We start from the raw sequence: 57,671 nt of genomic DNA on the forward strand, positions 1-57,671 counted from the left end.
ACGCGTGAGCGAGGGATTGAGGGCGTTCACGGGATCCCTCGCTGACGCTTCGGGTTACCAAAAAACAATCCTCCACACCAGCGCAGCGGCAACGGCCGTTGACTATTGGGACCCGAGTGCCGCGGCCAATTGTTCGTAGGTTCGGCTGCTATCAAGTTTCGTGCCGCGATTGTCCAGTGCGATTTGGTACAGCATTTGACCGCAATCGGTCGGGTAGTTGCCGGTCACACAGGCTTGGCACAGATTGTCGGCTGACATATCGACCGCGCGTGCGATCGCGTCGACCGGCAGGTATCGCAACGAATCGGCTCCCAAGTCATCAGCCAATCGTTGCTGTGACGCTTCGGTCAGTTCGCCTTGGGTGCCAAAGTACTTGGGCGCGATCAATTGGTCGATCGTGCTCATGTCGATCCCGTAAAAGCAGGGCGCGACGATCGGCGGACAAGCCACACGAACATGAATCTCTTTGGCGCCGCCGACTTCGCGGATCCGATCGAGCAACACGTTCATGGTCGTGCTGCGGACGATAGAGTCTTCCACCAGGATCACGCGCTTCCCTTGCATCACTTCGCGAAGCGGCGTGTACTTGGTCGCCGCCTTGGCTTTGCGTGCTCGACCGCCTTCGATAAACGTTCGCCCGGCGTATCGGTTTCGGATCAGGCCTTCGCGGCAGGGGATCGACAGTTCATAGGCCATTGCATCAGCAGCGGCTTTGCTGGTGTCGGGAACCGGCACGATGATCGTGTCCGGGTCATCCAGTGGCACTCGGCCCAGGGCTCGCTCGGCCCGCGCAAGTTCTTCGCCCAGACGAGTCCGTGTCAGATAGACACTGCGGTCATCGAGCGTGCTGGCGACATTGGCAAAATAGATCCATTCAAAGAAACAGTGTGCCGGTTTGTCGACCGGGGCGAACTGTTCGATGCGGACGCCTTTTTTCGGATCAACGATGATCGCATGTCCCGGCGGCAACGATTTGATTTGATCGTTTTCGAAGCCCAGATTCAACAGCGCGACACTTTCGCTTGCCGCGGCAAACAGGGGTCCCTCGTGGACATAACACATCGGTTTGATGCCCTTGGGGTCGCGAGCAACGATCATCTCGCCTTCGGCGGTCAGCAAGGCCATTGAGTAGGCGCCGTCAAAATTGCTGGCGACCTGACGCAACACATCAATCCATTCGATGCGTTCGGTCGAATGGCTGAGCACGCGGCCGATTTCATGCAGAATGATTTCGGTGTCGGTGTCCAACGTCAGATGGTGGTCTCCGTCGGCCAACAATCGTTCTTTCAAAACGCCGTAGTTCGCCAGTTGGCCGTTGAAACAGAAACTAAACCATTTGCGTTTGTGAATGTGCTCGCGTTCGAAGGGTTGCGCGTAACTGCGGTCGTCCTGTCCGCAAGTCGCATAGCGGACGTGACCGATCGCGGCGCGGCCGGCCAGGCTACGCATCAAGGCGTCGGTTTTCGCCCGGTGGTTCAGACGAAACACTTCCGTGACCGTGCCGACGTCTTTCCGCGTGGTCAGCAGCCGGGCGCGGTCCGGGTTATAGGTCGACATTCCCGCAGCCAGCTGGCCACGATTTTGAATGTCCAACAACATGCGTGGCAATAGACGCGAGATTTGTCGCGGACCTTCCTCGGTGCACATGGGGCTGCGCCCGCGTCCGGAAAGATGGTAAATCGCCGCGACACCGCATTCGTGATGCAACTCGCTCATGCCGGGTTTTGCTCGTCAGACTTTTGGGAGGGGGAGCTCAAATCGACCGTCTCGGGCAAGAGAATTGTGTCGGTCGGCTTGCTATTGTCCAAATGCAGACCCGTTTGTCGAACCGCCCAATCGTGGGAAGCCACGGATTTCTTCAAATTTGGCCGGCGGCAATCGGTTGTTCCTCTGTGGGTGGATAGCCGATCACGGCTGCGGTGGGTATTTTCATTGTACCCCAATCACATCACGACTGAATCAATACCTACCGATTCACTCGTGCTTCGCTCCTACAACACCCCATTTTTTGTGACTGTTTTGTCAGAGACTGATACCCGCCAACTGCGACTCGAAGCGATCGAGGAGGCGACGAGTGTCGTCGTCAAAGTTGGCACACGCGTTTTAACTGATGCCGATGGCAAACTCGATCGAGACCGGATCGAGTGCCTGGCCGAAGGATTGTGCAAGATCGCCGACAGTGGCCGGCAAACCATCATGGTCAGTAGTGGGGCCGTTGGCGCCGGAATGGGCAAATTGGAGTTGGATGAACGCCCCACGATGGTGTCGCAACTGCAAGCCGTGGCGGCCGTCGGCCAAACCGATTTGATTCAGGCCTACGAGAGTGCGCTCTCCAAAGGAGGCCGCCACGCCGCCCAAGTCTTGCTGACACGTGCCGATTTGCGGCGTCGAACCGGTTACCTACACGTCCGCAACGCGCTCCGACAAATCCACCATTTTGGCGCGATTGCCGTCGTCAATGAAAACGATTCCGTCGCTGTCGCGGAGCTAAAGACCACGTTTGGCGACAATGACGGGTTAGCCGCCCAAGTCGCCGGACTGATGCACGACGCGATGTTGGTCATCCTGTCTGACATCGATGGGCTGTACGACGGAGCACCCGAGGCGGCGGGCACCAAAAAAATCGATCTGGTGCGGTCCTTTGACGAAGGCGTGTTTGGTTTGGCAAAGGACGCCGAAAACTCGCTCAGTAAAGGCGGGATGGCGAGTAAATTGACCGCCGCACAATTGGCGAGCTCCTATGGACACTCGGTGATCATCGGCCCCGGTCGTGATCCGCATGTCCTCGAAAAAATCCTTCGGGGTGACCCCGTCGGAACGCTTTTTCTGCCACGTGAACGCACCCTCCGCGGCCGACGCCGCTGGATCCGCGGTTCTGCGGAAGTCGCTGGCAAATTGGTCGTCGATGCCGGCGCGGCACGCGCCATTTTGAACGACGGTTGCAGTCTGTTGGCGATCGGAATTCGCGATGTCGTCGGCACGTTTAAATCCGGTGCGGTGGTCGCGATCGTCGACGGTAGCGGGAATGAAATCGCTCGCGGATTATGCAATTATCCGGCCAGCGCCGTGTTGCAAATCAAAGGCCAAGCGAGCGAAACGATCTCGGACATTCTGGGGCACTGCCCGGACGAATCGGTTGTTCACCGCGACAACATGACGCTGAAGGCCTGATCTGCCGGCGTTTCTGGTTCCGACGCGTCAGGTTTGAAGTTGCGCTAAACTGGCTTTTCAACTCATATGGATCGGCAAATTGCCACTTCCGCCCTTCACTCTCCCTTGGGCGAGTGGATTAGAAAAGCGCCGTTTCAAAACGTGCCAGCGAATTGATTCGCCAGACGCCTGGTAACATTTCTCGCGCTGTCTCGCTTGGTTGCTTAGACCTGTCCACGACCGGCTCCTTCCGGTCGTCGTGTCCTAACCGTCTAAGGTGCCCCAATGTCCCGATCGTCTGCCAAGCCGCTGTCGTTGCCCCGCTTGTTTTCCACACTCGCGTTACTGTTTGCCTGCTGGTTTGATCCGGGCACCGACGCGATGGCAGATTCGGCCAGTTACCAAAACACGCTCAAAAGCACCGCTTGGGTGATCACCAGCAACGCCGAAAACGAGACCTCAACCGGCTCCGGCGTGCTGGTGGACGCTGAAAAAAAACTGTTGCTGACCAACGCGCACGTGGTCGGGGAAAGTCGCAAAGCGGTGGTGTTTTTCCCTGTAAAAAGCGACGGAAAATTGGCGGTTCGCCGCAAACACTACCTGGCCAATATTTTGAAGTTGGGCATCCAGGGAAACGTGGTCGCGATCGATCGCAAACGCGATTTGGCCTTGATCGAATTGCCGCGGATCCCGGTCGACGTGCAAGCGATTGAGATGGCCGACGAAAGTACCGCGCCGGGTGGCAAAGTCGCTTTGGTTGGAAATCCCGGCGACAGCGAAATCTTGTGGGTCTATACCTCCGGCACCGTCCGCTCGGTGTACCAAAAGAAATTCAAATCGACTCATGGCGAGCATGACTTCATGGCGCTGGAGACGCAAAGTCCGATCAAGCCTGGGGACAGCGGCGGACCGATCGTTGACGACGACGGGAAATTAGTCGGATTGGCACAGTCGTTTTCGCCGCAAAGTCCCCTCGTTAGCTTTTGCGTCGACATCACCGAAATTCGCCAGATGCTGAAAAGCCCTTGGAAAAGTGCTCCGCTGGCAACGAAAGTCTTGTTGGATGAAGCGGAAATCAAATACACCAAACACTCCAGTGGTCACTACCAGATCGACCGCAGCGTGGGATCACAAACACAATCCGTGTTTGTCGCCAAAGACACCGAGTATCACGGGCGTGCCGATGTCCGCCGCATTTGGTCGACCGTGCAAACCACCGACCAATCGCCCAGTGAAACCCTGCTGATGCGGCTGATGCGACAGAACACCGCCACCAAAATTGGTGCTTGGGCGGTGGAGAAAACCAGCGACGGCTATGTCGTGTTCTACGTCGCCAAACTGGATGCGACCGCCAGCGACGAGACGTTCGAATCAACCATCGACTATGTCGCCCGGTTGGCCGCGGCGATGGAAAAGGATCTGACGCCGAAACCGGATCAAAAATCCGCCGAAGCCACGTTGGCAGCGTGGTTGGCCGAGTGATCCGGTCGGCAGATCCGACCGCGTCGTGGCCCCCAATCTGTTTCAAAAAACATCTGTAACGTTTCTCTCCGCCCTTCGCTTGGTTGCTTGAAGCGGGCATCTGCCCCACGGAAACCAAACTCTCTCTCCCGGAAGTGTCCAGCCATGAAACGCATCGCAAAAAAAATCCTTGTTGCCGTCGCCGTCACCGCAGTCTCGGCCCAATCCGCTCTGCCAGTTGCCGCCTGTGATGGACGCGGCTCGCGAATCGCTCGCCCGGCCGGCAGCGGCCGTCACCCGGCTTCCATTTATCGCCGCCCGGCACCCGCACCGGTCTATCACCAAGCCCGCTACGCCCAACCAACCTACACACAGCCGACCTACACCCAACCGTCGTACCGCGTGGTCCCACAATCGACACCGATTGCAGCGACAGCTGCACGACCCGCCCCGTCTCCCCAGCCGGTCGCCCAATCCGTACCCAGTCGGACCGCACCCGCACAGTCCAACGTGGCCAACACGCCGTCACAAGGTCAGCCGACTTCGACCAAAACCGCCGCGGCAGCAATTCCCGCCGAGCCGACCTCCAGCTCTGATGCAGAATCATCGGCGCTCGCCGCATTGGCTTCGCTTGTCACACAAACCGACAACAGCGATGCCGACGTGGTGCCCAGCTTTGCACCGGCAGCCTCCCAAAACAACTTGGCTCACGTCGGCAGCTGGATGGCATCGCTGCCAAGCAAAGTGACGATCGAATTGCAACTGAACGATAGTGGCTCGTTCACTTGGGTCGTCAACAACAACGGCAAGACGACTGAGTTTTCAGGTCAGTATCGAATCACCGACGGCCGTCTGACCCTGGTCCGCAGCAACGATTTGCAACAAATGGCTGGCCAGTGGACTGCCGGCGAAAACGGATTCACGTTCAAACTCGATGGAGCGAAAAACGGCGGCCTGGACTTTCAAAAAGCGTCGTGAATTCACGACGCCGATTCGGTTTCACTTTGCACGTCACTTTCGGCCGGATCAAGAATGAATCGATAACCGGCATCACGGATCGTCAACAAGTGAATCGGGGATGTACTGTCGGGCTCGATAATTTTTCGCAACTGGGCGACGGTTTGATCGACGGCACGCGTTTGCAAATTGCCACTGATCTCCCAAACCTCACTTAGTAATTCCGAGCGGCTGATCACTCGGTCTGGGTTTTCCGAAAAGTATCGCAAGAGTTTCAATTGTTTGGGGGTCATCGGCACCGGCTTGCCCGCCACCGAGACTTCGTGGTTTAAGAAATGAGCCTTGATTCTGCCGAACTCAATTTGCTCGATCGACTCGCGGACACGGCGCGTCGAATGATGGGTCGGCTGGACCACCGAGTGTTGCAACAGGTTTTTGACGCGGCTTAGCAGTTCATCCAGTTCAAACGGCTTGTTCATGTACTGGTTGGCACCAACATCAAAACCACGGGCACGGTCTTCGGCCAACGTTCTAGCCGACAGCATCAACACGGGAGTTGTCACGCCGGCGTCGCGAATCGTTTCACAGACGGTGTAGCCGCTCATCCCAGGCAACATCAGGTCCAATACGATCAAATCGATCGGTTCGTTGGATGCGTCCACCAACCGCAATGCCGTCGGGCCATCTTCCACCAACGTGACCCGATAGTTATCCGCCTCGAGGTTGTACTTGATACCGACGCCCAAGTGTTTTTCATCTTCGACGACCAGGATATGAGGACGCATAGGTGTTGTGCGGTAGAGTGAAACGGGGGAGGGGAATGGTCGCTGGAATGCTGTGCTGCCGTCATGGTTATGCTGCAGTCGGCTGTCGCAGCGTTAGGCTTCGGCAGGAAGCTCGACAACATGTTTCATGATGACTTCGAAAACGGTGCCATCAACGCCGTCGATCTCGCGGCGACCACGAATGCGGACTGTCGCCCCAATCGCTTTACTGATCGTACGGACCAAGTGAAGTCCTAGTCCAGTGCCGGGAGTGCTGCGTTCAAGTTCGCTGCCCAAACGTACGAAGCGACCAAAGATTTTACGGCGTTTGTCATAGGGGATTCCGGGGCCGTTATCCATGATCGAGACGACAACCTGATTCTCTTTGCCGTCGGCCGGCCGGATGGATGCCACGACCTCGGGCGGTGAACCACCATATTTGATCGCGTTATCGATCAGGTTTCGAAACAGAATTTCGACCTGAACAAGCTCACTTTGGATCGTCACCGGCTGGCAATCCACCGCGACCGTTTCACGGGGCAAGCGATAACGCATGCAAGCCGCTTCGGCACACTGCTGCAGCAATTCGTCCAGGCGAAACGTTTCTTCGCCCTCGGTTCGATTTCCGCGATCGATTCGAGCTGCATCCAACAAATGGTTGATCAACGCGTCGAGTCGTTCGACGTCCTCGAGCATGATGCGATGGAAATCCCGCTGCTGTGACTCGTCCACGCTGCGGCGTGACATCGTTTGCAGGTACAGCTTCAGTGACGCGATAGGACTTTTTAATTCGTGCGTCACGGAATCGATGAAGTTGGATTGTCGCTGATTCAAGCGGACAGCTTTGACCGTCAGCGTGAAATAGGCGATGACTCCCGCCAGGATACTGATCAACAGAAAGCTGCCGATGATAAACAGCGCCCAAAAAACGCCACTTCGTTTGGACGCTTCAAAGCCCCCAATAAAATTGGAAAGCGCCCAGATTGCCCCCAGGATCACCACCAAAACGATCAGCACGACCCCCAGAGTGACCGGGGCCTTTAATGAGCGGCGTTCAAGCATATCGGTGTGATCACGCAATTCCGCGAACAAGTCAAACAAACACGGGGACACAGCCCATTGATGCTACCCGATCCTCTGTCACACGGGGACAGCCGCCGCAGTGCCGCGCTGGTGTGGAGGAGTGATCCGATTGGGGTCTGTCCCCAGGCGATGCTGGTGTGGAGGATTTATCCGACTTGCCGGAGGGGTTTGTGCTAACCGGTCGGATAAATCCTCCACACCAACAAAAGTGGGAATTGGGGTCTGTCCCCAGCGGGGTTCCAACAAAAGTGGGAATTGGGGTCTGTCCCCAGCGGGGTTGGGGTCTGTCCCCGGTTGGCGGATTTTGGGGTAGTGACTTCGCGCGGTGGGTTTTAGTCTGATTGCAAACAAATGGAACTCGGTGAGCATAGAACTTCATTCTGTGCACGAACGTATATCAGTTTGGTCTGTAAAGACGTCCAGTTTGTCGGATGTTCGCCAACTTGGCGGACGACTGGCGCAATGGACATTGAAAAGATGACTTTCTGAACCATTTTTTTACGGTTCTGGGCATGACGGGGACCAGGGTCACAGCAATAATGTGTTTATGTGAAATAAGTTTCCACTAAGCGGAAATATCTGGAGAAGGATCGGTGAACACCCACACGCAGGCTTTACGCTTTTCGGAAGCGACAATCCGTCAAGTCCGATTGGATTGCAATCGCGCAATGAATCGGGCCCGGTTTTGCCCTCAGCGAAGCGAGATCCTGCAAATCCGTTGTATCGACAATCACTTGGAAACCGATCACGACTTCGGCAACCAGTTGTGGTACTTCGAAGGCGTCGGAGTGGACGAATTGGATCGTCGACACGCCGTGTATGGCGTCGTCGAATACTCGACTCAATACGGGCTGAATGAATTGGTCGAGGACGGAGTGTTCACCACCGAAGGCCAGCGCGAACGGTTTCGCAGTCTGTATGAACGTGAAGTCCAAAAACCTGACTGGCGCCGTCCGTTACATCGCTATGCTGCCGCCAGCATTGTCGCCATTTCGGTGATTTGGCTGTGTTACATTCTGGTGCGTTCGGTATCGGTCTAGAATGCCGTCGCCTATCGTTGATGTTCAACAGCTGCGTAAGACCTACAGCAGCTGGTCGCTGACCGGCCGCCGACGTCTGGAAGCCGTTCGCGGGGTTTCTTTGCAAGCATTCCCCGGCGAAGTGTTTGGTTTACTCGGTCCCAACGGTGCCGGCAAAACCACTCTGATCAAGATGTTGCTGGGCGTGGTCAAACCCACGTCGGGAACCGCGTCGCTACTGGGCCGACCGATCGGTAGCTCCATCGCCCGCGCCCGCGTCGGCTATCTGCCCGAATCATTGCGTGTCGATCGGCATCACACCGCACGATCGGCGCTTCGCTACTATGGTCGGATGAGTCGGATGTCGTCGTCGGCGATCGCGACTCGCAGCGACGAGCTGTTGAAATTGGTCGGGTTGGTGGGGCGTGACCGTGAATCGGTGCGACAGTTCAGCAAAGGCATGTATCAGCGGCTCGGTCTGGCACAAGCATTGCTCCACGATCCGGATTTGCTGGTTTTGGATGAACCGACCGATGGCTTGGATCCAGTCGGACGCAACGAAGTCCGCAAGGTCATCGACCGTTTGCGTGACGACGGCAAAACGATCTTTTTAAACAGCCACATTCTGCAGGAAGTCGAATTGGTCTGCACACGCGTTGCGATTCTGTCCAAAGGCCAGATCCGGGCGATCGGACCGATTGACGAACTGGCACATCGCGAGGACCAACAGCTGACCGTGGAGATTTCTCAGGACGCCCCGTCGCCGTCGCCATCGGACTGGAGCGAAGTGTTTACCGATCCGCATGAACTGGCGATCGAATCACAACCGATCGCTACGGGGCAGCGATTAACGATGACGGTCGCCGACCAAGACCAGATCAATTGGGTGGTTGACCAACTGCGTCGTTGTGGCCATTCCATTTCGCGGTTGCAGGTCCGGCGTGAATCGTTGGAAGAAACCTTCATGCGGTTGGTCGGTGACGAGGCAGAGGTTGAATGATGGGCCCCTACCTAGCGGTGATTGTGGATTCGTTTCGCAGCGCCCTCGCGTCACGGATACTGTGGATCGCTTTTGTCGCGATCTGGATCTTTTTAGCCGCGCTGGCACCGATCGGCTATCACGAAGATTACACGACAACCTTTCGCTGGTTCGACCTGGACAACGGCACGCAAATGAAAGCGATGCTTGCGCGAGGGTTGGTGGATCCGGCTGAAGCGGACACGGCACTGGGACGAATTTCACGCACGTTTCCCGCGGACATCAACCGCAAACTGCGTCAGGTCGCCAAGGGCGAAGACGTGCGGATCGACAAGGATGCGCTGGCCGATTCATTGAATCAATCCATGGACGACGAGCAGTGGTATGACGCCCAAGCATGGAAGTCGACTGTGCGGTTGAGCGAATTGCGTGAGCTGGATGAAATTCCAGACGACAAGATCGATGATTCCTTGCGTCGTCGCCGCGCGCGACTGCGAATCGAAGCGGCTTTGCCCGGCGTATTTGCCGCCCAATCGGCGCGTTCGATCACGTTGTCCTATGCCGGTTTTGATTTCCCCGCGATCTTTCTGATCGGCAAAACGCAATTCGTGGCCTTGGTCAATCAATTTGTAGTGCCGATCATGATGGATTGGCTGCTGGGGTTCGCGCTGATTTTTCTAGGCATCTTGGTGACTGCGTCGATCATCCCCGACATGCTACAACCCGGTTCGCTGCACCTGTTGCTTAGCAAACCCATTTCACGAACGTTGCTGCTGTTGGCAAAATTCATCGGCGGCTGTGCGTTTGTGTTTCTATGTGTTTGCCAGTTGGTGATCGGGCTGTGGTTGATTGCGGGCTGGCGGTTGGACATTTGGAATGTCCGAATTCTTTGGTGCATTCCCGTCGCGGTCTTTTTGTTCGCCGTCTTTTTCAGTGTGTCGACTCTGGCCGGATTGCGCTGGCGCTCACCGATTTTGTCGATCGGTGTGACGTGCATGTTCGGCGCGTTTGTGATGGTGATCGGATTCATTGGTGGCTACTTTGATGGTCTGGTACGTGGCCCCGATCGAATCAGCCACATGGCTTTCGATGGCGACCAAGTGGTCGTGGCCACGCGGGGCGGTGAATTGAAACAGTTTGACCAGGATTCCAATCAATGGATCAAACTGATCGAAGGCGATTTTCGTCGCCGCGATTTGATCGTGCCGCCGATCCGAATCGGCGATGACACAATTGCCACTGCCAAAATCCGCAACGGAAGGTTCAATCTCTACGGCAGCGGATCGCTGGATCTGCTGCTCCTGGACGGCACTCAAGATTGGAAGCCCAATCCGGGGCTGAGACTGCCAAACGGCACCCGGCGAATGTTTGCCATTGGTGATGCATTGGTTGTGTTGAACAACACGGGGCTGATGGCGACCGAAATCGAACAAGCCGCGATGGCGTCGGGCATCGAAACCAGCGAGGACGACGCCCAAGAAGAAACTCAGACGAGCAGTGGTTCGGACGGTGAATCCGACGACCAACCGCCCGCGTCGATCGGGGTCACCGCATGGATCTCGGACTTGATCCGAATGCAGGGCGGGGCAACCGAAGACTTTGTCGCGATTTTGCCGCAAAGCGTGACGTTGACCGAACCGGTGCGCGTGGCCCCGCTGTCGCCGCAACGCGATTTGATCATTTACTCTCGCGGTCGCTTGCTGCGTTTGACGGTGCCGGCCAATCTGTTTGACCATTCGAATTCCGATTCGCCATCAGAATCTCAGCAGCAGGCGGTTGTCGCCGCCGACGTACTGTTGGAAGACGACAATGCATCACGCACGGTGTTGGCGGCGGCCGGCGAGTCCGTGTTGCTGGCCAGACAGGGCGAGCCAATCCGATGGATCGATGCAATGGATCTCAATTTGGTCGCCGAATTCGCGGTCCCGGACGACCAAGCCGTGATCTCGATGATCGGGCTGGGTGATTCCGATCGTTTCGCGATCTTGACCAGTGACGGCCGCGTTCATTTAGCGATGATGGATGCTGATGGCGTTGAATTGCAATCGTTGGAGATTGCGGAGGCCAATGCGATCGAATTTGATCCACAGCAAAACCAGTTGGCCGTCGCCCACCACATCGACGCCATCGATTTCTGGGATCTGACCCACCGGCCTGATCGGAATCTGTCGGGCCCGGCCCCCACCCTATCGCGCAAGATTCGTCCGACGTTGACCAGTTGGCGCAGCATCGATCGGTATTTGGTGACCCCACTGCGGACGATGACGCCACAGACAGGCGAACTCAGCCAAATGGTTGCCGCATTGGTCAGCGGTAAATCGTCATTTGCGATCGGCGGCGAGTCCGACGAGGAACAGGAGGTCGTGCAATTGAAAATCGCCCGACCGGTGGTCAGCTGCAGCGTCTTTATCCTGGTGATGCTGACCTTGTCCTGCGTCTATTTTTCTCGGCGGGATTTCTAAGGCCATTTGCCCACGATCTATGGGCAAAATAGCCGCAGTTCACCGACGTTGCTCCGCGTCTGTTTACAGTGGGTTATGATGTGACGCGTCGCGGGCTGTTGATTTAATCCTCGATGGATAACTAGCGCTTCGGGTTATGAAAAACCAACTTCGCCACTTCAAAACACGAATCTCGCCCTTCCTTTTTTTAAGACTCGCAATTTAGCCAGTGCCCACCATGAAACTCTCTCGAATGTTCGCTGCAACGTTTGTGGCTGTGTCGTTGATCTCGATGGTCCCCTTTGCCAGTGCCGCAGATCCGGAATTGGTGACGTTGTTCAACGGCCAGAATCTGGACGGTTGGCACGGCCAACCGTCTGGCGGTCCGATCAAGCTGGCAGCGCTTTCAAAAGCGGATCTAGCGACCAAGCTGGCGGCGGCAAAGGCCGACGCGGAACAGCATTGGAGTGTCGAAAACGGTGAATTGGTCAACGATGGACACGGTGTTTATTTGGCGACCGATCGTGACTATCGCGATTTTGATTTGCGTCTTGAGTACAAGACCGTTGCCGGCGCCGACAGTGGGATCTATTTGAAAGCGACGCCACAGGTCCAGATCTGGGATACGACGGACCAAACCAAATTCAAACTCGGTGCCGACAAAGGCAGCGGCGGATTGTGGAACAACAGTGCCGGGGCGGCTGGCAAAGACCCGTTGGTGTTGGCCGATCGCCCGTTCGGCGAGTGGAATGAAGTGCGTGTGTTGCAGGTCGGCGCGCGAACCAGCGTTTGGCTGAATGGCAAACAGGTTGTCGACCATGCGATCATGGAAAACTACTGGGATCGCGAGCAGCCGTTGTTTGTCAGCGGACCGATCGAATTGCAAACCCACGGCGGCGAAATCCGCTGGCGAAACATTCAGATCGCCGAATTGAGCCCCGAACAGGCCAACGCAAAACTGGCGTCCATCAACAGCGATGGATTTGAATCGGTCTTCAACGGCACCGACTTGAGCGGTTGGATCGGAGCGACGGACAACTACGAAGTGGTCGACGGTGCCATTCGCTGCAAGAAAGGCAAAGGCGGCAACTTGTTGACCGAGAAAGAATATGGCGATTTCGTTGCCCGCGTTGAGTTTCGTTTGCCACCGGGTGGTAACAACGGGCTGGCCATTCGTGCAATGCCCGAGGGCGATACGGCCTATCAAGGGATGTGCGAATTGCAGGTGCTGGATTCGACCAGCCCCAAATACGCCAATCTTGATCCGCGGCAATACCACGGTTCAGCCTATGGGATGGCGGCTGCCACCCGCGGTTACTTGCGCGACGTCGGCCAGTGGAATTACCAAGAGGTGACAGTCAAAGGCAGCACGATCAAAGTCGAATTAAACGGCACGGTGATTCTAGATACCGACCTGGCGACGATCACAGAATACCTGGCCGACCGCGCCCATCCGGGGAAAGACCGCAAGGTGGGTCATTTCGGATTCGCCGGACACGGTGATGCCGTTGAATTTCGGCAAGTTTCCGTGAAGTCGCTGTAGCGAGCGCTGCATCAGATGCCTCCCCACGTTGTGAATCCGGCATAAAACTGGTATCTTCCCGGGTCTGCGCGAGCCCGCAAAAAGCGGGGTTTATCGCGTCTTTTCACCTTCCCGCTAGGACACCACGTTGGCAGACGAAAACAACGAGAACGGTCAGGACGAAGAGAACACTCCGGGCGATCCACCGGAGGTGCAATCTGGCAGCGGAGGCGGTGGCAATGAGGGGGGCGAAGGTGCCCTCCGCATGATCGATCTGCCGATCGAAGATGAGCTTCGTGACAGTTATCTGACCTACGCGATGAGCGTGATTGTCAGCCGGGCATTGCCGGACGTCCGCGACGGACTGAAACCAAGTCAGCGGCGGATTTTGGTCGCGATGAACGACTTGAATCTCGGTCCGGGCAGCAAGCGGGTCAAATGCGCCAAAATCTCCGGTGACACCTCGGGTAACTATCACCCGCACGGTGAATCGGTCATCTATCCAACGCTCGTTCGTATGGCCCAGGAATGGAACATGCGATCGTTGTTGATCGACAAACAGGGGAACTTTGGTTCGATCGCAGGTCTGCCACCGGCGGCCATGCGGTATACCGAAGCCCGTTTGTCAGCGGTCGCCGCTGCGCTGTTGGACGATTTGAAACTCGACACGGTCGACTTTGTGCCGACCTATGACGAGGCGCGAACGGAACCGACCGTGCTGCCCAGTAAGTTCCCCAACCTGTTGATCAATGGGTCGGGCGGGATCGCCGTCGGGATGGCGACCAGCATTCCACCGCACAACCCGATCGAGATTTGTGATGCGGTGATCAAATTGATCGACGAACCGGACACGACGATCGACGAACTGTGTGAAATCGTCCCCGGACCTGACTTTCCAACCGGCGGCATCATCTGCGGCCGCGCCGGAATCCGTCGCGGCTACAAAACCGGACGCAGCACCATGTTGGTGCGCGCTAAATGCCACGTCGAGGAAATGAAAGGGAATCGGCACCGCATCATTGTGTCGGAAATCCCCTATCAACAGTACCGTGACCGCGTTGTCGAAAAAATCGCCGCCTTGGTCAACGGAGATCGCATCAAAGGCATTTCCGGGATCCGCGACGAGTCGGATCTGAAGGAACCGGTGCGGTTGGTCATCGAGCTGAAACGCAACGAAGACCCCGACGTCATCCTGAATCAGCTGTACCAGTTTTCGCCGCTGCAAGACACGTTCTCGCTGATCTTCCTGGCATTGGTCGACGGCAAACCTCGCGAGTTGACGCTCAAAGAAATGTTGACGGAATTCATCCGTCACCGTGTCACCGTGATCCGCCGACGAACACAATTCTTGTTGGCGAAAGCCAGACGCCGCAAGCACACCGTCGAGGGTCTGTTGCTGGCGTTGGCCAACATCGATGAAATCATCAAGACCATTCGCACCAGCCGCACTCAGCCCGAGGCCAAGCAGCGGTTGATGGGGATTGAGTGCCCGGCTTCGATGATGGAACGCGCCTTGGGTGACGAAGGTTTCCGGCATTTCCAGTTGGAACGCGGTGAGTCGGACACCTACACGCTGACCAGCGTGCAGACCGACGAAATCTTGAAGATGCGACTGGGCCAGTTGGTTAACTTGGAACAGGAAAAATTGACCGACGAGCACAAACAGTTGCTCGAAGAAATCTCCGATTACCTGGATATCCTGGCCAGCCAAGAACGGGTCTATGGGATCATCAAAGAAGACCTGGAGGAGATGAAGCGGCGGTTTGGAAATCCACGTCGCACCCAGATCAGCAACGAAGAACTGGGCAACATCGATCTGGAGGATTTGATCACCGAAGAAACGATGGTGGTTTCGATCAGCCACGAAGGCTACATCAAACGGACCCCATCGAGCGTCTACAACACGCAGCGCCGCGGGGGCAAAGGTCTGAAAGGTGCCAAGTTCGACGTGGCTGACCCGATCGAGCATCTGTTTGTCGCCAGCACGCACGCCTACTTGCTGTTTCTGACGACGACCGGCAAAGTGCGTTGGCAAAAGGTTTACGACCTGCCGCAATTGCCACGCGATGCCAAAGGCCGCGCGATCGTGAACCTGCTGTCGCTGGAAGAGGGTGAAAAAATTGCCTCCTGTTTGGCCGTCCGAGACTTCAATCAAGAAGGTTACTACGTCGCGATGGCGACGCGCGGCGGATTGGTCAAAAAGACGCCGCTGGAACAGTACAGCCGTCCCAAACGCGGCGGGATTATCGCCATCAAATTGCGCGAAGGCGACGAACTTGTCTCGGCGCGTGTGATCGGACCAGGCGACGAAGTCATCTTGGTGACCGCCGGCGGCATGGCGATCCGATTTAAAGAATCCGATGCCCGCCCCATGGGCCGAAACACGTCGGGCGTCAAAGGCATTTCGCTGGCTGGCGAAGACAGCGTTGTCGGCATGGTTGTCACCGATCCCAGTGCGACTTTGTTGACCGTTTGCGAAAAAGGCTACGGCAAACGGACTCCGTTTGGCCCGAACATGACGAGCCAAGAATCCGATGAGGATGCCGAAGAAGAAAACGGTTCCTCGTCGGCCCGCTATCGGACCCAAAAGCGTGGCGGCAAAGGGCTGCGAGACATCAAGACCAGTAACCGAAACGGCGAAGTCATTGCGATCACCAGTGTCGACGACGCTGACGAGATCTTTGTGATGACCGCCAAAGGCAAGTTGCAACGGATCGCCGCCAAAGACATCAGCGTGATCGGACGCAACACCCAAGGCGTTCGCATCATGAGTATCGATGAAGACGATTCATTGATCGCCGCGGTGCGTGTGCCACCGGAAGAAGAGGCTCAAGGCGAAGCCGAAAGGGTGATCCCTGTCGAACCGACCGATGCCCCGGTATCGGAAGTGGAAAACGTCGACGAAGCTGACGAAACCGGCGAAGACGACGCCTAGAAGTTAATTCGCTTTCGCTCGAGCACCATCCTCACCCGTCACCGTTGGAGTTCACGCTTTAGCGTGTCGGGTAGTAGGTCTGCCACAACGATCGTCGGACAACCTAAAGGTTGAACTCCAACGGGTTGCGGTGTGGCCGCTTAAGACGGCAGATTGCGATCACGGCAGGCGTTGAACAATCGCAGCGAAGACGACGCCTAGAAGTTAAATCGCTTTCACTCAAGCACCAGCCCCACCCGTCACCGTTGGAGTTCACGCTTTAGGGTGTCGGGTAGTAGGTCTGCAGCAACGATCGCCGGACAACCTAAAGGTTGAACTCCAACGGGTTGTAGTGTGGCAGCTTAAGAAGGCAGATTGCGATCACGGCAGGCGTTGAACAATCGCAGCGAAGACGACGCCTAGAAGTTAATTCGCTTTCACTCGAGCACCAGCCCCACCCGTCACCGTTGGAGTTCACGCTTTAGCGTGTCGGGTAGTAGGTCTGCAGCAACGATCGCCGGACAACCTAAAGGTTGAACTCCAACGGGTTGCGGTGTGGCCGCTTAAGAAGGCAGATTGCGATCACGGCAGGCGTTGAACAAACGCAGCGAAGACGACGCCTAGAAGTTAAATCGCTTTCACTCAAGCACCATCCTCACCCGTCACCGTTGGAGTTCACGCTTTAGCGTGTCGGGTAGTAGGTCTGCAGCAACGATCGCCGGACGACCTAAAGGTTGAACTCCAACGGGTTGCGGTGTGCCCGCTTATGAGGGCAAATTGCGATCACGGCAGGCGTTGAACAATCGCAGGGCATCCACGGTGGGTTTGACATCGTGAACACGGACAATGTCGGCACCGGCGGCGGCAACGGCAAGGGTCACGCCGAGGGTTGCCGCGGTGCGGTCGGCTGTTTTGTCGCCCAATAGTTTTCCGATGAATCCTTTGCGTGAATGCCCGATTAGGATCGGTGCATCCAGTTCACAAAACCGGCGGGTGTGTTGCAACAGTTCGATGTTGTGCGCGTGTGATTTTCCAAATCCGATTCCGGGATCCAGACAGATTCGCTGCGGATCGATTCCGGCATCGACACAGAATTGGAACCGCTGCTGCAAGAAACGGTAGATGTCCTCGACCACATTGTCATATGTCGGGTCGTCTTGCATCGTTTGCGGCGTGCCCTGCATGTGCATCACACATAGCCCGGCGTCACTGGTCGCGGCCAACGGCAGCATGTCTGGATCACCCTGCAAGCCGGTCACGTCATTGATGATTTCCGCGCCGGCTTGCAAGGCGTTTTTGGCAACAGCGGCTTTGCTGGTATCGATACTGATGGGAATCTTCAGCTGACCGGCCAAACCTTCGACCACCGGGATCACACGCCGCAGTTCATCACTTGCCGAAACGGGATCGCTATAGGGGCGAGTGCTTTCGCCGCCCAAATCGATGATGTCGGCACCGTCGGCTTCCATCACCAGAGCCACGTCGATCGCACGGCTGGTGTCAAAGTGGCGTCCGCCATCAGAAAAACTGTCGGGCGTGACATTCAAAATCCCCATCACCAGGGGCGCGTCGTCAATCACCAGGACACGTTGGCCCAGCTGCCAGCGTTTGGCGCGGCGCGGGGGGGCGGAACGATTCAATGGAAGTCTCCTGTCGGCCGATCGGCAACTACCAGCGGGCTTCCATTTGAGAAACGATGCGACGGGCCAACAGTTCGATGGCCGCATGGTTGGCGGTGTCAATCGATTGCCCGGCCTCGGGCACAAATCGTGCACTTTGGCTGAATCCGATTTGATCCGCTTCATAGCTGGCCAAACTATTTTGCATCAACCGCTGACCATCGCGCGTGGTCCAATTCGCTGCCACATAAATCGCGGTGTCCAGTGCGCGAGGATCATCGCTGCTGGTTTCCGTCAACACGACTTTGGATTGGTCGGTGATGACACACTGCAGCGTGGTGTCTGCATTTGGATTGCCAACGACCTTGTAGGGCGTTCGACGCTCGATTTCGTCCACCAAGGCTTCGGTCAATTGCGGCCCCAGATCAAATCGATAGGTGTCATTGCGAACGAACGGAACGTAAACCGTGCGAATACCGCTGGGGAACAATGCGGCGGAACCATATTGATACGATGCGCAACCGCCCATCGCCAGCAGCATCAGAGTGCAAACGGCACCGGCGATTTTTGAGGACGGGGAAACAGTGATCATGGAGGATTTCAGACTGAAACAGGTCAGCAAGTATCGTTCGATGCAATCCTGACTCGCGTCGCGGGGGCGATTGCCCCGATCAACGCGAGCACCGCGGTTAACGCATCATGACTTTGCCGGTGGATTCGCTGGGGGTGTCTTCCGGTGTGGCGTCGTCAGCCGGCCGAGCAGACTCGACGGTTTCCAGCGGAATCGATTTTTTGGCACTAGGAAAGACCTTGGCCAAAAACGCGAGTTGCTTGGTCGGCGAACCGGGAAGTTTCTCGATTCTGGCCAATACCTCGCGGGCCTCTTTGGCTTGCGGTGTGGTCGGATGGTCCCGCAACAGTTTCTGGTACAGGTTTCCAGCCGCGGCATATTCGCGTTGCTTTTCACGGTAGCGTGCACGGAACGCCAGCTTCTCCGCTTGGTGATAAGCGATTTCCGCCGAGGCGCGTGCGAGCATGTCGTTGTACTTTTCTTCCTTTAGCTCCAACGGAAACCGTCGCCGGGTCTGTTTGACCAACGTTTCGGCTTCGTCCAAGACGCGTTCGCTGTAGCGGGGCCCGGCATAGATTTGCAGTTTGCAGCGAATGCCCAACAGGTGTGCCAGAAACAGGTGATCGCTATCGGTAAACGTTTCTCGCAGGTCGGTCAGGAATTCGTCGGCCTGATCGTAACGTTCGCCACGAATGTGTTCGGCGGCGGCAGCCATGGTCGCGTCGTCGGCCAATTTGCCGGTGGGATCGTCATAGCGGATTTGATCCAGCACTTTGATCGCGTGTCCATCGGCATCTCGCAGCGGGCGGGTGCTGTCAAAGAAATTCAGGGTGTACCAGGAATCACTGCCGGCTTTGGAAACATCGATCCAATATTTGCTGATGGCAAACAGGCGTGCAGCGGCGCGATCGCTGTGTCGGTTGCGAGGGTAATCCTTTTGCAGTTTCTCCAGTGCGTCGCGTGCCCCGTTCAGGTCATTGGCAAAAAACATCGCCTCGCCCTGCATGAACAACGCGTCTTGTTCCAAGGCCGAACCGGGCGCTGCTTTGGCGGCGGCTTTGAATTGGTCGGCGGCTTGCTCGAACAATTCGACTCGGTCCGTCTTCGCCGCGGCGGTGGCGCGTTTGAACAAGGTGTCGCCACTGATGTACAACTGCTTGGCTTTGGGAAGATCATCGTTCTTTCCGGTCACAAAGCCGACCAATCGATTGGTGCTGGGTGATTTCTCGGCCAAAGTTCCATCGGCGTTGGCGACGCCGCCGGATGTGGCTTCGGGGGCTTCCGGTTTTGGCGTTGCCGGTTCCGTTCCGGCCAACGCACCGAACGGCATCTTAGGCCGCCAACTGGAATCGCCGCCGGAATCGCGAAAGGATTTGCATCCCGTCGCGCTGATCAAGAAACAGACGCCGATCAGCGCATGAGTCGGCCAGGCGGATGCACGGATTGCCGTTGGTTTCACGTGAGCGACCACCATGGGAGCGGATTGCAAAGACGATCGAGAGTTTGGTTTGTCTATTTTCATTCGACCGGTTCCATCCGGGCGGGCAAGAAAGGCTGCATCCTAGGCGTCGAACCGAGGATTGCTTGGATGTATCGGTTGATCAACCCACGCAGCTCACGATAAACCGTCGCCGGAACCGTGATCGGCAATCGAGTGTGCGGGGCGAGCAACCGTTCCAAGTGCTCAAGAGAGTCGCGTCCGATGGTCAATAGGCTTTGCTGTCGCGATCGACACTGGTGGCAGACGACGCCGCCGGCGATCGGGGCAAAGGCGATTCGAGGGGTGTTGTCGATCGGTCGGCCGCAATCCACACAGCCGCGGGTGGCCGGTGCATGGCCGAGCAATCGTAGTGCGGCGGTGTCAAACCCTAGCACTGCGAGCGCAGGATGACCGCTGCCATCGACCTGCCCGAGTGTTTCGAGCGTCAGATCGTACAGCCCGGGGTGCGGGTCGTGGTTGTCAGTCAAAAGTCGAAGCATTTCGGCGATGTAGTAGCCCGCGTAGACTCGTTCCAGCGATTTTTCGGCTCCGCGAAAACGTCGCTGAAGCTTTGCCTCGGTCAACAGATCGAGCGCATCGGAGGATTTCCGAATCAGCACTACACGACAGACAGCCAGCAGGTCAAGCGAACCTTCGAAGGAGCTCTTGGGGCGGCGGGCACCTTTGGCCAGCGCCGCAACCTGCCCAAAGTCCCTGGTCAACAGGGTGACAATCAGGCTGGTTTCGCTGAATTCGATCGTCCGCAGCACCACCGCGGTGGTTTGCTCGGCAGCCATCTACAGTTCGTCGTCTTGCTCGCCGAATTCGCCCAGCGATGCCAATAACTCGCTCATTTCCGCGGCGGCGTGGGCATCGTTTTGCAGTCGTGCCTGGTCGATTCCGTCGCGCAGTTGGGTTCGGGCCTGGTCGATTTTTCCCAGATCCACCAGTTGCTGCGCCGCCATGAAAAATGCCGGCACGTAGGGTGGAGTATCACGCGTTAAATCAGCCAATTTTTCCAGACTTGCACTGTGGTCCCCTTCGCTCCGCAACTCCATTGCCAAACTGTAACGCAGGAAGGTATCGCTGGGATCATCGGCGAGCATCGCCAGAATTTTTTCTTTTCTTGACATCGCTAAATTGATTTTCTCCATCGCTGGCCGCGTTGCACTTCATTGAACTGCAATGCGATCAACTGTTCTTGAAGTTGCGTGTATTCGTCGTTGATCACTGTTTCGACGCGAAAGATGCAGCGGGTGGCCATGGTTTGAATCAGAGCGGCCACCAAAAACGTTTCTGCCGAGGTCAGTTGTTCGGCCGTTTCCGTCGGCGAAAGATCCAGAATTGCTTCGGCACAGCTCATCACCTGCGCTTCCGGATCGCTTAACCAAAGCCGGACGTTCGCCAATCGATCTCCGTTGCGGTGGTTGATCAATTGGTGATGTTCGATATCCAAATGGGACATTGCCGATGCATAGCGACCCTGTTGGGGAACGACAAATGAGCGTTCGGCGCGCGTGGTACGGCGAAATTGCATCATTTCCCGGCTGACCGGAGGCCGGTAGGGTGCCGTGGTCGCCACCATCCGCTGGAAACTTGCTTCCGGCGAATAACCATGTCGACTGAGCAGTGAGGATGCGCGCACGTCATCGTCCGGAATTCCGATGCCGTGGCCGACCGGTGCCAGCCCGACATAGCCGCATTGTTGATCACGCAGTGGACCGGCGACGATCTCGGTGCAGCCATTTTCTCGAATCCGCTGATGGGCAGCCGCTAGCAGATCGTCGCAGCAACCCAGCCCTTGATGGGTGAAACAGATTGCCGACAGAACCGCCACATTGCTCGACGGTCGGCTTTCCCAATCATCGCCAGCGACTCCGGGACGGCTGAAATGACACCAGGCTTCGACACGACCATCGACGGTGGCAACCAACATCTCATTCGACGAAAAAAACGTTCGCGACAGAATCGCACGTTCGATGATCGTCGAACTGATCTGCGGGGGCGATTCTGCCGCCGTCCAGTGTTCGCTCCAGACGCGGGCGATTCCCGGTAAATCAGCATTACAAAAGTCGCGGATTTCGCTCATCTCGCTGGTTGTTTCGGCTTGTATCGTAAACGGTCGTTCTCGTCGGCAGCGTCAACCTATAAAGTGAGGGTGACGGGTCGATCAGCATACCGGGGAACGGCCCCTGTGGTTACCGCCAGCAAAAAGTTCTTTCGCAGCAGCGCGACGCAATCGATGGCTTCGCATCATACACCCACAACCGCTTTGTCCGATTCGGGCCCCCCACAGCGCCCCGTGCTGCCGGCAGATCGCCGCGTCCAACAAGGGGGGTGGCTGTTTCTGTTGTCGCTGTTGATTTTCTTTTTGACCAGCATTGTGCTGTATGCCCTGTACGCCTACTCGCGTCGCAGTGAGATCCAGAGCCAATTACCACTGCCCAAAGCGTTTTTGGTCAGCACGATTTGCTTGGTCATGGTCAGTTTGATGGTTCACACGGCGACCCAGTGGGTGCGGCGAGATCGATTTCGTGCCACCGCCTGGATGCTCGGCGGCGCGGCGGCAGCGGCCACCCTGTTCACGCTCGTTCAATGTTTCGCTCTCAGCGAAATCATGCTCGGCCCAGCGACTTTTTATGGCCCGGGCAAAGGCGTTGCCGGGATGGTAGTGGTGCTGGCTATCTTGCACGCCCTGCACGTCTTGGGCGGAATTGTCGCATTGGGCATCGTCGCCTGGGGCGCGGTGTGGGGACGTTACGATCATGAACGGCACTGGCCGGTTGATTTCGCGGCCCACTACTGGCACTTCTTGGATCTGGTTTGGATCGCAATGATCGCGACTTTCTGGATGACCACCGGCGGATTTGGCTGGTAAGGCAGACGACTTCGTCTTTACGCCGCCGCAACCGGTCACGTAGACTCGCCGCTCAATGGATGGAGCATTTCAACGGGTACGGCACGACGCGTCTGTACCTGCACGAGCCACAGGAAGGGCCAAATGTATCGCTGGTTACTTTGCTATCGTTATCTGAAAACGCGTTACATCGCGCTGGCATCCATCATCAGCGTCACGCTGGGTGTGGCCACGTTGATTGTCGTCAATTCCGTGATGAGCGGATTTGCATCCGAGATGCACGAGCGACTGCATGGATTGGCGTCGGACATCATGATCGATTGTCATGCGACCGGTGGCATGCCCGATCCCGAGGGCCACCTGCGGGAGATCCGAAAGGTATGTGGTCCGGCCATTGTGGGCGCGTCGGTCAGCGTCAGCGTGCCATCGATGTTGGGGATTGAACGAAACGGTCAACAGATCGGTCGTCATGTCAATTTGATCGGACTGGACGCCAAGTCGTATGAGAAAGTCAGCGACTTTGGAAAATACCTGATGCATCCGGAAAACCAGAAAGCCGCCAGTTTCGAACTTCGCGAATCCGGCTATGCACCCGACCGCAAAGAATTGCTGGATGCCGGTTGGACGCACCGCCGTCGCCAAGTCCAGCAGCAACGTCAACTAGACGAATACATGGCCGAAGACCGCCGCTTGATGGCTGAAATGCGCCGTCAAGCCGGCGGCGAAATGCCTGCTGAAGAATCCACCGACGACGAATCCGCCATCGAAGCCGCGAGCGGGCCGTCGATGGGACCGATGTTTTCCGATGAATTGCTCGCGAGTTCCGAGGGAGCTTTGCCGGCTAGCATTGATCCGATGAAGGAACAGTTTCCGGGGATCATTCTGGGCATCTCAACGTGCAGTGTTCGCACACGCGATTCCGATGGCGAAGTCTGTGACGTGTACTATGCGAAGCCCGGCGACGATGTGCGGATGATTTTCCCGAATGCCGCCAACGACACCAAAGTCGTCAACCAAAAATTCACTGTCGTCGATCTTTATGAATCGGGAATGAGCGAATACGACAGCACGTTTGCTTTCGTGCGATTGGACCAACTGCAAGAATTCCGGGGCATGATCGATCCCAAAACCGGAGTTCGCAGTGTCACTACGATTCAATTGAAACTGGCCGAGGGCAGCGATTTGAATGCCGTCCGCGATGCGCTGCGGAAACGATTCCCTCCGGAACTCTACGCCTACAACGTACAAACCTGGCGTGACTTGCAAGGGCCACTGCTATCGGCGGTCCGCTTGGAAACCATGATCCTGAATATCCTGTTGTTCTTGATCATCGCGGTTGCGGGCTTCGGCATTCTGGCGACGTTCTTCATGATCGTGGTCGAAAAAACACGTGACATTGGCACGCTCAAAGCATTGGGCGCGTCCGGAAAAGGCGTCAGCAGCATCTTCATGACCTATGGCCTGTTGTTGGGCTTTGTCGGCAGCGGTGCGGGGTTGATCGGCGGGTTGATATTCGTCGACAACATCAACTGGATCGCCGGTCTGATCGAACGAATCACTGGCCAGGAAGTGTTCGACCCGACGGTTTACTACTTCACAGAAATCCCAACCATTGTGGAACCGTTCACCTTGGTATGGGTGATGTTAGGTGCCGTCGGAATCGCCGTGTTGGCAAGCGTCTTGCCGGCCATCCGAGCCGCCCGTCTGCACCCGGTTCAAGCGCTTCGTTTTGAGTGAACCACCAAGTGAATCGAGCGTCGCCGCCAACACCGGTAACGACGCCCGATGCTTGCCTAGCCTGTCCGCCAATCATTGTTCCCCCTCGTTATTTAGCGAACCCCACGATGTCGTCACCAATCGTTCTGGCCGCAAACGGATTGAAAAAAAGCTATCACAAAGACCGGATCGATGTACCGGTCCTGCGTGGTGTGGATTTGGAAGTCCGAGAAGGTGAAGTCACGGCGTTGGTCGGTCGAAGTGGCAGCGGTAAAAGCACGTTGATGCATTTATTGGCGACGCTCGATCGTCCGGACGAAGGCGAAGTGTTGTTTCGGGGAACGCGGATCGATAACGCACCGCGTGCGACTCGCGATCGCTACCGCAACCGTGACATCGGCGTGATCTTTCAGTTCTATTTTCTATTGCCAGAACTCTCGGCAATCGAAAATGTGCTGGCGCCGGCAATGATCGGCAAAAGTGTTTGGAGCTACTTGAAATCACGCAACGAATACCGGCGCCGAGCCGAAGCGATGTTGGACCGAGTCGGGCTGCTGCATCGTGCCAAACATCGCCCGAGTGAAATGAGTGGCGGTGAAATGCAACGTGTTGCCATCGCGCGTGCCTTGATGACCGACCCGACATTGCTATTGGCCGATGAACCAACTGGCAATTTGGATACCGAAACCGGGAAAGAGATTCTGCAGCTATTGACCGAGCTGAATCAGAACGACTCGCTGACGATTCTGATGATCACACACGACGACGAAATCGCGGCGGGTGCCGATGTCCTGTGGCGAATGAAAGATGGATTGATCGAGACCCAACAGAGTGCCCGTAACGAACCCCTGCTAGCAACTAGCGCGGCATGAATGTGGTCCGCAACCGCTGCTGGAATCGTTGGCGATTGTCGATCAGGTCGTGAATTCTGGCCGCGGCCAGACGCATCGGTTTTGAAGTGGCGCATTTGCCAGCCGGGAGAGAGGCTGAGTTTTTAATTTCGTTGCCACCCACCTTCATCAAACTCAATCAAAAGAGCGAGAGAGGTAGCTTTAGAAACCGCAACTTCGAAGCTCACGCGTCGGGCTATTAAAAACCGATGTCTGACGCGAAAGCGCCGGCTTCAAACGTTGCTCAAACGGGGACCAGAAAATTCAGCCAAAATCGTTTCGATTTGGTGAAGTTGTTCGCTGGTGGTCGCCGTCAGGTCCAGAAACAGGATCTTTTGGCTGCCCAATTGGCACCAACCCGGTGACTGGTCATTCAGCACGACCTTGCGAACATCAAATCCCAATCGTTTTGCGGCGTTGATGGCACCCCCGAGTCGCTGGGCGACATTGGGTGGATCAATCTTTGCTGAGCGTGTGGAGTGGGGGGGCGCGGTCGGCATCTCATTCTCCGGAAACTTTTCCGATTGTGAGGGCCGCGGTTGGCACTGGCAAGCTTTGCCTGCGACCTTAGTCCAGGTGTAGCAAATCGTCTGATTACGACGATAGGCCATGCAGAGTCTTGATGTAACTGATCAGCCAACCCCACTGGCACTATGAACGCACCCAACGTGATTTCACCGGCGACGACCACGCCCGTTTCATCTGCTGCCCGTACATCCGATTCTGTTGCCGCCCCACTCCAGTCGGCCGCGCCACTGAGCGACGAACAGCAATACATCCAATACTTGAAAGCTCAGTTGCGTCAGGCCCAGGCCATGGCCTCGCTGGGAGAACTGACCAGCACCGCGACGCACGAATTCAACAACGTGTTGATGACGATTATCAACTACGCTCAGTTGGGAATCCGCAACCGGGACGATGCGTCACGGGACAAGGCGCTGGGCAAAATCCTGGAAGCATCGCAACGTGCGGCCAAGATCACCGGAACCATTTTGGCGCAAGCCCGCAACCGCAGCGAATCGTTCGAACCGACCGATCTATGCGGCATCGTTGACGACACACTGGTGTTGCTCGAACGAGAAATGAACAAGTATCGCGTCTCGGTGACGACGGAATTCGCTGCGGATGTTTCGCAGGCGATGGTCAGTGGAAATCAAATCCAACGCGTGTTGCTGAACCTGTTGATCAACGCCCGACAAGCGATGGGTGAAGGCGGCAGCCTGTTGATCCGACTGCGCAACAGTGACGAAGCAGGATTTGTCGAATTGACAGTCCGTGACAGTGGATCTGGGATTCCCGCCGACACGCTGCCACACATCTTCGACTCATTTTTCTCCACCAAATCCGGTCCAGATGATTCGGGCAAGGGTGGCACGGGATTGGGACTGGCGGCGTGCAAAGAAATTGTCGACGCGCATGATGGAAAAATTCGTGTCGAAAGCAGTGTGGGAGTCGGCACCGCATTCATCATTCGACTGCCCAAAGCCTAGATCCAATCGATATCACATCGAGTCGCCAGGCGGGCACTGATTTTGCCATCGTCGCCGGTCAGCGAATCGAGCCAGTCGATGACTTTCTGCAATTCGATCCCCTGGGCCTCGTGAACCAACATGGGCATCGAACAACGTGCCAGAATGGTGGTGATCGAGAGTTCGTTGTCGGCCGGCAACTGGGCTTCGAGTTCCAGTTGTTGTTGTTTGTCGCGACAAATCAAATACAACCGTTGTTGGCCACCACATTCCAGAAGCGACGGACGCGCCGCGGCCAAGGCGGCGGGTAACGTCAGGGCCGGGACACTACTGGCCACCGGCCAACAGTGGGTTTGAGTCATGCCAATCGTTTCCGCATGGCTTTCCTGGTACGTGGTTTTGCCGCTGTTTGCCGCTTCAGCCCGATCAGAATCGGGGTGTCCACCACCGCTCGGTAAGATCACCGATGTGCCGCGGACGTCGCGATCGGCACCGCTCGCCGAACCGAATGCTCGCGTTTCGTCGCGATTTTCCAACCGCTGGTAAATCAGTTCCGCAGCCGTGCTGGTCAGTTGACTGATCAAGCTATCGGTGTCGACAGAACTGGGCGTGTGAACGGCGCGATACAACCATGTCATCACCATCTGGTCATGCAGTTGGTCTTCGATACTGGTCGAAAGATTGCTGGTCGACTTGTTCATCGATTTCCAAGGATCATCACTGTGTCCGATATCTTCGGTCAGCCGGCGAATCCCCAACGCAATTGTCTTGGACGCATTGGAATAGATTTTGGAACGTTCCACCAAACTACCTAGCAACGACTGTGCGACAGATGCTGCGATGCGACAGGCGACGATTTGAACCAAATGGTTCCCACGTCGACAGGCATCAACAAGCATCGGATCGGTGGTCTGGTCACATCCGGGAAGATCGTCCTGTGACAATGTAAACGGATCGACGTCACTGTGATCGACCAATTTGCAGTGAAGCGTGCCGATGTGGGCGCGTAGTTTTTCCAAGCCGACCAGGGTCGAGGAAAGATCCAGACGCGAATCCTGCAATCGCAATGTGACTTCGCGGTCAATCTGGTTTGCGATTTGTTCCGCAGCGGATTGGGTTTGTTTGCTGTCGATCTGTTCGGTCAGCCATTTCAACAGATGGCTTGTCACCGCTCGATGGTCAGCCAGAACGGTCGGGTCGAGTGGCTGAAGTTGCTCCAAGATTCGCGCGTTCAGCTGGGACGATGTCTTGCCAAACCACAGGCGAATTTGCTGCTGCATGGCCGACACATCAAGCTTGCATCGTCGTCGCATCCGGTTACAAAACTCGGTTGCTGAGGCATCGGATTTTCGCGGATTACCCAACCAGCGCAACAACAGTGTCTTGATCAAATGCGGTGCCAGTTGGTTCGATTGACGTTGCCTGGGATCACCGATTTGAATGACGTTTAGCGAACGCAGTGTGGCCGACTGAGTCGTTGTCGGTGCGGTCTGCTGGCGACCGTTCTGGAACCATTTCCCGCACACCGAAGCGTCTTGCCACAGGTAATTCAGGACCGAATCGATCGGGTCGGGTGCACCGACGGATCGCGACTGTGCGATCAGATAGGTGTTGTGCAACGGGGTTCGGGCGGCCGGAACTCGGGGCCACCCTGGGCCGGGGTCACCGGGGTATCCGTTTTCCGGTTTCAAAAAATACGCCAGTTCTCGCACCGCCGATGTCGTGGAGTGCAATGCCAAGGGCCGGGCCGGATCGCCTTGGAAGCGATTGGTCGTCAACAGCGAGACGATGGCATCGTTTTCCATTGCCGATTCGTCTAGTAAATGGCGCAGCAAATAGACAACGTCCATGTACATCCCGCTGCCGCTGCCACCGGTCAACGATCCGACCACATAGATTTTTGGCGCGGCCCCCTCGGGCAACGCTGATTTGATTTCGTTCACCGCGGCCCGTAACGTCTCCATGACTTGGCGGCCATGGTCGACCAATGCCAACCTTCCCAGCGGGCGCATGCCACCGGTCACCGAATTGCGTGGCACGTTATAGATCCACCGACGCGAAATGGATCTCAGACGCTGTGTGCCGTTGTCACGATATTCCTGAGGGGTGCGGATGTGTGTGTGGACCGTTCGACAACGTGGTGCCAGGTCGGTCGGGGCCACTGTTTCGGCGCTACGAGTGGTCATCAGGTCCGTGTCGATCAAGACGCTGTGCAAGATCATCGGCGACACCGCGCCGGGTTCTTGGATTCGTTCACGCAGCTGATGCAAACAATTGGCGCCGGTGCCACCGAGTCCGACCACCAGCGTATGCGTCGGATGCGTTGGTGATGGCATTCCAGCGGCGCCCGTCAGCCTCGGCAGATTCTCAACGGGAGCACTCTCGGGCTGGCTAGACTTTGCCTCGGGCTGGGCGGCATGGACGGCAGGCTGGCCGTGAGAATGAAGCAGTTTGTTGACAAACTCGCTACAGCTTTCATAGCGGCGCTGCGGAGTCTTTTCCAACGCACGCGCGACACTGGGCCGGTCGTATGACGGCAACGGGTTTAAATTCGGCGCATTATGAACGTGCTGAGTCGCCAGCTGTGCGATGGTGCGGCCGGTGAAAGGGCGCGTTCCGGTTAACAGTTCCTGATACATCACGGCCAAGCTGTACTGATCGCTGTACATGCTGGGGCGACCATCAAAGACTTCCGGTGGGGCATAGATCGGAGTCAATCCGCCGACCAGACTGCATTCGACTTCACCCAAATCTTTGATCAATCCGAAATCGGCGACCTTCACACGTCCGCCGACGATCAACAGGTTCGCCGGTTTGATGTCCAAGTGCTGTAGTTTGTACAACTGGTGCAGGTAATCCAGCGCATCGGCGGTGTCTTTCATGTACCCCAGCAATGCATCTCGTGGAATTCCGCTGGCGCCACGTTTCTGGTGTTGCTTGAGCACATCGTCCAGCGATCCTTCGGCCAATTCCGTCACGATCACCAACTGGTTTTCGATCAGTTCAAATCGCTCCAGGGTCAGAATGAACGGGTGTTGAATGCCTTTGATCCGCTCCAACGACTTGAGTTCTTGTTCGGCGCAGCGTTCGTCGTGACGACCGAATACAAATTTCACTGCTTTCTTGAGACCGCCGGGCGCCTCGGCTTGCCAGACTTCGCCATATCCGCCGCGTCCAAGCAACTGCTCCAACACGTAGCCTTTGATCGGCTCGTAACCGGGTTGAATTCGTCTGGATTGCGTTGTCGTCATCGTTCGTCGCGTTTGGTTCCGCTGGTGCGGGTCTACAGGTTGCTGAAATAAGTTCGGCAGGCTCGGTCCAGGTATTCCGGACGGATTCCAAGCGGCAGTTGCCGGTAACGGCAGAAGCTTTCGATTTGCTTCAGAATGTCGCGAGGGTGACAGCGCCGAGGTTTACGATTCTGCTTTTGATAAAACGACAACATGAACTCGGCGGCTTCGGGAGTCTCAGGAAACCCCATCTGTCGAGCCACGGATTTCATCAGCATGCGATACTCATCGGCGCTGGGGTCACCGACAAATATCTTGTAGGGCACGCGCCGCAGAAAGGCTTCATCGACCAGTTGGTGGGGGTCCAGGTTGGTCGAAAAAATCAGCAGTTGTTCAAACGGGATTTGAATCTTCTTTCCGGTCGGCAAGGTTAAATAGTCGCAGTGGTTTTCCAGTGGAACGATCCAGCGATTGAGCAGTTCTTCCGGTGCAATTCGTTGGCGTCCGAAATCGTCGATCAGCAAACAACCGCAATTGCTTTTCATTTGCAGCGGGGCTTCGCAGATATTGCTGCGTGGATCGAAGCGGACTTCCAAGTTGTCCATGACCAATTCGCCGCCGACGATCACAGTGGGTCGTTGGACGCGCAACCAGCGATGATCCCATTGTTGTGCCTTGAGGATTTTGGCGTTGGTTTCCGGCATGGGGGCTGAGCGGTGGAACGCATCGTCCTGGAGCTTGATCAGGTTTCCATCATCCAAGATGGCATGTGGGATCCAGATTTCTTGGCCCAAACACTCGGTTAAACAGCGCGCAATCGTGGTCTTTCCGTTTCCCGGTTCTCCGAACAAAAAGAGTCCGCTGTTGCTGTTGATCGCTGGCCCCAAAGAATCCAACAAATCCTGGTGATAGGAAATTCTGGCCAGCGCACGCCGCAATTGGTCTTGGGTGACCGGATCGATGCCTGCCGACTGTGCTTCCACACTCAATACATAGTCGGCCAATGGGACAGGTGCCGGGCCGACATAGCTACAGCGTTTCATTTGGGTCTGGGCGTGCTGTTGTCCCAGTTCGGTCAATGAATAGAAGTAGTCATTGAACGGTGCCGGGCGAACATGCACCAACAACTTTCGCACGCGCAGTGCATCGAGCATTGGATCGATGGTTTTGAACGGCAGCCCGATCTGTTCGGATAAGTTGCGCCCACTGACCGTTCCCACTGTCAGCACCGTTTTCAGCAACAGTCCGTCGATATACGAATCGCTCAACCCAGTCTCTGCGACCGACTGCGTTTCGGCAGGCCAAAACGTGTCGTCAGTCAACAGGCTACCGAATAGCCCGGCATCGACAGATTGAGTGTCTTCGGTCGCGACGGTCATGATGAATGCGCGGAATAGTGGGATGAAAAACGGCGTGTGGCTCGGTCACGTAAAAATCCGAGAGGTCCGTCGGCTGCAGCGGTGATCCAGCTTGATCAACCGTAGCTTGTAATTAACGTGCTTTTTGCAGATGCCAGACCAGCAATGCTCGCACGCTCCCTCCTCTGTCGGCCGGGAACCAGACCCATTGGGGCGCCACCGTCAGAGAGAGGGGTAAATTTTGAGCGAATCGTCGCTGTCGTTAATATCACAACCTAAACTTTCACGACCGACTCACTGTCGGTACCGTCGTGGAGAATCGGCGGTTGGACGTTATTGCCGCTCACTCAACCGTTTGCATTCCTATGATCTCGATCGATAGCATTGCACTTGATCGGATTCGCCAAAGCACACCGGACGGTGGCGACGTTTGGTTTTTGTCCGGCGCACTGGAACCGCGTGACTCGTTGCGACATCTGCCGATCGACGAAGCGCGATTCACAGTGGGACGAAAAGCCGGTTCGTCGTTGAAGTTGCGTTACAAAACGGTCAGTGGACAACACGCTGTGTTCGTTCTTCGCGAAGGCAAATTGTTTTTGCGTGATTTCGACAGCACCAATGGGACCTTCGTCAACGGCGAGCGGATCCAGGGTGAAGTGGTGATTGATGAAGAGGACTTGGTTCACTTTGCCGAAGCACCGTTTCGTGTGTTGCGACAATCGTCCCCTAGTCAGTCAGCCGGCACGATCGCTCGTAACGTCTGCGATGAAGCGCTCGCACTGGTCCAATTTGACCGCATGATGAGTGAGCGTTTGGTTCGCCCCCTATTCCAATCGATTGTCAACGTTTCCACCGCCAAGGTGGTCGGTCAAGAGATTTTGGGTCGTGGCAGTGTGTTCGGATTGGAATCAATCGACGCGATGTTTCATGCCGCCCGGCAGCTGAACTTGGAGGTCGAACTGAGCGAATTACTGCGATGGGAAGGCATTCGTGTCGGCCGAGACCAACCCGGACGCCCGTGCCTGTTTGTGAACACGCACCCCAAGGAGTTGGAGAATGTTGCCAGACTGGTCGAGTCGTTGGCCCAGGTTCGAGAAATGTCGAATCAGACCGACATGGTCCTGGAGATTCACGAATCGAGTGTCACCAACCGCCACGTGATGTGTGAACTCGCTGCGGCGGTGAAAGATCTGGGAATCGATTTGGCTTTCGACGACTTTGGCGCCGGCCAAGCTCGATTGGCAGAATTGATTGAATCGCGACCGGACTATGTCAAATTTGACATCTCGCTGATCCACGGCATCGACCAAGCACATCCCGCGCGGCGTCAAATGTTAGAAACCCTGGTTCGCATGGTTCGCGATTTGGATATCTGTGCGTTGGCCGAGGGCATCGAAACGTCGACCGAAGCCAAAGCGTGTTTGGACATCGGATTCGACCTCGCCCAAGGCTACTTCTTTGGCCGCCCCGCACCGCTGTAACCCGCTGGCATCGTTTGAAGTTGTGCTAAACGGCCTGTTCAATTCAAGTGGATCGGCCAATTGCCACACTGAATTGGTTGTTGGCGAAAGCGTGAAGAATTCAGAGTGACAATTTCCCGTAGACCGATGCGGGGTCCACCAACCGTTCGTCGGAAATTTCGAGCTTGCCGGTGTTGTGATCGACCCGGCGAAAGAAACAACTTTCGAACCCTTCGTGGCAGGCCGCACCCTGTTGGTTGACGGCCAATAGAATGGTATCGCGGTCACAATCGACGCGAACTTCAACGACCTGTTGGCGATGCCCACTGGTTTCGCCCTTTCGCCACAACGTCTTTCGACTGCGACTGTAGTAGACGGCTTGGCCGGTTGCCAAAGTCTCACGAAACGCTGCTTCATTCATCCACGCCATCATCAGTACACGGCCGTTGCTGGCATCTTGTGCGATGGCCGGCAATAGCCCCTCGGTACCGCGGGAAAAATCGGCGGCTTGCGACACATCCATTGGCCGTTGCGATTGCGGATTGTCATTCGATTCGGCGTTTTGTGTCACGTGCAAGTGTTCCAAGGGAGTGTCGGTCCAGCCACCGAGGGGTGCCGGGGGTGGGATCGTATTATAGGCAGATCTAGCGTAAACGGAACAACCGGAACCTGCCTGCGGCAGCCCTGCCGGCCTGCTGCGGCCCGCTGAAGAGATCCATTGGCGGGCGACGATAAATGGTTATGGGTTGTTGCGCCGTTTCTTTTTATCAGACTGCTAGCGTATGCCATTGCACAAACTGTCTATCGTCTTGGCGGTTCGCAATCGGCAACACCAGATCGCTGATCGCATCGAACAACTGATCGACGGACTGGCCGAATGGGTACCGCACCCCTTCGAAGTGATCGTTGTCGATGACGGCAGTCGGGATCAGACGTTTGCGGTGGTGGATGCGTTGTGTGCTGAACACCCCCAACTCCGCTTGGTCCGTCACGATCGTCCGCGAGGGATGGAAGCCGCCGGGCAAACCGGGTTGGAGCGAGCGACGGGAGACCTGGTGTTCATCCAGGAATCTGATACTGCGGTGTGTTTGCAGGATCTACAACAGTTGCTCAGTCTTGCCCAAGATGACTCGGTTGTCGCAGCCCAAGCAGAAAGTCGTCGTGAACCGATCGCGCCGTCACTGGTGCGACGATTGCGTGCTTGGGGGACCGATGCCGATCAACAGTTGCAACCGGTCGTCGAGACCGACACGCCGTTTCGGTTGCAGATGCTTCGCCGCCACCAGTTGCAGCGGTTAGCGGCGCCGCAGGGTGATCGATACCGCTTGCGTGGCCAAACGTTTCAGCTTGCAGTGGCCAAGCGCTAGACGCGGATCATTCATGACATTGGCATCGATCGACGCAAATTCATCGTTGGCCAAGTGTTACGAAAGCCTGTCAGAAAACATCCTGCGCCCATCAGCCGGCACGCGCTATCGTCCGGTTCCTGGGACGGTGCGATTTCAGTAACAACGAACCGTGAACTAGCGTTCGACGGCGGATGAATCATCCACGCCTAGAACGATCGCAGGATCGAAAACTCGGCAATCTCGATCAAGCATTGTTTGGCGTCGCTGGCCGGCAGGTCGGCGATTGCTGCCAAGGCCCGGTTTTTAAACTTGGCCGCGGTCGATAGCGTGAACTGGCGAGCGTCAGATGCATCTAAGCGGGCGCGAATCTGTTCGCCACGCTGTGCCACCGGGCCACGCAGTGTGGCGATGATTTGCTCACGTGATAGCGGATCCGCAGTTTCCAGCAAACGCATCACCGGCAACGTGATTTTGCCTTGGTCCAAATCGGTGCCCAACGTTTTGCCCACCGCCTGGTCATCACCCCACAGATCCAAGTAGTCGTCGGCAATCTGGAACGCGATCCCCAAACTGTTTCCATATTCCGCCAGTTCATCAATGCGAACAGCATCACAGCCGGCTTGGGCCGCCGCCAACGAGCAAGCCACTCGGCAGAGCTCGGCAGTTTTACCTTGGATGATCTGGAAATAGGTTTCGCGATCGAGTTGCAGGTCGTCGCGGCCGAGAACTTGTCGCAGTTCTCCCTCGCAAACCAATCGGGCGGCTTCACCGACCCACTGGCAGGTACGGGTTTCACCCAAGGTTGCTGCCAAACGAAAGCTTTGCGCAAACAGGTAGTCACCGACCAGGATACTGGTGTGGTTGTTCCACAGTGCATTGATGGTGGGGACGTGACGTCGTGTCTGGGCGGCGTCCAGCACATCGTCGTGCACCAACGTCGCGGTGTGCACCATTTCCAACACCGCTGCGATCACGACGTTGTCGGACTGGCAACCACCCAGCGCTTCGGCCATCAACAAATGGATCGCCGGTCGCAGACGTTTTCCGCCCAATTGCATGCCGTGATGCAACAGTTCGGCGACTTCGCAGTGGGGGCTTTGAAGCTCTGCCTGGAGCGTTGATTCGACGTCCGCCAACGGTTGCAGAATTGGCCCGTACAGTCGCTGTCGCAATGGAATCGCGGGGCTCTGTTTGACGCGGCTGGCGGATACCATTTGCGCGGTATCAGCTTGATTGCGAAACGGTTCAGAAGAGTCCATTGATTTTTGCGATCGCGCGACAAGGTGAAACGGCCAAATCGTACCTTCGATGCGGTAGCTTTTGCAATTAGAGGCCACCGCCGCATGGTGCACAGGGTGACGATTGGTCGCATCACCGCGTCGATTCGTCGCGTGTCGGATCCTGGCGCCGGAAGCTGCCGGATTGTCCACCGTGTTTCTCATCCAGCCGTGTGGGTCCGATTTGCATTTGGCGATCCACGGATTTCAGCATGTCATAGACCGTCAACGTGGCGATGCTGGCACCGGTCAAGGCTTCCATTTCGATCCCGGTTTTTCCGCTGGTGACACAGCTGATTTGGCACTGCAATCGCTGTGATGCGGCATCATCATCATCCAGCCAGCCGAATTCCACGCTGACCGATTCGATAGGAATTGCATGGCACAGCGGGATCAGGTGCGAGGTCCATTTCGTTGCGCTGATGGCGGCCAGGCGAGCGACCGCCAACACATCGCCTTTGCGACTGCTGCCTTGGCGGACCAGCGCCGCGGCCTGTTGATTCATCGTGATTTGTGAGCAGGCGACGGCGCGGCGGACGGTCACCGGTTTGGCCGAGACGTCGACCATGTGAACGTTGCCGTCGGCATTGAAATGGTTGGAAGCCATGTCGGTGTTTCGGGTGAGTGACGTGAAATCTGTGCAACCAAGCCGTGGAACGAATACGAAAAAACGCCACACATTTGCGGGAAATGTGTGACGTTCTTCGTAAGGTCGTTGGTGAAAGCAGAGTGCTGCGTGGCGGTTTGCCCAGCAGCACACCATTCACACCAATTCTTTTTTGGCGCCGACGAGCGTTCGTAGTCGTTCAGCCAACAAGTGGGCGTCGAACGGTTTCTTGAACGTTTCGTTGATGCTGCTGCGATCAAAGCTCATTGGCTGTCCGTCGTCGGGCAGCAATGCAATCAGAATGACATCAGTGAAGTCGGCATTCTTGCGCAGATTTTGGCAAATCTGCACAGCTTCGATCTTACCGATCGAAAAGTCGACGATGATGCAGTCTGGGGTGAAACTTTCGGCTTGAATCCCCGCTTCGAAACCGCTGGCCGCGACTGCGACTTTGAACGATTTTTCTGGCGGAAGTTCGCGTTTCAAGTTTTCGATCAATACTTGATCTTGGGCAACGATCAGGCACTTTGCCATCGCTTCGTCTTCCAAGTCACCCAACGGCATACCGTGCTCCTTAAGGAACTTGATCAGATATTCGCGAGGAATACGCCGATCTTGTGATCCTGGGATTCGGTAGCCTTTTAAGCGCCCCGAGTCGAACCATTTGGAAACGGTTCGGGGTGCGACTTTGCAAATCTTGGCGACCTGTCCAGTCGTAAAGACCTTCATATCAGGCTCTCCATAACGCCTCGTTGATTATTCCCTCGAACAATGGTGCGTCGGTACCCAATGTTCTCATGGCCCTGGTCGTTTAATTCACGGCACACACCGCCACTTTCTGCTCCGGCCATCCGGTCCTGATCGGTTGTACGGATCAAATGCATGGAAGTGTTGTTTGTGCTGCCAATCAAAAGCTGGGTCAGGCCACCCGGCTCACATCCTGTGACGCTTACCGAACGGGATCACTTGCTATCGGTTTCAAACGGACGCAAACGAAGAAACCTCCGCTTGCTGGGGAAGATGCTGCGATGTCCGGCGACCAACGCCCAACGTTCCGGAACGAATGTTGCTTTGCGACAATGGGTGTTGTCATCACAAAGCGCCTTTCAGGAACGTTCGGCTATAGTCGCCATCTGCGTCGGACAAGATGCCGGGCGAAGAACGCCTGACATCCACTCGTCTGCTTTCCCAGAATCCCCCCTGGGTGAATCGAGAACCAACTGCCACCAGCCCGCTAGACACTCCGGCGATCGAAATCACCGGGGCAAGAGAACTCAGTCGAAAACTCCCGATCCGAGATTAAGTGTCGAGCAAAACCACCCCAATTCTTTAGGGCGTTTAGACGGGAACAAGCGTCATTGTCCCTGCCAGCATCCCCGATCCAATTAACCGTTCATCCACGCGACAGACTGGAGTTGTTAAAACACCGTGTTTCCATCGTTTTGGACGCCAAGACCCGTGTTTTTGTCACATCGAAAAATAAGTTTTGCGAGAAAAAAAACTTTTCATAAAGTCATCGCACTTCACCCAACCGGCCTGGACAGGTCGCCGTCCTCGCGATCATTTGTTGGCTGACACCGAATCCTTTCATTGAACATCGATTGAACATGCTCGACACCGCCCGAGAATTTTTTGCCCAGGCCATCGCGACGCCTAGCCCATCGGGATACGAAGAACGCATCCAGAAATTGATCCGTGACTACATCGCACCACACGCCGACAACGTTCGCGTTGATGTCCACGGCAACCTGATCGCCGAGTCGGGGAACACCGACGGACCACGATTGATGCTGGCCGGTCACTGTGATCAGATCGGAATGCTGGTTTCACACATCGATGAATTGGGATTCGTCTACGCGCAAACCATCGGCGGTTGGGACCCCCAACAATTGATCGGACAGGCGATGTCGATCTGGACCGACTCGCAACAAATCCCGGCCGTGATCAGTCGTAAACCCATTCACTTGCTAAACCAACAAGAACGCAAGCAAGTCGTGGAACTCGACCAGATGTGGCTGGACGTCGGTGCCGCGTCACAGGCCGAGGCCGCGGAGATCATTCGGATCGGCGACCCGGTGACGCTCGATCTGCGGATGCGCCCGCTGATGAACTCGATCGTCACCGGGCCCGGAATGGACAACAAAACCGGGATGTGGACGGTGATCGAAGCGCTGCGGCGTGCGGCCGATCGCGCCAGTGATCAACTGGCCTGCCACCTGCACAGCGTCTCCACGGTCCAAGAAGAAATCGGGCTGCGAGGGGCCAAAACCGCCGCCGGAGGCATCAATCCCGATGTCGCCATCGCCGTCGACGTGACGCATGCCTCGGATTGTCCGACGATCGAAAAAACCAAACAGGGCGATATCCGGTTGGGCGGCGGGCCGGTGATTTTTCGCGGACCGAATATCAATCCCAAAGTCGCCGCGCGGTTGATCGAATTGGCCGAGGCCAACAAGGTTCCCTACCAGATGGCCGCGATCGGTCGAGCGACCCCGAATGACGCCAACGTGTTGCAATTGCATGGCGCGGGTGTGGCCACCGGTTTGGTCGCGATTCCCAACCGCTACATGCACTCGGCCGTCGAAGCGATCTCGCTGGACGATATCGACAACGTCGCCGAACTGTTGTCGCTGTTCGCCGAATCACTGACCGACAGCGACGATTTCACCCCCGGAATCGCCTAGTGGTGCGTGAACTTTTCAAAGTGGGGTAAGCCTCCAGCTTGCCATCACCACACCGGGTCAGCCGTAGTGGAACTGGTGAAAGATCCACTCCCCACAAACCAGGGGCTAGCCCAACGGATGAGAGTCCAACAGGCTACCGATCAGTGGCAGCAACTGCTTTTTGCGGCTGACCACGCCGTCGAGCTGGTACAGGCGATCTTCTAACTCGGGATAATTGATCTCGTCCCAACCGTCCGGCTCGCGGCTCATCATCAGCAGACTGCCGTTGCTAACGATGTCAGTGACCAACAGCGCGCTGAATTCCAAGTGCTGGGCTGCCGCCAACCCTTCGAGAGCTTGAAACAGTTCAGCCTTGCGCTGCCAAAACAGCTCAAACCCGATTTCTTCGATCTGGGAAATCGAAAAGGCGTGCCCGGCGTCTTCGAACTGCTTGCAATCTTCGCGGACGACTTGGTCCGGCGTGCAGGTACGCAGCGCCGATCCGACTTGGAAAAAGTTCTCGGCGAATTGATCCAGTGGCATGCAGCAGAATTGCTGCAACCATTCCAGCATCTCGCGGTCGGTGTCCGTCGTCGTCGGCGAACGCAAATACAACGTGTCGCTGATCATTCCCGACGCCATGCAAATCGCGATTCCCGGTTCGGGATCAATTTTGGCGTCGCGGAATTTTTTGGCGACCAGGGTGCACGTCGACCCGACCGGTTCCATGGTCAACCGAATCGGTTCGCTGGATTTCAAGGAACCTCCCAAGCGGTGGTGATCGAGCACTTCAATGATCGACGACTCGTCGGCACCGGGAACCGCCTGGGCCAGTTCGTTGTGATCGACCAACACCAATTGCGGCTTGGGCGGATTGACCAAGTCACTCTTGCTGAGCACGCCGACCAATTCGCCGTCTTCCAGCACTGGGAAAACGGTTTGTGACGAGCGAAAGATCTCTTTGCGGGCATCGGCAACCGGCTTGCGTGCCGGCAGCGAGATGAACTCTTTCTCGACGACGCTGCCGATCAATTGGGCCGCTTTGATTCGCATCGTCGTTGTGGCGGTGTCAAACGGGCTGCGCAACACCGAAATGCCACGTGCCTGGGCCAGTTGCATCAGGCCGTCGGATAATTCATAGCCACCCGTCACGACCAAGGCGCGAACCCCCAATTCCAGCGCAGGCAATTGAATGGTCGGACGGTCGCCACTGACGACGAGCAATTTTTCAGCAGGAAACTGCTTGATGTGCTCGGTGAATCCCGCCGCACTCATCGCCCCCACACTGAGAATCAAGTCTTCGTCGATATCCGGATTCACGGCATGTTGAAACTCGCCCCCCAGCACCGAGACGATTTTATTCAGGTTGGTCCGCACGCGACGTGCTTGCACCGGATCCACACCGTTTTCCAATACCAATTCCAACAGATCCAGCAGCGAAACGATCCCCACTACGGTGCCATTGCAATCAACCACCGGAATGCTGCGTAGACCGCGTTGGTCCATCCGCCTGTAAACCTCGTAAAACACCTCGTCGCAGGTCGCCAGGGTGACATCGGTTTGACAAACATCCTCGACCACCGGACGAACGTCCATGACGATCCGAGGCGCCGCGAGTTCAGCGACTTTGAGCGCGTATTCGGTGCGTTGGTTGGGAGCTCCGCAACAGGCGGCGATCGCATCGGGCCGTGTGGTTCGACGCAAAAAATCAGCGTAGGCAAGCGCCGCGCAGATGGCATCTGTATCGGGGTTGCGATGGCCAAAAACAAGCAGGGGCATGGGATCATTCCGAGTGGTCAGCGGATTCCGTTGCCCAACATTGTCACTCGTCGCCCGAGAAACGTCGATCGGAGGCAGCGAGAATTTCCCGCGCGGAATGCAAAATCATGTCCGGATCACTCATCCTCCCCATGCCTTGCACGCGGCAGGAGAGCCAACCCGAATCGGGGCCGACGAAATGACAGCCGTCTTGTTTCAGCTGATTCACGTTGCGCTGGACGGCTGGTTGCGACCACATCGGATCGCTCATCGCCGGTGCGATCAGGATCGGGGCCGCGTTCTGCAGATACAGCGTGCTGACCAGATCGTCAGCGATGCCGTGAGCAAATTTGGCCAACAAATTGGCCGTCGCCGGGGCAACAATCATCAAATCAATGTCTTTGGCCAGTTCGATATGAGCCCCCAGCGGGTGCGCGGCAGTATCAAACCCGTCCTGACCGACCGGTCGCCCCGACAGTGCCGCCAGCGTGGCTGCACCGAGAAATTCCGTCGCCGAGCGCGTCATCACCGTCTGCACGCGGTGCCCCGCCTGGGCCAAGCGGCTGCACAAGATCGCAGATTTGTAAGCCGCGATCCCACCACCCACGGCCAGCAGGATCTGACGAGACGATTCGTTTTGGGGCATCGGCAATGCAATCGGGGGAGAGAGAGCGGCGGTGGTTTTCATCGCCGCTGGGGTCGTCCTTCTACCGTAGCTGGGCCCGCCAAAGGTTCAATCCGTCTGAACCCTGGCGGGCACAGCTACAGGAAACATCACCGCGTCTTGCGACCGCCTACAGGTCCTCGACGTCCAAATCGGGGGCTTCGGCTGCGGCGATCGTGGCGTCCAAATCAAGTTCCTTGACCGGTTCGACCTCGTTGTCCATGTTCAAGATGATCTTGTCCTGCATGATTTCTTGCAGCACGATCGACATCTTGTCGTGGGTGTCCACATTGACCAGGGCGCGACTGCCCTGGTTCAATTGAACCAATCGTTTTTGGATCAAAGTACTCAATTTGAATCGACCGCCAACCTTGTTGACGGTTTCTTCGTCTTTTAGTTCTTCGAGCATGTGTGGGTCTCCTGGTGGTCTCGTAAGATTTGACAGATCTGGGCAACGGCGGTATCGACCGAACCGTTGATGATTTCGTATTGGTAGTGGTGCAAACAGGACATTTCTTCGGCTGCGGTTTCCAGCCGTTTTGCGATCGCTCGTTCGGATTCCGTGCCTCGATCACGTAGTCGACGCTCCAGTTCGTCCATGCCGCCGGGATGGATGAACAGTGAGATCGCATCAAACGCAGAGTGTTCCATCACTTCGACGGCACCCTGCACATCGATCTCCAAAATGATCCACTGGCCCGCTTCCAAGCCATCGGTCACTTCGCGACGCAAGGTTCCATACCAGTGTCCGGATCCGAACACCTCTTTCGATTCCAGAAACGCATCTTGCTCGCGCAGTTCGGCAAATTGCTGCTGTGAAAGGAAATGATATTCTCTTCCGTCACGTTCGCTAGGGCGCGGCGCACGCGTCGTCGCCGAGACGCTCAATCGCAGTGGTAGTCGGCACTCGGATAGCAACCGCCGGGTCACGGTGGATTTGCCCGCGCCACTGGGGCCGGACAGGATGATCAATCGTGGGGGTCTAAAATGGGTCATTGGGATGGCTAGGCGTGCGTCAAACGTGGATCTAGCGTTCTCTCACTATTCGAGATTTTGAATCAGTTCACGCATCCTTTCGAGAGCACATTTGATTTCGACGACCACAGCTGCCACGTCCGAGTGAGCTGATTTGGAGCCGATGGTATTGGTTTCGCGAAACATTTCTTGGATCACAAAGTCCAGCTTGCGACCGGTCGGTTCGTCGCGTCCGCTGCGCGGCTGGCTGTCGCCGTTGAGCACCGATTGGAACAATTTCAGGTGGCTGTCGAGTCGCGTGACTTCTTCGCTGACGTCTGCCTTGTCGGCATACACTTGAACCTCACGCAGCAGATCGACCGCGTGAACGTCCACGTCATAATCCTGCAGCACACGTTTGACTTTGGCATCCAAACGCAGCCGGTAGTTCTCTGCTGCCTGGGGGGCGAGCGACTGGACCGCGTCGACTTGGGCCGCGATCAACGAACACTCTTCCAACAACGTCGCAGCCATGTGCGCACCTTCGCGTTCCCGCATGGCCACCAATTGCCGCATCGCCGCGACCAGGATTTCATGGACCTGGGGCCAAACTTGATTGCTGTCGGCGGATGCATTCTGTGCCGACGAGAGTACACCCGGAAGTGATGTCATCGCGGCGACATTCAATATCACCTGGGGGTCGCCATCCAAATTCGCCTGTCGGATCGCATCACGGCATTGACGCGCGTAGGCCGACAAGATGGCTTCGTTGATCTGCACCGGCGTCTGGCCGGGGGCTTGGTCGATGGTGATCGACAAATTCACCGAACCGCGGTGCAGGTATTCGCGAACCACCGATTCGATTTTCGATTCCCAGCCGTACAGCGGTTCGGGGACTCGGATCGTCGACTTGAAACCGCGGTTGTTAACGGTCCGCAGCTCAATCGTCAGATTGCCCAGGTCCGTCATTCCCGCTGCATTGCCCTGCCCGGTCATGCTGCGAACGTTCGTTGCCGTGGCAATGGTCATGGGCGCCAATGGGGCAAGCCGGAAAGGGAGGACGGTTCAGATTGACAACAGCCGCGTCCAATCACGCGGCTGAAGCTACACAGACAGTTGGCAGAGATCGACAGAAACGATCGAACTCACTCGGCGGTCGTTGAATCAGCCGACTCGGTTTCCGTTTCGGTGGTTTCCGTTTCGGTGGTTTCCGTTTCGGTGGTTTCCGTTTCGGTGGTTTCCGTTTCGGTGGTTTCCGTTTCGGTGGTTTCGACTTCAGCCGGCTCCGTTTTGGTTGGTTCGGCTTCGGTGGTTTCGACCTCGACCGCTTCGGTTTCGGTTTCGGTCGGCTCGGTAGATTCAGCCGGTGTCAATTCCATCGATGGTGTGCCTTCGGTCGCGTCGACCTCGGCCATCGCGTCTTCGTCATCGCTGAGCGTTTCGCCACTGGTTTCGTCGGACAACAATCCGCTCAAACCACTCATGCCCGCAGCGGCCTGTTCAGCCTCACCGGCTGGGGAAACCAGCGCCGGGGTGTCTTCGGGGGCATAGTCTTCGTCGTCGGCGGTCATCGGTGGCACGCCTAGCGAGTACATGGCAATCGCACACACGATGCCCCAGATGATGGCCGAAACGGCGGTGATCAGGGTGAACGTGTCGCCGGCTTTGCTGCCGAACGCGCTCTGGCCGCCGGGACCGCCCAAGGCGCCCGTCAACCCACCGCCTTTGCCGCGTTGAACGAGGATCAACAGGATCAAGAACACCGAGAGGATGAACATGATCCAGCCCAGTGCGGCGCTACCGAGCGAGCCCAGGACGAGTGAGTGGTTGATGGTCATTGCAAAATCCGTTCGTGTTTCAGTGGTTCGCTAGGTTTTTGGTCGCGAGGCATCGCACTCGCATGTGTGGGATTGGCGTTAGGCGCCGGCGTTGATGATGGCAACAAAGTCATCGACAGCCAGGCTGGCGCCGCCGACCAGGGCACCGTCAATATTCGGTTGCCCCAGCAGTTCCTTGGCGTTGCCCGGTTTGACGCTGCCGCCGTATTGGATTCGCATTTGGCTAGCCACGTCCTCGCTGAAGATGTCGGCCAGCAATTTGCGGATGAACGCGTGAACTTCCTCGGCTTGTTCCGGCGACGCGGTCTTGCCGGTGCCGATGGCCCAGACCGGTTCATAGGCGATCACAACGCCCGGCGCCCGAGCTTCGTCCAGCCCTTCGAGCGAACCTCGCAGCTGGGATTCGACGACCGCTTCGGTCTTACCGGCTTCGCGGTCTTCCAGTGTCTCGCCGACACAGACGATCGGGACCAGGTTTCCCGCCAAGGTGGCGGCCAGTTTTTCGCTGACTTGGGCATCGGTTTCGCCCAGAATCGCGCGGCGTTCGCTGTGGCCCAGGATCACGTATCGGCAGCCGATGTCGGTCAACATCGCGGCATTGGTTTCACCGGTGTAGGCACCATCCTCGGCGGGGTACAGGTTCTGTGCTCCCAAACCGACTGCGGATCCAGCCAACACATCGGCGATACATCCCAGGTAAACCGAGGGCGGACAAACGGCCACTTCGACGCTGGGATGTTGGCCGACAGCTGCAGCCACGCCCTTTGCCAATTCCACGCCGCTTTGGGCGCGAGTGTTCATTTTCCAGTTTCCGGCAATGATGGTTCGGCGATTCACGCAATAGTCTCCGGCAGCGGTGAGATGGATTTTCCAAAGAGTTCAGCAAGCTGTTTCATCTGCGCGGCCACTTCGGCGTATTGTTCCGGCAGCAATGCTTGCGGCCCGTCGCTCTTGGCGACTTCCGGGCAATCGTGCACTTCGATGTGCACCCCGTCGGCACCGGCGGCCAAACCGGCCAGCGCACAAGCGGGGATGAGTTCGGGTTTTCCGGTCGCATGCGACGGGTCAACGATGATCGGTAGGTGGCTCAGTTGTTGCACCAAGGGCACGGCCGACACGTCAAACAAATTGCGTGTTGCCGGGTCAAATCCTTTGATGCCGCGTTCGCATAGCACCACGTTCATGTTGCCTTGCGACAAAATGTATTCGGCGCACATCAGCAAATCGTTGATCGTGGCTGACATGCCGCGTTTGAGCAGCACCGGGCGTTTCGAGGCACCGACTTCGTTCAGCAACGCGAAATTCTGCATGTTGCGAGCACCGACCTGCAACATGTCGGCGTATTCGGCAACCAGTTCCACCAACCGCGGATCGGTGACTTCGGTGACCACAGGCATGCCGTGCGCGTGTCCGGCATCACGCAGTCGTTTCAGACCTTCTTCGCCCAGCCCTTGGAACGCATAGGGGCTAGTTCGCGGTTTGAACGCACCGCCGCGAAAGATGTTGGCTCCGGCCGCGGCAACCTGCTCGGCGATCCGGTGCATCCGGTCTTCTTCTTCGACGCTGCAGGGTCCGGCGATCAGACCGATGTTTCCGCCACCAATTTTCACGCCGCCGACATCGACAATGGTGCCGTCGGGATGCGCTTCACGGGAGGCCAACTTATAGGGAGGCAGAACAGGAATGACTTTCGAAACCCCGGGGATGGCACGAATCGACTCCTCCGCAATCTGTGATTCATCACCGATGATTCCGATGATGGTGCGGAAAGTGCCCCGGCTGAGGTGGGCTTTTAAGCCAAGTGCCTCGACGCGTTCGATGACGTGGTCGACTTGATCGTCGGTCGCACCGCTTTTCAGAATCAGAATCACGGTAAAAGACTTGAGTGGAAGCGAGGATTCGGGCTGAGTGAACAAAAACGGATCGCTGGAACCAACCGCCGGCTGGCTACACGCGGACAAACTCGGACCTTGCATTCCAGCAAGGTCGCACTCGAGGCCCGCCGTTGATGTCGTCGGCTCAGTGCCCGCGGCCCGTGCCGTCGGCTTCGTTTTTGCCACCCCGTTTCGGGCGACAAAATCTAGAGAGCGTCAGAGTTTAGCTAGCCAAGGTGCATTTCGTCGAGGGCAAAGAAAGCGGAAACCGGTGCCGAATCAAACCCGGCCTGCCGATCACCAGCGCTATTTGACCAAAATCAGCAGATTGGCCATCGGATTCGGCCCCTTGGCCATGCTGATCGCCTCGGCTGCCCCGTTGGCAAACGTGCGATCTTCCAATTGCTGACTCCACAGCGCGAACGCTTGGTCAGTTTGGCCAATTAATGGCGAAGATTGGCCTTCATGGCGGATTTCGGTCGGGTCGATTGTCCGCACCGATTCGATCGCCCGCAACATCGGGGCTTCGGTGATCAACGAGAAACCAACCGACTGGATCCCCTGGCGATCGCTGGACAACCGGTTAAGCAATTGATCGAGCTTCTTGACCGGGCTTTCCAGCAACATCACCTGTCCGTCTTGCTTGCCAGCCAACAGTGGCTCGCCATCGTCAGCCACCACCGCCCGCGTCAGTGCGTCATCGATCTGACGTTCGTTACTGGAGTGAATCTTGACGTCGGCCAACGCTTTGCCAAACGCGTCATCTCTACGCCCCGCATCGGTCTGGATCACTTGCACGACCATCAACATCTGCAACGGTGTCGCTGGCGTGGCTTTTAATTCAGGGTCAGCCACCGAAACAGTCGCGGGACTCTCGATCGGTGAATTGGCATCCGGTGCCACCGCGGGGACCGAATTTGCCACCATCTCGGGCGTCGGATTTTCCGGCAACACCGTTTCTGGCACTGGCAAATCGGTGACTTCGATTTCCGTGGGCGCTGCGATGGCGCTTCGCGAGTTGCTGTCGGCCAACATCGGTCGCGACACGTCTGGCCCCGGGGCCAAATCAACGTCTGCACCAGCTGGCTGGCTTTCCGGAGCCGTCAATTCGCGCTCAAGCGACGGTCCGCCGGCCACCAACCCCGAGCCCGAAGAATCGCTGTGGTCGATCGTCGCAGATCGGATCAGGGCACCGGCGATCAATGCCGATGCGGCAAGTGCGGCAACCAACCCGGCAATTTGCCGAGTCCTGGCTGGGGATGACTTGGCTGGAAATAACCTGGCTGGAAATAACACAGCGCGCTGCGATGATTCCTGACGCCCGGCGATTTGCAGCGGGTGCCCGGCAGGCAACTGCTGTGCGCGAGCTTGATCGATGGCTGCCTGGACGACTTGATCGGCAAAATTCTGTGGCAGCGAGGGCACCGGCAGTGCCGCGCCGCGAAAGGCGTCGCGCTGTTGCCGAAGCTGTTCCATTCGGGTGGCAATCGCAGGGTCCGCGTTTAGCATCTGCTCGACGCGGGCGCATTCGTCGCCGCTGAGCGCGCCGTCCAGGTGCGCTGAAAGCAATTCGTCGAGCAGGTTGTCTGGTAATGCCATTTTGAAATCCGTCGCCTGCGATGCTCCGAGTCATTTCGGGACAGCAGGCTCCAATGATACAGTGGTCGGACGGTCGGAAGGGATCCGAGACGCCCCAGGGGTTTTTGGTGGCTACACTTCGCTCGCTTGCGATCCGCTTGCAGGCGGTTGCGGGTGTCCAAATGATCGGATGACCGTCAAGGGGCGAAAGTTCCCAAATTTCCAACCGCGGCTCGTGTTTTACAGCCCGATTGCTTGATTTCCGCCGTTTCAGCCCGTCTAGGGGGGCATCCGTGAACCACGACGCGACACTGAACATCAATCGACGCGTGTACGACCGAATGGCCGACGCTGGAAATCCGCTGTGCCGGCCGGCGAGCGAAGCCGAACTGGCCAATCCGCTGGCAGTCGTCGACCAAGCGGGATGGCTGGGCGGCAGCATCCGCGGCAAGCGAGTACTCTGCCTGGCAGCCGGTGGGGGCCGCCAAAGTTCACTGTATGCGGCGGCCGGAGCAGTGGTCACCGTGGTCGATTTGAGCGGCGCGATGCTGGAACTCGATCGCCGCGTTGCCGCCGAACGAGGCTACAAGATGCGATTGCTGCAAACGTCGATGGAGGATTTGTCGGGGTTGCCGACGTCCGAGTTTGACATTGTCATCCATCCGGTCAGCACCTGCTACGTGCCTTCGGTGGCACCGGTGTTCGCCGAAGTCGCACGCGTCATCTGCCCAGGCGGGCTGTACATCAGCCAACACAAACAACCCACGAGTTTGCAGTCGAACTACCAGCGTGGTGCCGGCGGCTACAGCGTCACCCATTCCTATTACCGCGACACGCCGGTTCCACCGCCCGCCACGCCGTCGGTCAGTTCACAGCGGTTGCGAGAAACCGGTGCCGTCGAATACCTGCACCGCTGGGAGGATTTGGTCGGGCTGATGTGTCGCAGCGGGTTTGTGATCGAAGACCTGATCGAACCGCTGCACGCCAAACCCGACGCAGCACTCAACACCTTCGCCGACCGCGCCAACTTCATCCCGCCCTATGTGCGGATCAAAGCTCGCCGCATCGGCACGGACCAACAAGAAAGCTCCGGCCGCAAGCTCATTCTCTGACGCTCGTTTGTCGCCGTCGTCTATTACGATCTCGACGATGCGGCGTCCGCGTTCAACGTCGGCGACGCAGCATCACCGCTGCCACACCGGACAACAGAAACGCGACTCCGGTCGGCTCTGGGATCGCGGTGAAACTCCCGGAAATGTTATTCCCACTCACGACGCCACTGCTGGTGTGGTTGGAGACCCGGGCGTTGGTGAGCGTGTTTGTGGGTGTTCCTACAGCGTAACTCAATAAAAAATCGTCTGCATCCGGGTCGACCGTGCCGACGGATGGCCCGGCTTCCTGGTCCGCAAAGGAGATGGCGAACCAGGCTGGCAAACGGTCTGGCATGGCTACAAACAGCTTCAGGGAATCCCTGACGGCCTCCGACTCGCTGGGAAAATCTGAATGCCAAAACTTGGGTAAAGACAAGCCGGCCACGGTTCAGACTCCCACGCACCAATGCCCGGTCTGAACCCTGGCGGGATCAGCTACAACGAGACTCCCCCAACCGTAGCTGGACCGGCCACGGTTCAGACTCCCACGCACCAATGCCCGGACTGAACCCTGGCGGGATCAGCTACGACGAGACTCCCCCCAACCGTAGCTGGACCGGCCACGGTTCAGACTCCCATGCACCAATGCCCGGACTGAACCCTGGCGGGATCAGCTACAACGAGACTACCCCCAACCGTAGCTGGACCGGCCACGGTTCAGACTCCCATGCACCAATGCCCAGACTGAACCCTGGCGGGATCAGCTACGACGAGACTACCCAACCGTAGCTGGACCGGCCACGGTTCAGACTCCCATGCACCAATGCCCGGACTGAACCCTGGGGGATCAGCTACAACGAGACTCCCGCCCAACCGTAGCTGGACCGGCCACGGTTCAGACTCCCACGCACCAATGACTGGACTGAACCCTGGCGGGATCAGCTACGACGAGACTCACTCCCAACCGTAGCTGGACCGGCCACGGTTCAGACTCCCATGCACCAATGCCCAGACTGAACCCTGGCGGGATCAGCTACGACGAGACTCACTCCCAACCGTAGCTGGACCGGCCACGGTTCAGACTCCCACGCACCAATGCCCGGTCTGAACCCTGGCGGGATCAGCTACGATGAGAATCCCCCAACCGTAGCTGGACCGGCCACGGTTCAGACTCCCATGCACCAATGCCCGGACTGAACCCTGGCGGGATCAGCTACAACGAGACTACCCCCAACCGTAGCTGGACCGGCCACGGTTCAGACTCCCATGCACCAATGCCCAGACTGAACCCTGGCGGGATCAGCTACGACGAGACTACCCCCAACCGTAGCTGGACCGGCCACGGTTCAGACTCCCATGCACCAATGCCCGGACTGAACCCTGGCGGGATCAGCTACGATGAGACATCGCCAGTGTAGGTTCCCATAGCGCAAAAAAAATGACCGCTCGCCTTGGCAGACGAGCGGTCAAACAGTGCGACCTGCTTACTTGTCGTCTTTCTTCAACTCACCGCTGTCTGCGATCGTGATCGGCAACTGAGTGGCACCACCGGCCGAACCGAGTGATTCGATTCGTTTGACGACCTCCATTCCCTCGACGACTTTGCCAAACACCACGTGTTTGCCATTCAGCCAAGAGGTGGGAATGGTGGTGATGAAAAACTGAGACCCGTTGGTGTTGGGGCCGGCATTCGCCATGCTCAACAATCCGGGAATGTCGTGGGTGAACGCGAAGTTTTCATCGGGGAATTTTTCGCCATAGATACTTTCGCCACCCGTACCGTTGCCGCGGGTGAAGTCGCCACCTTGCAACATGAACTCGGGGATCACGCGGTGAAACTTGCTGCCCTTGTAGTGCAATGGCACGCCCGCTTTGCCCTTGCCTTTCTCACCGGTGCAAAGCGCCCGAAAGTTTTCGACCGTCTTGGGGACTTCCTTTCCGAACAAGCCGATCACGATGCGTCCGGCGGGCTCGCCATTGATTTCAATGTCAAAGAAAACTTTGTCAGTGACCGTTGCTTTGGTGGCACTTTCGGCTGCAGAAGCGTTGTTTGTCATGGTTAGGAAGGTGGCCGCTAAAGCCAGCGTGAAAAAGGTTCGTAGCATGTGAAATTCCGATCGCGGGGAGTTTACAGGGAACGCGGGTAACGAACTAGCGGATCAAGTGCAGGCCGATGACCTGAGCAACCGCGTGGAGTCACATTATCACGCCGTAAAGTCGTTTGGCCAGTCCCGGCCAGCGGTGTTTCCTCTCGCTCTGTCGCTGACGCGTTTTGAAGCCAGCGCTTTTTGCGTGAGGCATTGAATTTTGGTAACCCGACGCGTCAGCGAGGGATCCCGTTAACACCCAAAATCCCTCGCTGACGCTTCGGGTTACCATCAAAGCGCTGCCTTCAAAATGTGTCAGCGGGTGGGGATTCAGGCAACGCACTAAGCAAAAATGCCGTCGACGACTTGGCCATGAACGTCTGTTAAGCGGAAATCGCGCCCGGCGTAACGATAGGTCAGTTGCTTGTGATCGATCCCCAACAAGTGCAACACGGTGGCGTGCAAATCGTGCATGTGAACGCGCTGCTGGCGGGCGTGGTATCCGAATTCATCGGTTTCTCCATAGGCAAATCCGGGGCGCACCCCACCCCCGGACAGCACCATCGAAAAACCTTGCGGATTGTGATCACGGCCGTTGGAACCCTGCACCACGGGCGTGCGTCCGAATTCGCCGCCCCAGATCACCAGCGTGTCGTCCCACAAACCGCGCCGCTTCAGATCCATGATCAGTGCCGCAATTGGTTTGTCCGTCGCCAATGCATTTTTCTCGTGGCCGACTTTTAAATTGCTGTGTTGATCCCAGACTTGGCCGCTGGAAACAGTGATGAAACGAACACCACTTTCGGCCAACCGCCGCGCCAACAGACAGCTTCGGCCGAACGAGTCGGTCACTTTTTCACCGATTCCATACTCTCGTCGCGTGGCGTCGGTTTCGGCATCCAGATCAAACACAGCCGGAGCAGCCGACCGCATCCGCCGCGCCAGATCGACCGCTTCGATCGCGCCTTCGATTTCACGATCAGGGCCGCTGCGGGCGAGATGTCCCGAATTCAGTGCCTGGATCAATTCGATGCGACGATCAACGCGCGCCGGGTCCAGCGAACCGGTCAGGTGCGGAATTTTGCCGCTGCCGGGTTTGCCGTTGCTGCCGATCGCGGTGGCCTGGTGCATCGCCGGCAGGAACGCGGCGCCATAGTTTCGTGGGCCCCCATGGGCAGTCGCCGGACCGATGGCGATGTGCGCGGGCAAATCCGGGTGACCACTGCCCAGCGCATAACTGATCCAGGCTCCGACGCTCGGCCGCACCAGATTATCGCTGCCGGTGTTGACCATCCCCACCGCTTGGCCATGGGATTGCCCACGCGTGTGCATGCTGCGAATCACGCACAGCGAGTCCGCCACGCCGGCCATGTGCGGCAACAACTCACTGACCCACAATCCGGATTGCCCACGGCGAGCAAAACGCCACGGTCCCTTCATCAGTTTGGGAACGGCATCCATGTTGGGCGGCAAATCAAACGGCAAGGGTTTGCCGTCGTCGGTTGCCAGTCGCGGCTTGTAATCAAAGGTGTCGACATGACTGGGGCCGCCATGCATGAACAAGAAAATGACTCGCTTGGCACGCGGCGGATGATGCAAGATGCCAGTCTGATCGCCACTCAAACCAGGAACCGCTGCGGTTGCCCCCAACGGTGACATCGCGGTGACGGCCAGCGACCCAAGCGCAAATCCGGCACGCCCCATCAGGCGGCGGCGATCGAGCTCAAACCCGCCACGCAGTGATTCGCCACGGCGGGAGTCGCAGCCACAGCCCTGGTTCGTTGTGTTGCTGTTGTGATTCATTTCCAAGTCCGGATGGCTACGTTGTTTGCGATTGGTCGGTTGCGATTCGGCGTCGGCTAACAGTTCTGAACTGTTGTGTTGTTGCGTGAGGCATTGGGTTTTCCTAACCCGACGCGTGAGCGAGGGATCCCGTTAACACCCTAAATCCCTCGCTCACGATTCGGGTTACCATCAAAGCGCTGGCTGCAAAACTCACGCGTCGGGTTGGGATGAAAAATGCCACTTCAAAAACTCATTTGGCTTCAGTCAAGCATTCGAAATTCTGTGGCGGCAAAAATGGCTGCGACCAGATCGCGCAAGTCTTGTGGGTTCGCTTTGGCCGCTCCCTCAGTTGAGCGCCCCAAATAATTTTCGATCATTTCCGCTTCCGTCTCGGTCGGTTGGCGCGACAAACAGATGCGATACACGGCATTCAATTGCCCCACCCAATCCGATTCGGATTGATGAATTCGGTCGGCGGTCGCCGTGGCCCAGCGGTTCACATCCTCGCTGTTGATCAACACCAACGACTGTGTCGGCACGTTGGTGGTCGGCCGTTTGCCGACTAACAAATCCGGGTCCGCACCATCGAGCGCCATCATCAACGATGAAACATTGCCTCGAATCACCGGCAGGTAAACACTGCGTACCGGTTGATCAATGCCTGCCGCAACCGCTTGGGTACTGGCGACATTCTTGGTGACCAGGACGCCTTTGTCGCCGACCGGATCAATGGGCTCTTGCGAGGTCAATTCGCCGGCGGCCAGCAGCATGGTGTCGCGAATCGATTCGGCGCTCAGCCGTTTGCGGTGCGTTCGCCACAACAAACGGTTCTCTGGATCGGTCATCGCCGCGTGCGGCTGATGGGTGCTCGAACGGCTGTAGGCCTGGGAGCAGACGATGCGACGGACCAGAGGTTTCAGCTGCCATCCGTCACGCATGAAATCGATCGCCAAAGCATCTAACAATTGCGGATGCGAAGGCCGATCACCGCGTTGTCCAAAATTATCGACCGTGCGAACAATGCCTTCGCCCATTAGATGCATCCAAACCCGATTGACCATCACTCGGGCCACCAGCGGATTGTCGGGATCCGTCAGCCACGCGGCCAATTGCAATCGGCCGCTACCGACCGGCGATGCGATCGCTGCGTCACCGGAACTGCAGACTTGCAAGAACCCGCGGCGGACGGTGTCACCCAAATTCTTGACTTCGCCGCGAATGTGCACCGGGCTGTCGGTGATTTGATCGCTGGGCAAATCACGCGGCGACATCGCCTGGGGAATCGGCGGCGGGGCGTCGCGTTTGTGCTGTTCCAGTTGTTTGTTCAACTGATCCAATTCGCTCTGTGCCGCGGCGATCAATTTGGCCGCCTTTTCAGCCTGCTCGTCAGCCTTTGTCTGGTTGGCCGGGTCCTGATCCGCCACTGCCAAAAACTGAACCGCATCGGCAATCAGATAGCCCTCGGACCCTTTATTCTGAAGCGTCACTACCGCGTCTTGCTGATCGGAAAACGCAAATCGACCGAGCGTCTTCCAGGGCACCGCGTCCGGTTTCTTTCGTTGATCGAGCTGCTGGGTTTGCACACCGTCGGCAGTTTCAATAGTCACCGGCACCGCGCGGGCTCGATTGGCGTTATGACTGTAGGCCAACCTCAGGTCATACAGACCGCTGGCCGGCAGTCGCGTCCGAAATTCAATCGATGATTTGCCGTCGCCAGAATTGTTGTCGTGGACGTACCCGCTGCCGATAAAGCCAGGCGTGTACGTCGACTGGACCCACGGGCCGGTTTTTTTGGCGTCGACGTCATCGACCACGACGCCCTGTGGTCCGCTGCGTTTGACGGTTTCCAAGTTCGACTTGGCCTGTTTGATCTGTTTTTCTAATTCGCTGGATTTCGACTGGTGGTCTTTGATCGCTTGACGATGTTCCGCGGTCGTCGGCAACTCGGTCCGATTCCAAGTGCTGACGTATTTCTGGGATTCGCCGTTTAAGGTTTGCGTGCTTTTAAAAATCCCCGCCAGCGCGTAGTAGTCGCTGGTCGGGATCGGATCAAATTTATGATCGTGACAGCGTGCGCAGCCGAGCGTCATCCCCAGGAAAGCGCGACCAATGGTATCGATCTGTTCGTCGACGACGTCCAAAATCAATTTCGGCTTGTCACGCTCACTCAACATCTTGGGCCCCAGCATCAAGAACGTGGTTGCCACGACGTTGTCGTGCCGCTGCCGGTCCGAATCAGCTGGCAGCAGATCGCCGGCAACCTGTTGGCGGATCATTTCATCCAGTGAACGCCCTTGGTCGATCGAATCGATTAGGTAGTCGCGGTATCGCCATGCGTCGTGAAAGGTCGCATTGAAATCGCTGCCGTTGCTGTCGGCATAGCGAGCGACGTCCATCCAATGCCGCGCCCAGTGCTGGGCAAAGCCGCGCGATTCCAGCAACTGGTCAACGATTTGGTTCCAAGTCGACCGGTCGGGTTGATCCATCCAACGTTTGCGGATCGCGTCGTCCGGTGGCAATCCCGTCAGGTCGTATGCCAAACGGCGCAGGCGAGTCTCCGCAGCCGCCATCGGATTGGCTGCGAGAGCGGCTTGATTCAACGCGTCACTGATCTGGTGATCGATCACATTGGGACCGATGGCCGATCGCTGCGAATCCGGCAACTGCTCGCGAAAATCCGAGATCGGCTGGAACGCCCAAAACTGGCGGCCTTGGTCCAGATCGATTTCGGCGGGCGCATTCGGATGCGTGGCCGTTTCGCGGCGAGTGGTTCTCGGATCGACCGCTCCGGCATTGATCCATTTGACAAAGTCCTGCACCACCTGTGGGGGCAGCGGTTGCTCCGGCGGCATTTCGCTGGACTCGTATCGAATCGCTGAAATCAGAACACTCCGATCCGCGTCACCGGGTTGGATCGCCGGGCCACTGTCACCACCATGGCGCATCGCGTCGGCTGAATCCAGCCACAATGATCCACCGATTTCGTCGGATTTTTCCGAGTGACATTGGTAGCAATGTTTGATCAAGACCGGGCGAATACGTTGTTCGAAGAACTCCGCCGAATCGGGTTCATAGGCCGCTGATGTCCCGGCCAGGACAAAAACCATGGCGGTGGCAACCATCAGCCCCAGTGGGCAGACAACTGGCAAAGTGGCCGAAACGCCCGGACAGACGCTTCTGGCTGACAGAATTCTGTCGGCGAGAGTTGTTAATTTTTGCGGAAATCGCATCGGGGCAGGGCCAGCTGGTGAGGTGGGCGATGCAGGCGGGTGGTCCAAGATACCAGGAGAGAGCCGCTCAAGCCAATTTTGGACATCCTTTTCGGAGTCTTTTTAAATTCAGCAAGGGGGCTGTAACGACCATCGCTCTCCCGCAGCGGCCCACTAAGTCCCCGATACGCCCCTCATCCACTCCATCGGATCGATGCCATCGATCCAATGCACGCCCGCCCGAGTCCAGTGAGTAAGCTGTACCGGTCGGTCTTTCCCGCCCTAATTGCCCGTCCCAATCGCCCGCCGAAAGCAAAGCGTTTATCGCCCCGGCAGGCCCCGCAACGCAGGCATTCCTGGGCTTTGGACGCATCTTGACCGTGCTGTGGTTGAGTGGTTGGTTCCAGATCACTATTTTGTGGCTGCGGAAAACAGCGAGTTTTCCGAATGGGTTGACGTTGCCGCTGCCGATATCTGTTCAGCCGTCTCGTAAATTTGAGTTCCGCCATCACCGTTATATGAAGTATCGCCAACTCGACCGCATTGTGACCCTGGAGCCCGGCAAACGGTTGGTTGCCGAACGCACTCTTCGGGCGGATGAGGAGCACCTGAAAGACCATTTCCCGCGATTTCCGGTGATGCCGGGCGTGATGATGCTAGAAGCATTGCACCAAGCATCGATCTGGATGGTCCGCACGGGAGATGACTTTGCGTCGCCATTGGTGTTGCTGCGTGAAGTCCGGAACGTGAAATTTGGCGATTTTCTTTCACCCGGGCAAACGTTGCAGGTGACTGCGGAGGTGATCAAGGAACAGGACGGACTGATCACGGTCAAAGCAATTGCCGAGAAAGAGGGTCGGGTGACCGTCAGTGCACGGCTGATCCTGGAGCGTTCGGGTAGCAACGAGCCGGCCGGTACTGGTATAGACGAGGACGTGAAAGAGCGTGCTCGAAAACAATTCAACGAGTTATTTGGTGACGTCCCTGTCACTGCCACTTCAACCACCTAAACGATTAGGGAAACCACGCGATGGCGTTATCAGAAGAAGAAATTTTCTCCAAAGTCCAATCCTCACTCGAAGACGCGCTGGGTGTTGACGATGACGAAGTGACAATGGATGCCACCTTGGTGGGCGACTTGGGTGCCGAATCGATCGACTTCCTGGACATCGTTTTCAAGCTTGAAAAAGCGTTCGACATTCAGATTCCGCGCGAAGAACTGTCGCCGGAAGACATTTTGACCAACAGCCAATACGTGCAAGACGGTGTGGTCACCGCCGATGGCCTGGCGGAACTGAAGAAACGCATGCCTTGGGCCGACCTGAGCGATTTCGAAGCTGACCCCAAAGTCCAGAACTTTGGCAATCTGCTGACCGTCGGCGACCTGTGCCGCTACGTCGGAAGCAAGGTCAACGACTGATGCGATGGTTTTGGGTCGATCGTTTCACCGAATTCGTCAGCGGCTCGCATGCCAAAGGCATCAAGAATGTCTGCTTGGACGAAGAGGTCGTGGACAACTACTGTCCCGGATTCCCAGTGCTGCCGCCAACCCTGATCATCGAAGGGATGGCACAGATGGGGGGAATCCTGATCGCCGAACATTTCGATTTTCGCAAACGCGTGGTCTTGGCCAAAGTCGGCAAGGGCAAGTTCTATGCGCCCGCGAAAACCGGTGACCGGCTGCATTATGACGTTCGTCTCGATGCAGTGCAGGACAACGGCGGAACGGTCGTCTCAACAAGCCACTGCGAAGGGGAACTTCAAGCCGAGATCGACTTGATGTTCGCCTTCCTGGAAGACGGCTTTTTGGTCGATGGCCCCTTATTCGAACCCGGTGATCTGAAGGTTATGCTACAGATCATGAATTTCTTTTCGGTGGCCGTCGACGCCAACGGGAATCGATTCCCGACCTACGAAAACCTGTAACCAAAGCGTTGCCGCGCGCTACAACAATCGGTGCTGCGTGAACCCTCCGTCGCTAGTGCGCCGGCGGAAAG

48 protein-coding genes are annotated in these 57,671 nt (G+C 57.1%); 19 read left to right on the forward strand and 29 right to left on the reverse strand.

All coding sequences use genetic code 11. The annotated features are described in order from the left end of the window. Nucleotides 1-102 precede the first annotated feature (102 nt). Nucleotides 103-1,716, reverse strand: coding sequence for an amidophosphoribosyltransferase (locus NHH03_RS18080; RefSeq protein WP_253158396.1), 1,614 nt, complete (start codon nt 1,714-1,716; stop codon nt 103-105). 264 nt (nt 1,717-1,980) lie between these two features. Between NHH03_RS18080 and proB the strand changes: the two genes are divergently transcribed. From proB to NHH03_RS18095, 3 genes are all read left to right on the forward strand, one after another. Then, nucleotides 1,981-3,171, forward strand: a complete 1,191-nt coding sequence (gene proB / locus NHH03_RS18085) for a glutamate 5-kinase (protein ID WP_253158397.1) — start codon at nt 1,981-1,983, stop codon at nt 3,169-3,171. A 264-nt stretch (nt 3,172-3,435) separates the two neighbouring features. After that, nucleotides 3,436-4,632, forward strand: a complete 1,197-nt coding sequence (locus NHH03_RS18090; protein WP_253158398.1) for a S1 family peptidase — start codon at nt 3,436-3,438, stop codon at nt 4,630-4,632. Between the two features lie 144 nt (nt 4,633-4,776). After that, nucleotides 4,777-5,589 carry a hypothetical protein gene (locus NHH03_RS18095; protein WP_253158399.1) on the forward strand — a complete coding sequence of 271 codons (813 nt, stop codon included), beginning with the start codon at nt 4,777-4,779 and terminating at the stop codon, nt 5,587-5,589. A gap of 2 nt (nt 5,590-5,591) precedes the next feature. Here NHH03_RS18095 and NHH03_RS18100 read toward each other — a convergent pair whose 3' ends face one another. Both NHH03_RS18100 and NHH03_RS18105 read right to left on the reverse strand, forming a co-directional pair. Beyond that, a complete protein-coding gene (locus NHH03_RS18100) occupies nt 5,592-6,353 on the reverse strand; it encodes a response regulator transcription factor (RefSeq protein WP_253158400.1) in 762 nt (253 codons plus the stop codon). Between the two features lie 93 nt (nt 6,354-6,446). Then, nucleotides 6,447-7,394 carry a sensor histidine kinase gene (locus tag NHH03_RS18105; RefSeq protein WP_253158401.1) on the reverse strand — a complete coding sequence of 316 codons (948 nt, stop codon included), beginning with the start codon at nt 7,392-7,394 and terminating at the stop codon, nt 6,447-6,449. Nucleotides 7,395-8,083: 689 nt separating this feature from the next. Here NHH03_RS18105 and NHH03_RS18110 point away from each other — a divergent pair. From NHH03_RS18110 to gyrA, 5 genes are all read left to right on the forward strand, one after another. Next, nucleotides 8,084-8,455 (forward strand): hypothetical protein, encoded by a 372-nt coding sequence (locus NHH03_RS18110; RefSeq protein WP_253158402.1) that lies wholly within the window; start codon nt 8,084-8,086, stop codon nt 8,453-8,455. A 1-nt stretch (nt 8,456) separates the two neighbouring features. Then, nucleotides 8,457-9,434, forward strand: a complete 978-nt coding sequence (locus NHH03_RS18115; RefSeq protein WP_253158403.1) for an ABC transporter ATP-binding protein — start codon at nt 8,457-8,459, stop codon at nt 9,432-9,434. Then, entirely contained in the window at nt 9,431-11,875 is a 2,445-nt protein-coding gene (locus NHH03_RS18120; protein WP_253158404.1) for an ABC transporter permease, read from the forward strand. Before NHH03_RS18115 ends, NHH03_RS18120 begins: the two co-directional genes overlap by 4 nt. Before the next feature lie 271 nt (nt 11,876-12,146). Then, nucleotides 12,147-13,397, forward strand: a complete 1,251-nt coding sequence (locus tag NHH03_RS18125) for a 3-keto-disaccharide hydrolase (RefSeq protein ID WP_253158443.1) — start codon at nt 12,147-12,149, stop codon at nt 13,395-13,397. Between the two features lie 244 nt (nt 13,398-13,641). Further along, entirely contained in the window at nt 13,642-16,311 is a 2,670-nt protein-coding gene (gene gyrA, locus NHH03_RS18130) for a DNA gyrase subunit A (protein ID WP_253158444.1), read from the forward strand. Nucleotides 16,312-17,054: 743 nt separating this feature from the next. Here gyrA and folP read toward each other — a convergent pair. The 6 genes from folP to NHH03_RS18160 all read right to left on the reverse strand — a co-directional run bounded on the left by folP (nt 17,055) and on the right by NHH03_RS18160 (nt 22,049). Then, entirely contained in the window at nt 17,055-17,930 is an 876-nt protein-coding gene (gene folP, locus NHH03_RS18135) for a dihydropteroate synthase (RefSeq protein WP_449339369.1), read from the reverse strand. A 28-nt stretch (nt 17,931-17,958) separates the two neighbouring features. Beyond that, nucleotides 17,959-18,501: an LptE family protein gene (locus NHH03_RS18140; protein WP_253158405.1), complete on the reverse strand. Its 543-nt coding sequence runs from the start codon at nt 18,499-18,501 to the stop codon at nt 17,959-17,961. Between the two features lie 97 nt (nt 18,502-18,598). Continuing rightward, nucleotides 18,599-20,002 (reverse strand): tetratricopeptide repeat protein, encoded by a 1,404-nt coding sequence (locus tag NHH03_RS18145; RefSeq protein ID WP_253158406.1) that lies wholly within the window; start codon nt 20,000-20,002, stop codon nt 18,599-18,601. After that, nucleotides 19,999-20,757, reverse strand: coding sequence for a DNA repair protein RecO (gene recO / locus NHH03_RS18150; RefSeq protein WP_253158407.1), 759 nt, complete (start codon nt 20,755-20,757; stop codon nt 19,999-20,001). Before recO ends, NHH03_RS18145 begins: the two co-directional genes overlap by 4 nt. Continuing rightward, a complete protein-coding gene (locus NHH03_RS18155) occupies nt 20,758-21,093 on the reverse strand; it encodes a CDC27 family protein (RefSeq protein ID WP_253158408.1) in 336 nt (111 codons plus the stop codon). Nucleotides 21,094-21,095: 2 nt separating this feature from the next. Further along, nucleotides 21,096-22,049, reverse strand: a complete 954-nt coding sequence (locus NHH03_RS18160; RefSeq protein ID WP_253158409.1) for a GNAT family N-acetyltransferase — start codon at nt 22,047-22,049, stop codon at nt 21,096-21,098. 153 nt (nt 22,050-22,202) lie between these two features. Here NHH03_RS18160 and NHH03_RS18165 point away from each other — a divergent pair, with 153 nt between their 5' ends. From NHH03_RS18165 to NHH03_RS18175, 3 genes are all read left to right on the forward strand, one after another. After that, nucleotides 22,203-22,838: a cytochrome C oxidase subunit III gene (locus tag NHH03_RS18165; RefSeq protein WP_253158410.1), complete on the forward strand. Its 636-nt coding sequence runs from the start codon at nt 22,203-22,205 to the stop codon at nt 22,836-22,838. A gap of 123 nt (nt 22,839-22,961) precedes the next feature. Then, a complete protein-coding gene (locus tag NHH03_RS18170) occupies nt 22,962-24,554 on the forward strand; it encodes an ABC transporter permease (protein WP_253158411.1) in 1,593 nt (530 codons plus the stop codon). 107 nt (nt 24,555-24,661) lie between these two features. After that, complete coding sequence (locus tag NHH03_RS18175) at nt 24,662-25,405, forward strand: ABC transporter ATP-binding protein (RefSeq protein ID WP_253158412.1); 744 nt, start codon at nt 24,662-24,664, stop codon at nt 25,403-25,405. Between the two features lie 251 nt (nt 25,406-25,656). Here NHH03_RS18175 and NHH03_RS18180 read toward each other — a convergent pair whose 3' ends face one another. Next, on the reverse strand, nt 25,657-26,034 hold the full coding sequence (locus NHH03_RS18180; RefSeq protein ID WP_253158413.1) for a hypothetical protein: 378 nt from the start codon (nt 26,032-26,034) through the stop codon (nt 25,657-25,659). A 42-nt stretch (nt 26,035-26,076) separates the two neighbouring features. On the opposite strand from NHH03_RS18180, the gene NHH03_RS18185 reads away from it, so the two are divergent. Continuing rightward, nucleotides 26,077-26,913, forward strand: a complete 837-nt coding sequence (locus NHH03_RS18185; RefSeq protein WP_253158414.1) for a sensor histidine kinase — start codon at nt 26,077-26,079, stop codon at nt 26,911-26,913. On the opposite strand, the gene NHH03_RS18190 is transcribed toward NHH03_RS18185, so the two are convergent. Together NHH03_RS18190 and NHH03_RS18195 are read right to left on the reverse strand one after the other, a co-directional pair. Next, nucleotides 26,910-30,143: a protein kinase domain-containing protein gene (locus NHH03_RS18190; RefSeq protein ID WP_253158415.1), complete on the reverse strand. Its 3,234-nt coding sequence runs from the start codon at nt 30,141-30,143 to the stop codon at nt 26,910-26,912. The genes NHH03_RS18185 and NHH03_RS18190 overlap by 4 nt on opposite strands. Before the next feature lie 32 nt (nt 30,144-30,175). After that, on the reverse strand, nt 30,176-31,501 hold the full coding sequence (locus tag NHH03_RS18195) for an AAA family ATPase (RefSeq protein ID WP_253158416.1): 1,326 nt from the start codon (nt 31,499-31,501) through the stop codon (nt 30,176-30,178). 344 nt (nt 31,502-31,845) lie between these two features. Here NHH03_RS18195 and NHH03_RS18200 point away from each other — a divergent pair, with 344 nt between their 5' ends. Continuing rightward, entirely contained in the window at nt 31,846-32,961 is a 1,116-nt protein-coding gene (locus NHH03_RS18200; RefSeq protein ID WP_253158417.1) for an EAL domain-containing protein, read from the forward strand. A 100-nt stretch (nt 32,962-33,061) separates the two neighbouring features. Here NHH03_RS18200 and hisI read toward each other — a convergent pair whose 3' ends face one another. Beyond that, nucleotides 33,062-33,463, reverse strand: coding sequence for a phosphoribosyl-AMP cyclohydrolase (hisI, locus tag NHH03_RS18205; protein WP_261364346.1), 402 nt, complete (start codon nt 33,461-33,463; stop codon nt 33,062-33,064). A 259-nt stretch (nt 33,464-33,722) separates the two neighbouring features. Here hisI and NHH03_RS18210 point away from each other — a divergent pair, with 259 nt between their 5' ends. Then, on the forward strand, nt 33,723-34,307 hold the full coding sequence (locus NHH03_RS18210) for a glycosyltransferase family 2 protein (RefSeq protein ID WP_253158419.1): 585 nt from the start codon (nt 33,723-33,725) through the stop codon (nt 34,305-34,307). Nucleotides 34,308-34,495: 188 nt separating this feature from the next. On the opposite strand, the gene NHH03_RS18215 is transcribed toward NHH03_RS18210, so the two are convergent. From NHH03_RS18215 to NHH03_RS18225, 3 genes are all read right to left on the reverse strand, one after another. After that, nucleotides 34,496-35,548 (reverse strand): polyprenyl synthetase family protein, encoded by a 1,053-nt coding sequence (locus tag NHH03_RS18215; RefSeq protein WP_253158420.1) that lies wholly within the window; start codon nt 35,546-35,548, stop codon nt 34,496-34,498. Nucleotides 35,549-35,660: 112 nt separating this feature from the next. Next, nucleotides 35,661-36,173 (reverse strand): cyclic pyranopterin monophosphate synthase MoaC, encoded by a 513-nt coding sequence (gene moaC, locus NHH03_RS18220; RefSeq protein WP_253158421.1) that lies wholly within the window; start codon nt 36,171-36,173, stop codon nt 35,661-35,663. 156 nt (nt 36,174-36,329) lie between these two features. Beyond that, nucleotides 36,330-36,902, reverse strand: coding sequence for a response regulator (locus NHH03_RS18225; protein ID WP_094412462.1), 573 nt, complete (start codon nt 36,900-36,902; stop codon nt 36,330-36,332). Nucleotides 36,903-37,780: 878 nt separating this feature from the next. Between NHH03_RS18225 and NHH03_RS18230 the strand changes: the two genes are divergently transcribed. Next, entirely contained in the window at nt 37,781-38,857 is a 1,077-nt protein-coding gene (locus NHH03_RS18230; protein ID WP_253158422.1) for a M42 family metallopeptidase, read from the forward strand. A 105-nt stretch (nt 38,858-38,962) separates the two neighbouring features. Here NHH03_RS18230 and NHH03_RS18235 read toward each other — a convergent pair whose 3' ends face one another. The 9 genes from NHH03_RS18235 to NHH03_RS18275 all read right to left on the reverse strand — a co-directional run bounded on the left by NHH03_RS18235 (nt 38,963) and on the right by NHH03_RS18275 (nt 47,523). Beyond that, nucleotides 38,963-40,615 carry a putative manganese-dependent inorganic diphosphatase gene (locus NHH03_RS18235; RefSeq protein WP_253158423.1) on the reverse strand — a complete coding sequence of 551 codons (1,653 nt, stop codon included), beginning with the start codon at nt 40,613-40,615 and terminating at the stop codon, nt 38,963-38,965. Nucleotides 40,616-40,658: 43 nt separating this feature from the next. Further along, complete coding sequence (locus NHH03_RS18240) at nt 40,659-41,282, reverse strand: flavoprotein (RefSeq protein ID WP_253158424.1); 624 nt, start codon at nt 41,280-41,282, stop codon at nt 40,659-40,661. Between the two features lie 106 nt (nt 41,283-41,388). Beyond that, entirely contained in the window at nt 41,389-41,667 is a 279-nt protein-coding gene (locus tag NHH03_RS18245; RefSeq protein ID WP_253158425.1) for a DNA-directed RNA polymerase subunit omega, read from the reverse strand. Then, nucleotides 41,652-42,254, reverse strand: coding sequence for a guanylate kinase (gmk, locus tag NHH03_RS18250; RefSeq protein ID WP_253158426.1), 603 nt, complete (start codon nt 42,252-42,254; stop codon nt 41,652-41,654). Before gmk ends, NHH03_RS18245 begins: the two co-directional genes overlap by 16 nt. Nucleotides 42,255-42,299: 45 nt before the next feature. Further along, entirely contained in the window at nt 42,300-43,241 is a 942-nt protein-coding gene (locus tag NHH03_RS18255) for a YicC/YloC family endoribonuclease (RefSeq protein ID WP_253158427.1), read from the reverse strand. Between the two features lie 116 nt (nt 43,242-43,357). Further along, a complete protein-coding gene (gene secG / locus NHH03_RS18260) occupies nt 43,358-44,050 on the reverse strand; it encodes a preprotein translocase subunit SecG (RefSeq protein WP_253158428.1) in 693 nt (230 codons plus the stop codon). A 78-nt stretch (nt 44,051-44,128) separates the two neighbouring features. Beyond that, nucleotides 44,129-44,887, reverse strand: coding sequence for a triose-phosphate isomerase (gene tpiA / locus NHH03_RS18265; protein ID WP_253158429.1), 759 nt, complete (start codon nt 44,885-44,887; stop codon nt 44,129-44,131). Next, nucleotides 44,884-45,921 carry a 3-deoxy-7-phosphoheptulonate synthase gene (gene aroF / locus NHH03_RS18270; protein WP_253158446.1) on the reverse strand — a complete coding sequence of 346 codons (1,038 nt, stop codon included), beginning with the start codon at nt 45,919-45,921 and terminating at the stop codon, nt 44,884-44,886. Before aroF ends, tpiA begins: the two co-directional genes overlap by 4 nt. Before the next feature lie 309 nt (nt 45,922-46,230). Then, on the reverse strand, nt 46,231-47,523 hold the full coding sequence (locus NHH03_RS18275; RefSeq protein WP_253158430.1) for an anti-sigma factor family protein: 1,293 nt from the start codon (nt 47,521-47,523) through the stop codon (nt 46,231-46,233). Nucleotides 47,524-47,843: 320 nt separating this feature from the next. On the opposite strand from NHH03_RS18275, the gene NHH03_RS18280 reads away from it, so the two are divergent. Beyond that, a complete protein-coding gene (locus NHH03_RS18280; protein WP_253158447.1) occupies nt 47,844-48,614 on the forward strand; it encodes a class I SAM-dependent methyltransferase in 771 nt (256 codons plus the stop codon). Between the two features lie 52 nt (nt 48,615-48,666). On the opposite strand, the gene NHH03_RS18285 is transcribed toward NHH03_RS18280, so the two are convergent. The 4 genes from NHH03_RS18285 to NHH03_RS18300 form a co-directional block, all read right to left on the reverse strand. Further along, a complete protein-coding gene (locus NHH03_RS18285; RefSeq protein ID WP_253158431.1) occupies nt 48,667-48,948 on the reverse strand; it encodes a PEP-CTERM sorting domain-containing protein in 282 nt (93 codons plus the stop codon). 1,129 nt (nt 48,949-50,077) lie between these two features. Beyond that, nucleotides 50,078-50,698: a peptidylprolyl isomerase gene (locus tag NHH03_RS18290; RefSeq protein ID WP_390895590.1), complete on the reverse strand. Its 621-nt coding sequence runs from the start codon at nt 50,696-50,698 to the stop codon at nt 50,078-50,080. A gap of 324 nt (nt 50,699-51,022) precedes the next feature. Then, on the reverse strand, nt 51,023-52,384 hold the full coding sequence (locus NHH03_RS18295; protein ID WP_253158449.1) for a DUF1501 domain-containing protein: 1,362 nt from the start codon (nt 52,382-52,384) through the stop codon (nt 51,023-51,025). Between the two features lie 341 nt (nt 52,385-52,725). Further along, the gene (locus tag NHH03_RS18300) at nt 52,726-55,587 is read right to left on the reverse strand and encodes a DUF1553 domain-containing protein (protein WP_253158432.1); all 2,862 of its coding nucleotides are present in this window, start codon (nt 55,585-55,587) and stop codon (nt 52,726-52,728) included. 605 nt (nt 55,588-56,192) lie between these two features. Here NHH03_RS18300 and NHH03_RS18305 point away from each other — a divergent pair. Genes NHH03_RS18305 through NHH03_RS18315 form a run of 3 tightly spaced genes read left to right on the forward strand, consistent with a single transcriptional unit; the run spans nt 56,193 to nt 57,600 of the window. Further along, complete coding sequence (locus tag NHH03_RS18305) at nt 56,193-56,684, forward strand: 3-hydroxyacyl-ACP dehydratase FabZ family protein (protein ID WP_253158433.1); 492 nt, start codon at nt 56,193-56,195, stop codon at nt 56,682-56,684. 20 nt (nt 56,685-56,704) lie between these two features. Continuing rightward, nucleotides 56,705-57,094 (forward strand): acyl carrier protein, encoded by a 390-nt coding sequence (locus tag NHH03_RS18310; protein WP_253158434.1) that lies wholly within the window; start codon nt 56,705-56,707, stop codon nt 57,092-57,094. Next, complete coding sequence (locus NHH03_RS18315; RefSeq protein ID WP_253158435.1) at nt 57,094-57,600, forward strand: 3-hydroxyacyl-ACP dehydratase FabZ family protein; 507 nt, start codon at nt 57,094-57,096, stop codon at nt 57,598-57,600. Before NHH03_RS18310 ends, NHH03_RS18315 begins: the two co-directional genes overlap by 1 nt. The last annotated feature ends 71 nt before the right edge of the window (nt 57,601-57,671 follow it).

Source organism: Stieleria tagensis (assembly GCF_024129865.1).
Lineage (GTDB): Bacteria > Planctomycetota > Planctomycetia > Pirellulales > Pirellulaceae > Stieleria > Stieleria tagensis.

What these genes read in the sequence shown, in the direction of transcription:
- NHH03_RS18080 (WP_253158396.1), bottom strand. Translation starts at nt 1,716, where the DNA reads ATGAGCGAGTTGCATCACGAATGCGGTGTCGCGGCGATTTACCATCTT.
- NHH03_RS18090 (WP_253158398.1), top strand. Translation starts at nt 3,436, where the DNA reads ATGTCCCGATCGTCTGCCAAGCCGCTGTCGTTGCCCCGCTTGTTTTCC.
- NHH03_RS18095 (WP_253158399.1), top strand. Translation starts at nt 4,777, where the DNA reads ATGAAACGCATCGCAAAAAAAATCCTTGTTGCCGTCGCCGTCACCGCA.
- NHH03_RS18100 (WP_253158400.1), bottom strand. Translation starts at nt 6,353, where the DNA reads ATGCGTCCTCATATCCTGGTCGTCGAAGATGAAAAACACTTGGGCGTC.
- NHH03_RS18105 (WP_253158401.1), bottom strand. Translation starts at nt 7,394, where the DNA reads ATGCTTGAACGCCGCTCATTAAAGGCCCCGGTCACTCTGGGGGTCGTG.
- NHH03_RS18110 (WP_253158402.1), top strand. Translation starts at nt 8,084, where the DNA reads ATGAATCGGGCCCGGTTTTGCCCTCAGCGAAGCGAGATCCTGCAAATC.
- NHH03_RS18115 (WP_253158403.1), top strand. Translation starts at nt 8,457, where the DNA reads ATGCCGTCGCCTATCGTTGATGTTCAACAGCTGCGTAAGACCTACAGC.
- NHH03_RS18120 (WP_253158404.1), top strand. Translation starts at nt 9,431, where the DNA reads ATGATGGGCCCCTACCTAGCGGTGATTGTGGATTCGTTTCGCAGCGCC.
- NHH03_RS18125 (WP_253158443.1), top strand. Translation starts at nt 12,147, where the DNA reads ATGGTCCCCTTTGCCAGTGCCGCAGATCCGGAATTGGTGACGTTGTTC.
- gyrA (WP_253158444.1), top strand. Translation starts at nt 13,642, where the DNA reads ATGATCGATCTGCCGATCGAAGATGAGCTTCGTGACAGTTATCTGACC.
- NHH03_RS18140 (WP_253158405.1), bottom strand. Translation starts at nt 18,501, where the DNA reads ATGATCACTGTTTCCCCGTCCTCAAAAATCGCCGGTGCCGTTTGCACT.
- NHH03_RS18145 (WP_253158406.1), bottom strand. Translation starts at nt 20,002, where the DNA reads ATGAAAATAGACAAACCAAACTCTCGATCGTCTTTGCAATCCGCTCCC.
- recO (WP_253158407.1), bottom strand. Translation starts at nt 20,757, where the DNA reads ATGGCTGCCGAGCAAACCACCGCGGTGGTGCTGCGGACGATCGAATTC.
- NHH03_RS18155 (WP_253158408.1), bottom strand. Translation starts at nt 21,093, where the DNA reads ATGTCAAGAAAAGAAAAAATTCTGGCGATGCTCGCCGATGATCCCAGC.
- NHH03_RS18160 (WP_253158409.1), bottom strand. Translation starts at nt 22,049, where the DNA reads ATGAGCGAAATCCGCGACTTTTGTAATGCTGATTTACCGGGAATCGCC.
- NHH03_RS18165 (WP_253158410.1), top strand. Translation starts at nt 22,203, where the DNA reads ATGGCTTCGCATCATACACCCACAACCGCTTTGTCCGATTCGGGCCCC.
- NHH03_RS18170 (WP_253158411.1), top strand. Translation starts at nt 22,962, where the DNA reads ATGTATCGCTGGTTACTTTGCTATCGTTATCTGAAAACGCGTTACATC.
- NHH03_RS18175 (WP_253158412.1), top strand. Translation starts at nt 24,662, where the DNA reads ATGTCGTCACCAATCGTTCTGGCCGCAAACGGATTGAAAAAAAGCTAT.
- NHH03_RS18180 (WP_253158413.1), bottom strand. Translation starts at nt 26,034, where the DNA reads ATGGCCTATCGTCGTAATCAGACGATTTGCTACACCTGGACTAAGGTC.
- NHH03_RS18185 (WP_253158414.1), top strand. Translation starts at nt 26,077, where the DNA reads ATGAACGCACCCAACGTGATTTCACCGGCGACGACCACGCCCGTTTCA.
- NHH03_RS18190 (WP_253158415.1), bottom strand. Translation starts at nt 30,143, where the DNA reads ATGACGACAACGCAATCCAGACGAATTCAACCCGGTTACGAGCCGATC.
- NHH03_RS18195 (WP_253158416.1), bottom strand. Translation starts at nt 31,501, where the DNA reads ATGACCGTCGCGACCGAAGACACTCAATCTGTCGATGCCGGGCTATTC.
- NHH03_RS18200 (WP_253158417.1), top strand. Translation starts at nt 31,846, where the DNA reads ATGATCTCGATCGATAGCATTGCACTTGATCGGATTCGCCAAAGCACA.
- hisI (WP_261364346.1), bottom strand. Translation starts at nt 33,463, where the DNA reads ATGGATGTGTCGCAAGCCGCCGATTTTTCCCGCGGTACCGAGGGGCTA.
- NHH03_RS18210 (WP_253158419.1), top strand. Translation starts at nt 33,723, where the DNA reads ATGCCATTGCACAAACTGTCTATCGTCTTGGCGGTTCGCAATCGGCAA.
- NHH03_RS18215 (WP_253158420.1), bottom strand. Translation starts at nt 35,548, where the DNA reads ATGGACTCTTCTGAACCGTTTCGCAATCAAGCTGATACCGCGCAAATG.
- moaC (WP_253158421.1), bottom strand. Translation starts at nt 36,173, where the DNA reads ATGGCTTCCAACCATTTCAATGCCGACGGCAACGTTCACATGGTCGAC.
- NHH03_RS18225 (WP_094412462.1), bottom strand. Translation starts at nt 36,902, where the DNA reads ATGAAGGTCTTTACGACTGGACAGGTCGCCAAGATTTGCAAAGTCGCA.
- NHH03_RS18230 (WP_253158422.1), top strand. Translation starts at nt 37,781, where the DNA reads ATGCTCGACACCGCCCGAGAATTTTTTGCCCAGGCCATCGCGACGCCT.
- NHH03_RS18235 (WP_253158423.1), bottom strand. Translation starts at nt 40,615, where the DNA reads ATGCCCCTGCTTGTTTTTGGCCATCGCAACCCCGATACAGATGCCATC.
- NHH03_RS18240 (WP_253158424.1), bottom strand. Translation starts at nt 41,282, where the DNA reads ATGAAAACCACCGCCGCTCTCTCTCCCCCGATTGCATTGCCGATGCCC.
- NHH03_RS18245 (WP_253158425.1), bottom strand. Translation starts at nt 41,667, where the DNA reads ATGCTCGAAGAACTAAAAGACGAAGAAACCGTCAACAAGGTTGGCGGT.
- gmk (WP_253158426.1), bottom strand. Translation starts at nt 42,254, where the DNA reads ATGACCCATTTTAGACCCCCACGATTGATCATCCTGTCCGGCCCCAGT.
- NHH03_RS18255 (WP_253158427.1), bottom strand. Translation starts at nt 43,241, where the DNA reads ATGACCATTGCCACGGCAACGAACGTTCGCAGCATGACCGGGCAGGGC.
- secG (WP_253158428.1), bottom strand. Translation starts at nt 44,050, where the DNA reads ATGACCATCAACCACTCACTCGTCCTGGGCTCGCTCGGTAGCGCCGCA.
- NHH03_RS18275 (WP_253158430.1), bottom strand. Translation starts at nt 47,523, where the DNA reads ATGGCATTACCAGACAACCTGCTCGACGAATTGCTTTCAGCGCACCTG.
- NHH03_RS18280 (WP_253158447.1), top strand. Translation starts at nt 47,844, where the DNA reads ATGGCCGACGCTGGAAATCCGCTGTGCCGGCCGGCGAGCGAAGCCGAA.
- NHH03_RS18285 (WP_253158431.1), bottom strand. Translation starts at nt 48,948, where the DNA reads ATGCCAGACCGTTTGCCAGCCTGGTTCGCCATCTCCTTTGCGGACCAG.
- NHH03_RS18290 (WP_390895590.1), bottom strand. Translation starts at nt 50,698, where the DNA reads ATGCTACGAACCTTTTTCACGCTGGCTTTAGCGGCCACCTTCCTAACC.
- NHH03_RS18295 (WP_253158449.1), bottom strand. Translation starts at nt 52,384, where the DNA reads ATGGGGCGTGCCGGATTTGCGCTTGGGTCGCTGGCCGTCACCGCGATG.
- NHH03_RS18300 (WP_253158432.1), bottom strand. Translation starts at nt 55,587, where the DNA reads ATGGTTGCCACCGCCATGGTTTTTGTCCTGGCCGGGACATCAGCGGCC.
- NHH03_RS18305 (WP_253158433.1), top strand. Translation starts at nt 56,193, where the DNA reads ATGAAGTATCGCCAACTCGACCGCATTGTGACCCTGGAGCCCGGCAAA.
- NHH03_RS18310 (WP_253158434.1), top strand. Translation starts at nt 56,705, where the DNA reads ATGGCGTTATCAGAAGAAGAAATTTTCTCCAAAGTCCAATCCTCACTC.
- NHH03_RS18315 (WP_253158435.1), top strand. Translation starts at nt 57,094, where the DNA reads ATGCGATGGTTTTGGGTCGATCGTTTCACCGAATTCGTCAGCGGCTCG.